This is a genomic window from Actinomadura rupiterrae (assembly GCF_024172125.1).
In the GTDB taxonomy this organism is placed as follows: Bacteria; Actinomycetota; Actinomycetes; order Streptosporangiales; family Streptosporangiaceae; genus Spirillospora; species Spirillospora rupiterrae.
The window spans coordinates 621,555-679,225 of the sequence record NZ_JAMZEA010000006.1 but is presented as its reverse complement, the minus strand read 5'-3'; the positions used below and the strand labels follow the sequence as shown (position 1 = coordinate 679,225).

The following is a 57,671-nucleotide window of genomic DNA, read 5'->3' as shown; positions in this document are numbered from 1 at the left end:
ATGTTCAGCGCGGTGCTCGCGCGCGGCACCTCGGCGTGCTCCAGCGTCGCCATCGCGGCGGACATGGTCGGCATCATCGTCATGCCCATGCCCATGCCCATCACGAACAGCGCGACGCCGAGGCCCCAGTAGGACGAGTCGACGCTGATCTGCGAGGCGAAGCCCGCCACGCCGACCACCACGGTGACCAGGCCGACCAGGACGACCTTGCCCGCGCCGAGCTTGTCGGTCAGCTTGCCGCCGACCGGCATGGTGACCATCGCGCCGAGGCCCTGCGGGGCCAGCAGCAGGCCGGCGTGCAGCGCGTTCTGGTGGCGGATCGTCTGGTAGTACAGCGGCAGGATCAGCATCGCGCCGAAGAACGCGCAGGCGAACAGCACCATCGTGCCGGCGGCCGCGGCCACCGAGCGGCGCTTGAACAGCCGCAGGTCGATCAGCGGCGAGGTGTTGCGCCTGCTGAGCGCGTGCGCGGCGAACAGCAGCACCAGCACGGCGCCGCCGATCACGGTGACCAGCACGTCCGGGCGGCCGAAGTCGTTCTTCTCGGCGCCGGTCGCCAGGCCGTAGATCAGCGCGGCGAGGCCCGGGGACAGCAGGACCAGGCCGAGCAGGTCCAGCTTCTCGCCCTGGCCGGGCTGGTCCTTCTTCAGGATGCGGGACGCGAGGAACACCGCGACGATGCCGATCGGCACGTTGATGTAGAAGATCCACCGCCAGGACACGTCGTCCACCAGGTAGCCGCCGAGGATCGGGCCGAGGATCGGGCCGAGCAGCATCGGGATGCCGACGATGCTCATGACCTGGCCGACCCGCTTCGGGCCGGCGGCCTGGGTCAGGATCGTCATGCCGGCGGGCATGATCATGCCGCCGCCGAGGCCCTGCAGCACCCGGAACGCGATCAGGGACGGGGCGTCCCACGCGGTGCCGGCGAGCGCGGAGCCCAGCACGAACAGCACGATCGAGATGATGTACAGCCGCTTGGTGCCGAACCGCGAGGCGGCCCAGCCGGTGACGGGGATGACCGTGGCGAGGGCCAGCGTGTAGCCGGTCGCCACCCACTGGATCGTGGCCAGGTCGGTGTTGAAGCTTTCGGAGAGATGACGCAGTGCGACGTTGACGACGGTCACGTCCAGGATGGACATGATCGCGCCCAGCACGACGACCATGGCCACCGCGAGCACGCCGCGATCAAGACCACCGCCGGAGGCCGCCGCCTCGGGAGGGCCGTCCGTCGTCTGCGGAGACGCGGGAGCGGTCAAGTGAATCTTCCAATCGTAGGGCCCGCGCGCACGGGCAGCCAGAACGGATCACGGGGTGGTCCGGGGGAACGACCGCGCCAAAATAGTGCAGTCACTGACACTTTCGCGAACCATTTAACCCGGATGGTTCCCGGAGTATTCCAGCGACGTCCGACACTTCTGGCAGCTCACCCCGTACCGGGGCACCCGGGAGGCTCAAGGCGAGTGTGACCTTCGCTACACACCACACTCACCCCCACGGACACCCTCAACGCCCCACGCACCCGTACAGACCGGACCGCTGTCCAAAACTCATCGCGCGTGCCACTTCTTCAACCGCCGCCCCAGCGCCTTCCCCCCGATGACCTGCTGTCCGTCCGCGACGTGCACGGTCAGTCCGCGGTTGGCCGCGAGCGGCGTGAAGTCGAGAGGTGGCCCGCCGCTGGAGCCGATGTAGAGGTCCTGCAACCGCGGCAGTGACGCCAGCGGCGCGAGGTCGCCGAGGTCGGGGCACCGCCGGAGCCACAGGCTGATCAGCCGGTCGAGGCCGCGAGCCCAGTCCAGCCCGGTGACCGGCGTCCCCTCCAGGCTCAGGACGGCGAGCTTCGGGAGGGTGGCGAACCGGCCGAAGTCGGAGAACCGGTCGCAGCCGTCGAGGTCGAGACGGATGATCGGGAGCCCGTCGAGGAAGTCCAGGTCCCGCAGCCAGGCGCAGTCGCTCAGGTCGAGCCACCGGAGCTCCGGCGACGCGGCGACGGCGTACCGGGCGACCTCTTCGGAGCGGATCCCTCCCAGCCCGAGGTTCATGACCGCGCCGAGTGGAGGGAGCTGCGCCGGGTCCTGGAGGGCATGGGCGCCCTGGAGCCGGAGTTCTTGCAGGTCCCCGTACCGCCGCAGCGGCGAGTAGTCGGTGAGCGCCGTGCAGTTCCACAGGTGGAGGTGCTGGAGTTTCGGCATCTTGTCGAGGAAGTCGAGCGATGCCACAGGGATACCGGCGCCCAGGGTGAAGCGTTCGAGGTCCGGCATCTCGGGCAGGCGGTCGGGATCGACCGGCACAGCGGGCGGGCCGTAAAGGAGAAGCTCGACGAGCGACGCGGAGTGGTAGCGGAGGAGATCGACCTCAGTGCCGTCCCCGACGTCGACGCTCAGGCTCTGCCGGGGCGGGATGCCGTGGAGCGCTTCCAGCTGCTCCCGGCTGTCGACGCGTACCGTCGTCCCGGCGGGCATGCGCCGCACCACGCGGTCGGCGAACTCGGCGCTGTCGAAGTAGCGCCAGGCGCCGTTCAGCTCGTTGATCACTTCCCAGTGCGGGGCGGTGGCGTACCGGCCGAGGGCCTCCAGCGCCTTGGGGCCGTTGATCAGCCAGGCCGCCTTGACCGTGGCCTGCGCGACCATCGTGGACAGGCCCTCGATGCTCTCGGGGAACGCGTCGAGGACGGCTTCACCGGCGGTCGCCAGGGAGCGGGCGGCGGCCTCGTCGCGCGGCGGCGCGAGTTCCTTCAGGCACCGGTCGAACTCGGAGCGCAGGTCGAGGGGGATGGCCGGGAGGGTTTCCAGGCAGGCGACCAGCAGCAGTCTCAGGCGGCGGGCCTTGCGCGGTTCGGTGTCGATGCGGGCGAGGAGGCCGGTGATCAGGTCGCGGCGGAGCGGCTCGTTGGCGTGGCCGGCCGCCATGATGACGGTCTCGCGCCACTGGTCGCGGTGCGCCTCCCGGACGAGCAGGTCGATATCGCCGATGTCGGCGGCGTGCTGGGCGGTCAGGTACTCCTGGACGGTCCGGTGCACGAAGTCGATGCGTCCTGGAACCGGCTCGCGCAGGACGCCGCTGCGCTGGAGCAGGGCGTCGAGGACGTCCGACGCGTCCGCCTCGACCTTGGGCATCGCGGCGAGCCGCTCCGCGATGAGGCGCTCGACCATCGCCTTCGGCAGTTCGACCCGGTTGCTCGTGGACAGGCTCCAGGCCAGGTCGCGCAGGATTCGGATCTTCTGGTCCTGCTCCAGCGAGACCGCGTGGGAGCTCGGGATGCCGCGCTTGGCGTCCCGGGTCTCCAGGAGCAGTTCGAGCGCTGCCGCGTAGAGGCCCATCCGGTCGCGCGGGAGCGATTCGCGGTCCAGGTTCAGGGCGCAGAGCATGGCCGCGAGCAGGGGAGTGGATGCGAGGGTTCGCAGATGTGGCGCGGCCTCGAAACGGGCCAGTAGCCGTGCCTCGTACCCGGGCAGGCGTTCCGGTTCGCACGGGAGGTCGTCGCAGTCGCGGACGGCCGTGTGCCAGTGGTTGATGAGCTCGCGCAGGTCGGCGGGGCTGAGCTGCTCCAGGAACGCCGTCCCGAATCCCTCGGCGCGGAGCCAATCGCCCGCCGCAGCGGCCGGACGCGACGTCACGATGACCCGGATGCCCGGGAAGTCGTTGACGAGCCGTCCCACCCACTCCCGGACGGCCTGGCGCTGCGACCCGGTGATCTCGTCCACGCCGTCCACGAGGACCAGCGCACGTCCGGAGAGCAGGACGCGATGCGCCCAGCCGCGAGGCATCAGCCCGGCGAGGTTCCCGGCGGTGTCGTCGAGGAACTCTTCCGGGCCCGGCAGCTTCCTGCCCGCATGGCTGCGCAGTTTGATGAGGAATGGAACCAGACCGCGCCAGTCGGCCAGCTCATCAGAGAACGAACCGCGCGCAGCCGCAATGGCGAGCCAGCGAAGCAGAGTGCTCTTGCCGCCCCCGGCCTCCGCGCGCACGAGGAGAAGCCGATGGTCCTTGAGCGCGGTCTCGATCCGGACCGTCCCGCCAGGACGCTCCTCGCGCCACTCAGAGCGCGCTACGGGCTCCTGACGATGCCGGGGCTTATCGGCATCCTGGGAGACGTTAAGACTGATGTACGCGACGCTCAGGCTCGTCCTGGGCCGGGTCAGACGCTCGAACCGGACGCCGAACAACTCAAGCGTGTCGAGCGTCTCGCTCAGCGACGACAGGTACCGGCGCGTGAACTCCTCGTCCTCGCCCACACCTTCAGGAGCGGTCAGCGAACGCGCGGGCATACGAGCCAGCAGCGTCTCCACCTGCTCCGCCAAGCCGGTCAGCCGCGCAAGCGTCTCCGCCGAAGCGCGCGGAGCGAACTGCGGGAGATGCGTCAGAACTCGCGCCAAACAGTCGCAACACTCGTCCAGCACGACTTCGTATAGCCGCGCCCCCGCCTCACCCAGCTGGAACGACGCCTGACGCGCAGGCAGCGACTTCCGTAGCCGACGGGCCAGTTTCACCGCATCGGCATCGTCCGCTAGGAAGGCCGCATCGGACAGGTCGGCACGGTCCAGAGTCAGAACGACCTGCCCCAGCACGGCTTCGCGGTCGTTGTCCGTTAGGCCGCGGTACTCGGCGCGGCAGAACTTCAGCAGCCGGTCGGCGACGGACGTGGCGATGTCCTCGAACTGCGACACCGCCTTGCGCCGCTTCAGCTCGTCCGCGTACCCGACCTTGATCAGCTCGACCAGCTCGGCCGACCGGTCGATCCGCGCGTTGCGCCCGGAGAGCATCCGCCCGAGCACGAGCTTCGCGACGGACCTCCCCACCCCCACGGCGGCCAACTCGACGGACATCCGGCAAGTATCGCCCGCCGAGCCGACCCGACGTGAGGGGTGGGAACCCTATGAAAACCCTACGAACCCCTAGAAGGACGCGGGGAGGCCGAGGGCTCGGGCGATGAGCATCCGCTGGACTTCGCTGGTGCCCTCGCCGACTTCCAGGATCTTGGCGTCGCGGTAGAAGCGGCCGACGGCGTACTCGTTCATGAAGCCGTAGCCGCCGAAGATCTGCGTGGCGTCGCGCGAGTTGTCCATGGCGGCGTTGGACGCCACGAGCTTGGCGATCGCGGCCTCCTTCTTGAAGGGCTCGCCCTTGAGCATCTTCGCGGCCGCCGCGTAGTAGGCGAGGCGGGCCGTGTGGGCGCGCGTCTCCATGTCGGCGATCTTGAACTGCATGGCCTGGTAGCGGCCGATCTCGCGGCCGAACGCCTCGCGCTCGCGGACGTAGCGCAGGCACTCGTCCACGCAGCCCTGGGCGAGGCCGACCGACAGCGCCGCGATGGCGATGCGGCCCTCGTCCAGGATGCGCAGGAACTGGGCGTAGCCGCGGCCGCGCTCGCCGACCAGGTTCGCCGCCGGGACGCGGACGTCGTCGAAGGACAGCTCGCGGGTGTCGGACGCCGACCAGCCGACCTTGGAGTACTTGCGGCCGACGGTGAAGCCCGGGGTGCCGTTCGGGACGATGATCGTGGAGATCTCGTTCTCGCCGGTGAACGCGGTGACGGTCACGAACGCGGTGATGTCGGTGCCGGAGTTGGTGATGAACGCCTTGGACCCGTTGATCACCCAGTGGTCGCCGTCGAGGCGGGCGGTGGTGCGCATGCCGCCGGGGACGTCCGAGCCGCCGCCCGGCTCGGTCAGGCCGAACGCCGCCAGACGCTCGCCCGAGGTGAGCTTCGGCAGCCACTCGCGCTTCTGCTCCTCGGTGCCGAAGCGGTAGATCGGCATGGCGCCGAGCGACACGCCGGCCTCAAGGGTGATCGCGACGGACGAGTCGACCCGCGCGAGTTCCTCCAGGGCGAGGCAGAGGGCGAAGTAGTCGCCGCCCATGCCGCCGTACTCCTCGGGGAACGGCAGGCCGAACAGGCCCATCTTGCCCATCCCGGAGACGATCTCGTACGGGAACTCGCCGCGCTCGTACAGGTCGCCGATCACCGGGGCGACGGTCTCGCGGGCGAAGCGCTCGACGGTGCGGCGCAGCTCTTCCTGCTCGTCGGGCAGGGTGAAGTCGATCATCGGTTACTCCTTGGGCGCGAGCGCCTGGACGACGCGGGACGGGGACGGGCGGCCGAGCCTCTCGGCCATCCAGAGGCTCGTTGCGGCGAGCTTGCGCACGTCGACGCCGGTCTCGACGCCGAGGCCGTCGAGCATCCAGACCAGGTCCTCGGTGGCGAGGTTGCCGGTGGCGGACTCGGCGTACGGGCAGCCGCCGAGGCCGCCCGCCGACGCGTCCACGACGGTGACCCCGGCGCGCAGCGCGGCGAGCGTGTTCGCCAGGGCCTGGCCGTAGGTGTCGTGGAAGTGGACGCCGATCCGGTCGAGCGGGATGCCGGCCCCGACGACCTCGCCGATCAGCGCGGTGACCTGGCCGGGCGTGCCGACGCCGATCGTGTCGCCGAGGCTGAGGGCCGAGCAGCCGAGGTCCATCATGCGGCGCGCGACGGACGCGACCTGCGCGAGCGGGACGTCGCCCTCCCACGGGTCGCCGCACACCATCGACACGTACGCGCGGACCCACAGGCCCTCGTCGCGGGCGCGCCGGACGACCGGCTCGAACATCGCGAGGGACTCGTCGACCGTGCGGTTCAGGTTCCGGCGGGCGAACGTCTCGGTGGCCGAGCCGAAGATCGCGATCTCGGTGACACCGTTGGCGAGCGCCCGGTCGAGCCCGCGCTCGTTCGGCACGAGCACGGGGTAGCGCAGGTCAGGGGAGCGGGGCAGCACGCCGAGCAGGTCCTCGGCGTCGGCGAGCTGCGGCACCCACTTGGGATGGACGAACGAGGTGGTCTCGATCGTGGTCAGCCCGGCGTCCGCCAGGCGGGTGATGAACTCGGCCTTCACATCGACCGGGACGATCGACTTCTCGTTCTGCAGCCCGTCGCGCGGGCCGACCTCGTAGACGGTGACGCGCTCGGGAAGCCCGTCGAGCGGTACGCGCATGACGCTCAGTCCTCCGACTCGATCACGGCCAGCACCTCGTCCAGGGCGACCTGGGACCCGGCGCGGACCGGCAGGGACGCCACCAGGCCGGCGCACGGCGCGGTGACGGTGTGCTCCATCTTCATCGCCTCGACGACGACGAGCGGCTGGCCCTCCTCGACCTTGTCGCCCTCGGCCGCCTTGACGGCGAGGACGGTTCCGGGCATCGGGCTCCGCAGGACGCCGTCGCCGGTGACGGCGACCGCGCCCGTGCTCTCGGCGCGCTCGTGCTCGGCGAGGGCCCAGGTGCGTCCGCCGCGTCCGAGCCACAGGGTGATGCCGTCGCGCGCGCACGAGTAGCGGGTCGTCCGGCCGTCGTAGGTGACGACCAGGTTCGGACCGTCCCGGCGAAGCGACGCGGCGACCGGCGGCGCATCGCCGACGGACACGCGCGCGGACGAGGCCCGTCCCTGGACGCGCACCTCGACCGGATCGGAACCGGCCGGAGTGATGAGCCAGGGCGTCCAGGCGGAACGTCCGGGGCGCCAGCCGTCCGGGATGGCCCACGGGTTGGTGCCGTCGCCTTCGAGAGCGAGCATGCGCTCCAGCGCGGCGGTGGCCAGCACCTCGGCTGGGAGGTCGCGCAGGCCGTCGGTCAGCTCGTCCATGGACCGCTCGACCAGCCCGGTGTCCAGATCGCCGGACACGACGGACGGCGCGGTCAGCAGCCTGCGCAGGAACGCCACGTTCGTCGTGACGCCGAGCAGGTCGTACGCGCCGAGCGCCCGGTCGAGCGCGGTCAGCGCGGCCTCGCGGTCGGAGCCGTGCACGATGACCTTGGACAGCATCGGGTCGAACGAGCCGCCGACGACCGTCCCGACCTCGATACCGGAGTCGACACGGGCGTCCGAACCGGAGTCCAGCACGAGGACGCGCCCGCCGGTCGGCAGGAAGCCGCGCGCCGGGTCCTCGGCGTAGATGCGGGCCTCGATCGCGTGGCCGTTCAGGGAGACCCCGGACTGGTCGAACGGCAGCGGCTCGCCGGACGCGACGCGCAGCTGGAGTTCGACCAGGTCAAGTCCGGTGACCAGCTCGGTCACCGGGTGCTCGACCTGGAGCCGGGTGTTCATCTCCATGAAGAAGTACTCGTCCGGACGGTCCGCCGAGACGATGTACTCGACCGTGCCCGCGCCGACGTAGCCGACCGCGCGCGCCGCCGCGACAGCGCTCTCGCCCATCCGCGCCCGCGCGTCCGGCGTCAGCAGCGGCGATGGCGCCTCTTCAATGATCTTCTGGTGCCGGCGCTGGAGCGAGCACTCGCGCTCGCCCAGGTGGACGGCGTTCCCTTGCGTGTCGGCGAAGACCTGGATCTCGATATGCCGCGGGTTCTCGATGAACCGCTCGGCGAGCAGCGTGTCGTCCCCGAAGGACGTGCTCGCCTCGCGCCGCGCGGACGCGATCGCCTCCGGCAGCTCCGCGGCCGTCCGGACGAGCCGCATGCCCTTGCCGCCGCCGCCCGCGGACGGCTTGAGCAGCACCGGGAGCCCGACCTCCAGCGCGGCGGCCATCAGCTCGGCGTCCGACAGGCCCGGTTCGTCCCGTCCGGGGACGACCGGGACGCCGGCCGCCGCGACGGTCTGCTTAGCGCGGATCTTGTCGCCCATCGCGTCGATCGCCGACGCGGGCGGTCCGATGAAGACGACCTCGGCGTCCTCGCACGCGCGCGCGAAGGCGGTGTTCTCCGCGAGGAACCCGTAGCCCGGGTGGACCGCCGACGCGCCCGTCAAGCGCGCCGCGTCCAGCACGGCCTCGATCGACAGGTAGGACGGGATCTCGACGGCCTCGTCCGCCTCGGCGGTGTGGAAGGTGTCGCCCGCCGTGTGGACCGCGATGGTGCGCAGCCCGAGGCGCCGCGCGGTGCGGAACACCCGGACGGCGATCTCACCCCGGTTGGCGACCAGAACGCTCTCGAACATCTCGCCCCTCACATCCGGAAGACGCCGTAGCCGACCGGCTCCAGCGGCGCGTTCGCCGCGGCCGACAGCGCCAGCCCCAGCACGCGGCGCGTGTCGCGCGGGTCGATGACGCCGTCGTCCCACAGCCGCGCCGTGGAGTAGTACGGATTGCCCTGGTCCTCGTACTGCGCGCGGATCGGAGCCTTGAACTCCTCCTCCGCCTCGGCGGACCACGCGTCGCCGAGCTGGTCGCGCCGGACGGTCGCCAGCACGCTCGCGGCCTGCTCGCCGCCCATCACCGAGATCCGCGCGTTCGGCCACATCCACAGGAAGCGCGGCGAGTACGCCCGGCCGCACATCGCGTAGTTGCCCGCGCCGAACGAGCCGCCGATGACGACGGTGAACTTCGGTACGCGCGCGCACGAGACAGCCGTGACCATCTTGGCGCCGTGCTTGGCGATGCCGCCCGCCTCGTACTCGCGGCCGACCATGAAGCCGGTGATGTTCTGCAGGAACACCAGCGGGATGCTGCGCTGGTCGCACAGCTCGATGAAGTGCGCGCCCTTCTGCGCCGACTCGGCGAACAGGATGCCGTTGTTGGCGATGATCCCGACCGGGTGGCCGTGGATGTGCGCGAAGCCGGTGACCAGGGTCGTCCCGAACTCCTTCTTGAACTCCTGGAACCGCGACCCGTCCACCACGCGGGCGATGACCTCGCGCACGTCGTAGGGGGTGCGGGCGTCCGGCGGGACGACGCCGTACAGCTCGTCCGCCGGGTACAGCGGCTCGGCCGGCGCGGCGGTCTCCCACGGGCGCGGCGCGCGCGGGCCGAGCGTCCCGACGATGCTGCGGACGATCGACAGCGCGTGCGCGTCGTTCTCGGCGAGGTGGTCGGTGACGCCGGAGATCCGCGAGTGCAGCTCGCCGCCGCCCAGCTCCTCGGCCGTGACGACCTCGCCGGTCGCGGCCTTCACCAGCGGCGGGCCGCCGAGGAAGATCGTCCCCTGGTTCCGGACGATCACCGCCTCGTCGCTCATCGCCGGGACGTACGCGCCGCCCGCCGTGCAGGACCCGAGCACCGCCGCGATCTGCGGGATGCCGCGCCCGGACATGGTCGCCTGGTTGTAGAAGATGCGGCCGAAGTGCTCGCGGTCGGGGAACACCTCGTCCTGCTTCGGCAGGAACGCGCCACCGGAGTCGACCAGGTACACGCAGGGCAGCCGGTTGTGGAGGGCGACCTCCTGCGCGCGCAGGTGCTTCTTGACCGTCATCGGGTAGTACGTGCCGCCCTTGACGGTCGCGTCGTTGGCCACGACCACGCACTCGCGCCCGGAGATCCGGCCGACGCCGGTGATGATCCCGGCGCCCGGCGCGTCGTCCCCGTACATGCCGGTCGCGGCGAGCGGGGACAGCTCCAGGAACGGCGAGCCGGGGTCGAGCAGCGTGTCCACCCGGTCGCGGGGCAGCAGCTTGCCGCGCTTGACGTGCCGCTCCCGGGCCCGCTCCGGCCCGCCGCGCCCGGCCGCCTCCAGCCGGTCGCGCAGCTCGGCGGCCAGCGCCTCGTTGTGCGCGGCGCTCGCCTTGTAGGCCTCGCCCCCCGGATCGGCACGCGTGCCCAGCACCGGCCAGGATGCGCTTCCGCTCCCGCTCACCCGGTCATCACCCGTCCTCGTCGACAGTTAATGCTCGTTAACAAGTGCGATGTTAACGCTCATTAACAAGATTCGTCTACACTCCCATCATGACCGACGTGAGCACGGCGAACCCGCGCAGGGCCGAGATCCTCGCCGCGGCCGCCGAGCTGTTCGCCCGGCGCGGCTTCCACGGCACCTCCATCGGCGACCTCGGGCGCGCCCTCGGCCTCACCGGACCGGCCCTCTACCGGCACTTCCGGGGCAAGGAGGCCGTGCTCGCCGAGATGCTCGTCGACATCAGCGAGCGGCTGCGCGCCGAGGGCGTCCGCCGGGCCGCCGCGCCCGACCCGTCCGCGGCCCTGGACGCCCTACTCGACTGGCACATCTCCTTCGCACTCGACAACCCGGCCTTGATCACCGTGCACGAGCGCGAGCTGGACAACGTGCCCGAACCGCAGCGCCACCAGGTCCGGCGCGTCCAGCGCGGTTACGTGGAGGAGTGGGTCGGGGTGCTGCGCCGACTGCGTCCGGACGAGCCGGAACCCCGGATCCGGGCGGCCGTCCACGCCTGCTTCGGGCTGCTCAACTCGACTCCGTACAGCGCGGCCGGGCTCGATCGTCCGGCCATGGCCGAGCTGCTCCACACGATGGGACGCGCCGCCCTGGTCTGCTGAGGCCCCGTCAGCAGCTGGACGGGCGGCCTTTCAGGGCCTCGGCGACGTCGTGGGCGAAGGTTCCGGCGTCTGCCGTCGTGCCGTCGAAGATCTTGGACGCGCACTCCCGGAACGTCGCCGAGAAGGTCGGGTAGTGCTCGGTCACCGGACGCGGCCGGGCGCGCCCGAGGGCCGTCACGATGGCCTGGCCGAGCTCGGTGAGCTGCTGCTGGTTCGGCAGGTCCGGATCACCGGGCGCGGGCGGACGGCCCATCAGGGTCGAGCACGACTTCGCCTGGACGTCCCCGGGGGCATGGCGATCGGGGGTCAGGCCGAGCGCCGAGTACCGGGCAGGGGCGAAACCGCCGCAGGAGAACAGCTGGCGCTGAGCGTCCGTCCCGGAGAGGAAGCGCACCAGATCGGCGCTCGGGCCGGGGTTGGGGGAGTGGGCCGAGACCGCGAGGTTCTGGCCGCCCAAGACGGTGTATCCGGGAAGCGCCGCCACATGGAACAGCAGGCGGTCGCCACTCGCGCGCATACGAGGCTCGGTCGCGAGCGACGAGAACGCATAGGGCCAGTTGCGCATCAGCTTGTCGCCGCTAGCGAAGGCGTTGATGGCGTCCTGCTCCTGGAACTGGCGCGAAGCCTTCAACGGGCCCTGCACTCTAGGGGCGAGGCGGCTGATGGCCGGGAAGACGCGGTTCTTGAGGGCCTTCTCGTCCGCGCGCGCGTTACCGGTGAGGACGTCGGCGGCGCCGTCGCTCCACACGTCCTCCAGGACGTTGACGGTCAGGCCCTCGTAGTCGGCGAGCTGTGCGTCGTAGCCCTGGTCGAGTAGATCGGACCAGTTCGCGGGCGGCGTGGTGCCCTCGCGGTAGTAGAGCAGGCCGACGTCCAGGTTGAACGGCACGGCGTACTGCTTCCCTTGCCACTGGCCGGTGCGCAGCGCGGCGGGGATGATGTCGGCCTTGTCAGACAGGCCGTCCAGCTCCTTGAGGTACCCGGCCTGCGCGAACTGGGCCGTCCAGGTGTTGTCCATGATCAGGACGTCGTAGCCGCAGCCGCCGGACTGCGCGACCGCCGCGAGCTGGCTGTGCTGCAGGTCGGTCGAGTCGGACACCTCGACCAGGCGCGCGTGCCGGTGCGGACGGCCGTCCGGATAGGACGAGGCGTTCCACTGCTTGACGAGCGCGCGCCGCTGCGCCTTGAGGCTCACGTCCGTCCCGCCTGCGATGACGAGGTCGTCGCGTCCGCAGTCGGCGGCCAGCGCGTGGTACGGGACGCTCGGATGGATCTGCGACACCAACGCCGCCGCGAGAACGGCGAGCGCGCCTACCGAGGCGAACAGCAACACCGCTCGGCGCGAGAAATGCGTCCCATGCTGCTTCCCCTCGTGCGCGCGCGACGGGGGCGGAGGGGTGCGAGGCCGCGGAACCTCGGGCGAGCTTTGTGCTTCGGGCGGGGTCGGATTTTCGGGCGAGCTTGGTGTTTCGGGTGGGTCGCCGTCTCGGGACGGGGGACGGGCGGGACGGTTGCGGTCGTCGTCTTCGGTCGTCATCGCAGCCCCGAGAGGAGTTGGGCGGCCTGTTCCTGCTCGGGTGCGCCGGTGAGCGCGACGCACCGGCCGCGTCCGGAACCCATTGCGGACGTGAGCTGCCTGATGTGCGCGGTGTCGCAGCTGGCCGGGCCAGTGAGGACGACGGTGAGGCGCAGGTTCGGGTTGGCCGCGCGGAACGGTCCGCTGAGCCAGGCGGCCAGCCCGGACGTGTCGGGGTTGCTGCCCGCGCTCTCGCCGTCGGTGACCAGGATGAGGTCCTGCCTGCCGCTGGAGAGGTTCGCGGCGGCGATCGCGGTGCGCAGCGCCAGGTCGCCGCCGGTCGTCGTGACGGCCTGGAGCTGGTTGCCGACCTGGTCCTTCTGGTCGGCCTGCGCGTCGCGCGGCGGGACGTTCCCGAACGTCGCCGGATTGCGCGGATCGGCCGCCGACGAGAACACCTGGAGGCCGACGCGGTCGGAGCCCTGGAGCTGGTCCACGAAGCTCTGCAGGAACGTCACGGCGCGGGTGAGGCGGGTGCCTCCGGTCGCCGGACCGCTCGCCGTGGCAGCCGCCGGTCTGGACGGTGCGGATCCGGCGGCCTGGTCCATCGAGCCCGAGACGTCCAGCATCAGCGCTGCGGCGACCTTCGGGCGGGCGGCGGCGAGCCGGTCCAGCGCGCTCTGCACCGGCGGAGCGCCCCTGAGCTGGACGTACGGCGGCACGGCCCGCTCGCCGGCCATGCCCTGGAGCCGGGAGAGGTAGAGATGCGCGGAATCGCCCTCAGGCGGCGCGGGGATCTCGCCACCGTCGTCGCGGAGCCCCTGCTTGCTGAGCGGATGCGCGGTCAGCCAGGAACGCAGGTCGCCGATCGCGGCGCTGCGCGCCCGGGTGTCCTGCCCGCGCCAGGTGAGCTGGACGAACGGGTAGTCCATGGTCGGCAGGTCGACCGCGTAGTACGGGTACAGCCGCCACCGCGCGCTCGGGCCGGACGAGGGATCGGACGGTCCGCAACGGTCGCCGAGGGCGCGTCCGGCGTCGTAGTCCGCGAGCACCTGCTCGGGGACGGCCACCGCGACGTCCGATGGCGGTTCGAGGCCCTGGGACGCCTGGGCCCGGAAGCGACACAGAAGTGTCACCGCGTCGGGGGCAACCAGATCGGACGGGCTGGCGAACTTCTCGGCCGCGCCTGGGGACGATCCGGCCTGCGCCTCGTACAGCGCGGGCGTGACCTCAAGCGCGGCGGCCGACGTGTCCGGAACGGGACGGGCGATACCGCGCAGTTTCACTCCCGCCTGGGAGATCTGCTTCAGCAAGGCGCCCGCGTTCGCCTTCAGCGGCGCGCTGTAGGGGCTCGCGACGGCCGCGTTCGCCTTGGGGAACAGGGCGAGGACCATCGGCGAGGTGCCGAGCGAGCGGTACGACCGGAAACGCGGATCGCCGCCGCTCCCGTGGGTTCCGGCGCCTTGGCCGCCGTGCGGGACGAAGTCGAGCTCGGCGCTGCTCACCGGGATCCACACGTCCGGCTGCGGGCCGAGGAGCTGCTGGTCATCGCCCGTGTCGTTGCGCCGCCAGAGGCGGCTGAACGCGTCGTAGAGCGAGACCGGCCCAGGTTCCGGGACGACCGTGACCGAGTAACGGCGGCATCCGTCGTCCTTCCGGTCGGCCACGAACTCGGCTGCCGCCGCGCGCAGCGGCGTCAGCATCTCCGGCGCGGACATCACGCGCAGTTCGAGCGGCTGCCCGCACGGCTGGGCCGCGTCGCGCAGCGCCTTCACGCCGAGCACCGCCAGCAGCACCAGGACCATCGCCGCCGCGCCCAGGAGCAGGCACGCCAGCCCCTTCGCCATCCACAGCAGCGTCGACGAGGCGCCTGCGAGGACGTTGTGCACCAGATCGGGACGGGACCGCCAGAGCAGCATCGAGACCGCTGCGAGCACCGCGAGCGTGACGACCGAGTTGAGCCAGAAATACCCATGGAAAACGGTCACGAGCAGGCCGACCAGGATGGACGAGCAGAGTTCGAACGCCATGACCTCGGTCAGCCGCCGCAGGGGCGTGCGGCTCTCGTCCGGGGTCCGGCTCCCGTCCGGGGCCGCCGGGCCGTGCTCGTCCGGGGGTGGGGCGCTCCCGGTCTGTTCGGTCACCACGCTGCCAGTCACCGCTCGCTGTCGCCGAATCGCTCCCAGCGTAGTGAGCGGGCCGCCGCCGCGGGCCGGAATCGGGCGTCCATGATCGGTCGCTTGTTCCGGCTCGACGGGAATGGGGGTGAAGGCTTGACTTCATTGCCGGGCCGTAGGTCGATGGAGACCGAGGGGCCGCGCGGCCCGCACACCGCCCGGCCTGCCCGGTTCGCGCGGCCTGCCCGGCTGGACGAGGAGTCCGCGCGGGGGTCCGCGGACGGGTGAGGAGGCGCGCATGGGTGTCGACGGCGTCAGCTTCTACGAGATCGCGGACCGGGATCCGGACCGTCCGGCCGTCCTCGGGCCCGGAGGGCCGCTCAGTTACGGACAGCTGCACGGGCGCGTGAACCGCTGCTCGGCCGTCCTGCGCCGGCTCGGTCTGCGGCCCGGCGACACGGTTGCGACCGTCCTCGGAAACCGTCCGGAATTCCTCGTCGCGCTGTTCGCGGCGATGCAGAACGGGCTCTACTTCGTCCCGGTCAGCCGGCATCTGACCAAGCCAGAGATCGCCTACATCCTCACCGACAGCGGCGCGGGCGCGGTCATCACCGAGGACGCGCTGGCCGGAACAGTCCAGGTCGCGGCCGGTGAGGCTGGTGTCGCGCCGTCCGCGCTGCTCAGCGTGGACGCGCCGGAATGGCTGGGCGACGCGTCCGAAACCCCGCCGGACGAGCGGCGGATGGGCTCCATCATGTTCTACACGTCGGGGACGACGGGGCGGCCGAAAGGCGTCCAGCGCCCCCTGCTGGACCTGCCGCCGGAACCGGTGTTCGACCTGCTCAGGCAGACCGTCGGCCGGGACCTGGACTTCACGCCCGGCGACGGCGTGCACCTCGTCCTCGGGCCGCTCTACCACTCGGCCCCCTGCGCGCACGCGATGGTGGCGCTGATTTTCGGGCACGCCGTCGTGGTCCCGCCGCGCTTCGAGCCGGAAAGCGCGTTGCGGCTCGTCCAGGACTACCGGGTCACCAACACCTTCATGGTCCCGACGATGTTCCACCGGCTGCTCGGCCTCCCCGAGGACGTCCGGAACCGGTACGACACGTCGTCCCTGCAGCAGGTCTTCCACAGCGCCGCGCCCGTGGCCGTTCACACCAAGCAGGCCATGATGGACTGGTTGGGGCCGGTGCTCTGGGAGTACTACGGCTCGACCGAAAGCGGCGCGGTCGTGCTCGCGCGGCCCGAGGAGTGGCTCGCCCATCCCGGCACGGTCGGACGCCCGCTCGACGGCGTCGAGGTCAAGATCCTGGACGAGGACGGTCGTGAGCTGCCGGCCGGCGAGACCGGAATGATCTACGTGCGCGGCGGCACGCTCGGCTTCGAGTACCACGACGATCCGGACAAGACCGCCGCCGCGCACCACGGCGACCTCTACACCCCGGGTGACCTGGGATACCTGGACGAGGACGGGTTCGTCCACATGAGCGACCGGCGGACCGACCTCATCATCTCGGGCGGCGTGAACCTGTACCCGGCGGAGATCGAGGCGGCCCTGCTCCGGCATCCGGCAGTCGCGGACGTCGCGGTGATCGGCGTCCCGGACGAGGAGTGGGGGCAGCAGCCCATCGCCCTCGTCGAGCCCGCTCCCGGCCACGAACCGGATGCGTCGCTCGTCGCCGACCTGCTGGCGCATTGCGAGCCGCTCCTCGCCCGCTTGAAGCACCCGCGGCGGATCGAGTTCCGAACGAAACTCCCGCGCACGCCTTCAGGGAAGCTGAGCCGGTCGCGCCTGCGCGAGTCCTACCTCAAGGGATGACTCCGGCTTTGCCCTTCGGAACGTCGCGCTAGGCGCTTGGAGGCTGTGTTCGTCTTTCGCTAGGCCGCTGGAACCGTTCGCCCGATGTCGAACGCATCGGGTCGTGTCCTGCGTACCAGAGGCATGAGCCAGCCCAACACCGCCAGAGGCATGAGCGTGCCTGAGACTGCTAGAGGCATGAGCGTGCCTGAGACCGCCAGTGGCGTGAGCGTGCCTGAGACAGCCCGAGGCATGAGCGAGCCCGAGACCGTCCCCTTGGTTACGCCAGAGCGAGCGGAACAGCTTGTCGGGGAGCTTTCGCAAGTCCTGGAAGAACTCCGCATCGCCGTATCCGCCCTTGTTGCCGAACGCGAGCGCCCTTCGGGTTGGCGTGAGGAAGACCCTGTTCCGACGCTCGTCCTACCGGATCCCGAGCCGCCGACCGGGGTCTACTCTGTCGAATCCCTGCGGGCCGCGAGCAGGCGCGTGTAGTCATGCGCTCCGGACAGCACCGCTTCATGGACGGCCCGGGCGATCCGCGCGCCCCAGACCGAGCGCGGTCCGGCGAAGGGCTCCGCCTCGCCCGGGGTTTCGGGCGTGGCCACGCAGATCGCGTCCGACGCGGTGCCCGTCCCGGCGTAGCCCGCCTCCAGCATCGCCTGCGACTTGGCCTCGGTCGCGGTGATCACGGCGTTGACCAGCGCGGCGTCCGACAGCGGGACGGGAACCGCGACCACGATGTTGATCGTTCCGGGCCGGAGGACGGCGCCGTCCAGGCGGATCGGGGCGAGTTCCGGGTCGTCCGCATCGGCGGGCGCGGCGGCCCACGTCGGCACGCGCAGCCCGACCGTCGCCGACACCTCGACACCGCCGTCGTCCGCATGCTGCGTCCGCTCGACCGAGGCCGCTGTCAGCATCCCGACGCCGGGGCCGTCCAGGCCGTACGCGGCGGCGAGCTCGTGCAGGTGGTCGACCGGGTCCATGCGCGAGTACCCGCCCGCGACCTGCGCGTTCAGCACCCAGCGGGCGGACGTGAGCCCGCCGCCGAGCATCGCCGACGAGATCATCCGGTAGCCGTCCCCGGGATGCCAGACCGTCGCGGCCAAGCGCGCGCCGTCCTCCTCGCGCCAGTGCAGGTCGACTCTCACTCCGCCGCTCCTTTGCCAGGGACGCTCACTCCGCCGCTCCTTTGCCAGGGACGCTCACTCCGCCGCTCCTTCGGCCGGGACTCACTGCGCAGCCCCTTCACCAGGACGGACCGGACGTTCCAGCGCCAGCAGCGGACGCCCCTCCGCATCATGGGACACGCTGACGTTCGCGTCGAAATGGGCCGCTATGGTGTCCCGGGTCAGCACGTCCGCGGGCGGACCGGAAGCGGCGACGCGGCCGTCCGAAAGAAGCTCCAGCCGGTCGGCGTACTGCGCGGCGAGCGTCAGGTCGTGGATGGTCGAGACGACGGTCAGGCCGTCCGCCAGGCGCAGCCGGTCGACCAGCTCCATGACCTGCTGCTGGTGGCCGATGTCGAGCGCGGTGGTCGGCTCGTCCAGGAGCAGGACGGGCGTCTGCTGCGCCAGCGCCCGCGCCAGGACGACCCGCTGCCGCTCGCCGCCCGAGAGCTGGTCGAGCGTCCGCGCCGCCAGGTCCGCGAGGTCGAGCCGCTCCAGGACCTCGGCCGTGACCGACCGGTCATGCGCGGTCTCCCGTCCGAAGTGCGGGATGTAGGGGGAACGTCCGAGAAGGGCGTAATCGAACACCGTCATCCCGGCCGGCAGGCGCGGACTCTGCGGGGCGTAGGCGACCAGTCGGGCGCGCTGGCGCGGCCGCATCGACCGGACGTCCCGTCCGGAGACCGCGATCATGCCCTGCCCGTCACGGAGGCCCAGCACGGCGCGCAGCAGCGTCGACTTCCCGGCCCCGTTCGGGCCGATGACCGCCGTCCACGAGCCGCCTTCGACCTCCATGGACACCGACCGCAGGACGCGCCGCCCGCCTAGCTCGACGTCCAGCCCGCGCACCAGAACCGTCATCGGGCCGCCCGCCGACGCGTCCGGGGCTGGGATGCTTGGCGCGTCATACGTCCACCTGCCGCCGCGTCGCGCGGAGGACCAGGACGAAGAACGGGCCGCCGACGAACGCGGTCACCACGCCGAGCGGGAGTTCGGCGGGCGCGACCACCGTCCGCGCGACCAGGTCGGCGAGTTCGAGGAAAGCGCCCCCCACGAGCAGCGACAGCGGCAGGACGATCCGGTACGAGCCGCCCGCGAGCCGCCTCACCAGGTGCGGGACGACGATCCCGACGAACGCGATCAGCCCGCTGACCGCGACGGCGCAAGCGGTGGCAAGCGACGCGGCGAGGAGAACCAGGAAGCGCACTCGCGCCGCTGACATCCCGAGCGTCGCCGCCTCCTCGTCGCCGACGGCGAGGACGTCGAGCAAGCGGCCGTGAGTGAGTAGCACGACGACGGCTATCAGCGCGTACGGCGCGACCATCCGCAGCTGTCCCCAGTCGGCGGTGCCGACGCCGCCGAGGACCCACGCGAAGATCCGCTGGAGCTGCTGGGAGTTCGCCTGCTGCAGGAACGTCTGGACCGCCGACAGGAAGTTCGCCACCGCGACGCCCGCGAGCACGAGCGTGCCCGTCCCGCCGCCTCCGCTTCCGCCGCGCGACGCGACCTGGCCGAGGCCGTAGGCCAGCAGCACGCCGGTGATAGCGCCGGTGAACGCCGCGACGGGGACCGCGAAGTCCGGCGCGCTGGAGAAAGCGACGATCGCCAGCGTCGCGCCCACCCCGGCCCCGGCGGCCGCGCCGAGCAGGTACGGATCGGCGAGCGGGTTGCGGAATACCCCCTGGTATCCGGCTCCCGCGATGGCGAGCAGCCCTCCGACCAGCGCCGCCATCAGGACGCGCGGCAACCGCAGCTCGAACAGCACGTTGTGCTCGACGACGCTGAGCCCCGAATCGAGATGGACGAACGGGACCGTGTCGGCGAGCGCCTTCAGCACCCCGGAAACCGGCAGGCCGGCGGCCCCCACGAGCAGCGCGCCCAGTATCGACGCGCCCAGCGCCACCAGCGCGACCACCAGCTGAACCGCCCGCAACCGCGCCCGCTGCTCCCGCCGCGCCCGCCGTTCGCGGCGGGGGCGGGCGGCGAGCCCGCGGAGCCGCGAACGGGGGCCGGCGGACGTCACTTCGAGGCCGACGCCTTCTGCACGGCGGCGGCGATGGCCTTGACGAAGTCGGGCAGGCGCGGGCCCCAGCGGGACGCGATGTCGTCGTCCAGTTCGACCGTGTCCTGCTTCTTCACCGCGGTCAGCGCGGACCAGCCGGGACGCTTGCCGACGACCACGCCGGACTGGCCGCAGCACTTGGTGTCGGCGAGCAGGATCAGGTCCGGGTCGCGGCGCAGCAGGTACTCCTGCGACAGCTGCGGGTAGCCGCCGGCCGCCTTGTCCGCGCCGTCCGCGATGTTCTGCAGGCCGAACAGGCCGTAGACCTGGCCGATGAAGGTCTTCGAGGTCACCGTGTGCAGCTCGTTGTCGAGCTCGTGGTAGTAGCTGAGCTTGCGGTCGCCCGCGGCCTTGCTAGCGGTCGCTACCGTCTGCTGGATGCCGGTGCGCATCTGCTCCGTGAGCTTGGACGCCTCAGCGGTGTGCCCGGTGGCCTTGCCGAGGTCCTGGATCTCGTCGTACGCCTCGTCCAGCTTGGTCGCGGCGGGTTCGAGCAGGACCGGGATCTTCACCTTGGTCAGCGCGTCGACGATGCCGTCCATGTCGTTCGACAGGACGACCAGGTCGGGCTTGGCCGCGATGACCGCCTCGGCGTTCGGCTTGAACCCGCTCAGCTTGGTGCGCGGCGCGTTAGCCGGGTAGTTGGACAGCTCGTCCACGGCTGTCACCTGCTTGCCGGCGCCGATCGCGAACAGCGTCTCGGTGTGCGTGGGGGAGAGCGACACGATGCGCTTCGGCGTCGCCGGGACGGTGACGCTCCCGTTGGACGCCTGGACGACGACCGGGCCGCCGCCCGAGGCGCCGCCCTTGCCCTCGTCCTTGCCGGAGTCGCCGGAGCCGCCGCAGGCGGACGCCAGCGCCAGCGCGCCGATCACAAGGGACGCGCCGAGCGCGCGGACGGGTCTCACAGCCTGCCTCCAAGGCACGCGGCGGGCATGCGGCCCGCCCGTGACGGACCGGCCCTACCGCGAGGTCGAAATCGTCGGCGTGCGGCAAGGCGACCTGGCTCGGCCTCGGGGGAGGCCATCACAGTTGCGGGACAGCGCCGGGGTCTCACCGGACTTCGCTCAGCGCACGCGTGATCTGCAACGTTATCAGCAGCCTGGTGGCCGATCGGACGGTATGCCGCCCCGTGGGCTTGACGGAGTGAGTACTCACTCCGTAGCGTGGAGGGGAAGGCGCACCACCATCGCCGCCACTGCCGTCACCGCCGTCATCGTCGCTGGAGGACCGAAGTGACCATCAGGCTCAACCACACGATCGTCCCCGCCGCCGACAACGAGGCCGCCGCGCGCTACCTCGCCGACATCCTCGGCTTGGAGTACGCCGGTCTCCACCCCGTCGCCAAGCATTTCGCGCCTCTGCCCATCAACGAGGAACTGACGCTCGACTTCATGACGGTTCCCGATGCTGCGGGCCATCACCTGGCCTTCGACGTGGACGCCGCAACGTTCGACGCAGCCGTCGCGTACCTGCGCGCGCACGAGCTGCCGCACGGCGACGGACCGGGAAGCTACACGAACGGCAAGGTCGACGAGCATTCACCGCTGGGCGGACGCGGCGTCTACTTCCCAGACCCGTCCGGCAACCTGTACGAGCTGATCGCCCCCGCCTAGGCAACGCCCCCCCGCACGCGCGCAAGCGTCCCGAACGCGTGCGAACGTCCCGTACGTGCGCGAACGGGATGGCGCGCGCGTCAACGGCCCAGCGTGCGCGGCCAGCGCCCCGCACGCGCGTCAACGGCCTAGCGTGCGCGTCACCGGCCTAGCGCGCGCAATCGCCCTGCACACGCGCCTACGGCCTCGCACGTGCGCAAACGCCCGTCCTCGTGCGCGTGGGTTTAAGGCTCGCGCACGGGGTCGGACGCCACCCGGGTACGCGCCTCGCTGAAGAAGTCGTGAACTGCTGTCGCGCCCGGCAGCAGACGCAGCGGACGTGCCGCTCCGAAAGGCGCGTTCCAGAACGCCCCAACGCGCGTGCGCCAGGGGCCGGCATACGCGTACGGCTCGGACAGGTACTCATCACCGGGGGACACGCCGTAGTTGACCTCGTCCACAGTGATGGCGATGTCGAAGTGTTCGGGCCACAGGATCGGACGCTCGTTCGGGTCCAGCCTGACGAGAGCCTCCATGCCCCACGCGAAGGCGCGCTCGATGATGGCCGCCTCGCCCGCGTCTATGCCGATGGTGTCGTCCGGGGTGAGCCCGCTGCCTTCCTTGTACACGCCTTCCGGACGGCCCGCCTCGACGTCCGCGGCCGCGGCCAGCTGCGTGAACGTCAGGCCGTTCATCGGGATGGCCCGCTCGTCCACGACCAGCTCCGTCCCGCGCACGCGCAGGAGGGGTCTCGCCACCGTCCCGAAACCGCCGTCCCTCACGGTCAGCTCGATCGACCCGCTCGTCCGGAACTGAGGCCCCGCGAGGACCATCTCGGCGACGCCGTGCAGCGCCTGCCGCGTACCTTTCGCCATCATCTCCGTCACCTCCCCGCCATCCTCCGGCCGCCGGCCGCCGGCCCCGCAAGTCCACGCCTGCGGCGCCACGCCCGCGTGCGGGCCGGGCCGGACTCCCACCCTTGCCTTCCGCCACCTTCCAACCCAACTTAAGTCCCCGGCCCCTCGACCACCCGGTCATTGCGATGTTCCCCGAAGAACGCGACCTGCCGGGCCATGACCTCGCGCATGGACGCGTCCCGGGACACCCCGTAGACGACGCCCGGGAAATCCATCTCCCGCTGCACCTCCCAGATCTCGTCATGCCGATCTGGAGCGAACAGCCGAGCAGGCACTCCTACCGCGACCCACCCGATCGGGACGACCGTCCCGGGCTGCAGATGCGATCCGACATGCAGGACGCTGTTGATGCGCATCTCGGCACCGGTTCCAACCACTGCGCCGGGAAAGACCGAGGTTCCGGTAGCAAGAAACGCCTCGTCTTCAACGACGGCTCCGTTGACGTGAGCGTGCGGGCCGACCAGTACCGAGTCCCCGATGCGCGCCGGATGGCCCTCGCGCCCGCGCACGAGGGCGTTCTCCATCACGACGACGTCCGCTCCTACGGTCACCTCACCGTCCTCGGCGCTCAGTACCGCTCCGTGGAGCACGCGAGCGTTCTGCCCGAGCGTGACCGCTCCGCATAGCACCGCTGTCGGAGCCACGTATGCGGAGGACGGCACTACAGGACGTTGGCCTCGATGCTCGATCAGCATGGGAGAACCTCCTCGACGCGATAGTTATCCACAGTTCGGCGGCCGGCTTTCGTCGGGCGGGTGGCAGCCGCGAACCTTGAGGCATGACCACTCTGACCTGGACGAAAGCGTCCGACCACAAGATCCGCCCGCTGGCCGACGGCCGTCCGGGCCGCCTCGCCGACATCCTCCCCGCGGGAGCCGTGATCGCACGCCGCACGGCCGCCTGGATCTGGGGGATCGACGTCTTGGCGCCCGGCGCCCGCCCGAACGAATGGGATCTCGACCTGATCCTTGCCGAACCGGCGCCGCCCGACACGCCTCCCGACCCGCGCTGGGCGCTCCTGCCGTCCGAGCACGTCACCACGCACCACGACGTCCGGTTGACGACGCGCACGCGCACGGCGCTCGACTGCGCCCGCTGGCTCCCTCGCCTCGAAGCGGTCGCGGCGCTCGACCAGTTCCTCCGCAGCGGTATCCCCGAACCCGACCTGCGCGCTATGGCCAAGAGTCTCCCCGGCTACCCCGGAAGCCGTCTCGCCGAGGTCTTCCGCCTGAGCGACCGAGGCGCGGCGTCCCCGGGCGAAAGCTGGACCAGGGTTCTGCTGATCCGGGCGGGCTTCCCTCGGCCGAGTACGCAGATCCCCGTCCCCGGTCCCCACGGCGAGCGGCTCTACATCGACCTCGGGTACGAGCAGTGGCGCGTCGGCCTCGAATACGACGGCGAGCGCCACCACACCGGCCGGCGGGCCCGCGCCCACGACGACCACCGCCGCCGCTGGCTCCGCGCCCGGGGCTGGCAGATCATCCCCGTCACCAAGGACGTCCTCCCGTACCCGGCGCCCTACTTGGAGGCCCTCCTCACCGCCCTCCTGGACCACGGCTGGCACCCCGACGACCGCACCATGGACCGCCTGGCCACCCACCTGGCCCGCCTCCGCAACCCCCTGGCTCGCCGCGCCCGCGCCCGCGCTCCGACCGCTAAGGGAGGGCCTTGGTGAACGTGATGGTGTGGCGGCGGTAGCCCATCCGGTTCTCGTAGAAGGGAACGGAGATGGGGCTGGCCGCGAAGGTCTCCAGAGCGAGGAGGTCGGCGCCGCGGCTGTTCGCCCATTCCTCCGTGGCCTTCATCAGCGCGGTCCCTGCACCGCCTCGCCAGTGCCGACGCTGTAGGGCCAAGGCGTTGACGAAGACCCGGGGTATGGCGATGTCTTTGCTGAGCTGATAGGCGGCGTCCTTGTGAGGCTGGTGGAACACGGCGTGCACAAAGCCGACCGCCTCGTCCTCGTGAGCGGCGACACGAACGAAGCTGTCGTCGTCCGTGCTCAGCAGCTTGCCTTCCAGGTAGTCGGTCAGACCGTCCGGTTCGGGCGCCTTGAACGCGTCGGGCGCCAGCTCGATGTAGTAGTCCGCGAAGTCCTGCCAGGCCCGCGCGACTCCCGCTCCATCTCCGGGACGCGCAGGTCGGATCTCAAAGGGGGTGTTGTCAGCGTGCAGCTGCACAGGGCGGCTCCAGGGTCGTCCGGCCGGAGGGAGAGCGTCGGGCTCATGTGACGTTGGGATGAACGTCTCAAACACACGCTTTGTCCCTGACCGGCCACCGCCCTCCGTCCAAAGGGCACTCGCGCCGACCAGACGGAGCACCCTGCGTCCGCGCCCACCCGACGAGTGCACCTCGTCCCCGCACCGGCCAGGCGGCACCCCTGCACTGGTCAGGCGGCGACCTGCTGACCTAGTCATGCGCAGCCCGGAGACGGTGCCTGGTCGGACGGGGCGGGGACGGGGCTGGTCAGGCGGGGGGCGGGTGACGGGACCTGGTCAGGCGGGGACGGGGACGGGAGCGGGTAGGCGAAGCGTCCGATAGGCGAGGAGGCCGAGGGGGACCGGGGCCCAGTAGGTGATGGCTCGGAAGAGGAGGACGGCCTGGAGGGCGGGGGTCGTGGGGGTGTTCAGCGCGGCGAGGGCCGTCACGAGCGCGGCCTCGGTGGTGCCCATGCTGCCGGGGAGGGGGATGGCCGCGCCCGCGGCGGCGCCGAGCAGGTAGGCGGTGATGAGAGGGAGGGTGTCTTCGAGCCCGGTCATGGTGCCGGGAATGGCCTGGACGCTGAGCGCGAAGGACACGGCCATCGCGAGCGTGGTCCCGGCCGAGCAGGACAGGGTCAGGGCCAGATCCGTCGGGCGCCGGCACAGGTCGGTGAGGCCGTTCAGGGCGCGGACGACCGCGGGCGAGCGCACGACGCGGCGGCCCCAACGAAGTGCGACGGGCAGCACGACCAGTGCCATGGGGATGAGCAGCAGGGCCAGCGGTGAGAGGAGGTGCGGATTGAGGGAGTTGCCGCCGCCCAGGGCGAGGGCGCCGGCCATCAGCAGCAGGTCCGCGGGGACGCCCGCGGCCTGCAGCACGGCGACCGCGACCAGGGCGTTGGCGAAGGGCATCCCGCGCGTCACCAGGTAGCGGGTGTTGACCGCCGCCGCACCGAGGCCGCCCGGCGTGACGCGGTTCGCGGCGGCCGCGGTGAACTGGGTGAGCGTCGTCCGCCGCAGCGGGAGCGGCCTGCCGGATGCGCCGCGCAGGGCGACGGCGGCGAAAACGTAATGCAGAACGGCGAGGAGCGCGAGAGGAGGCAGGAATTCCCAACGGGCATCACCCAGCGCGACGAACGCATTGAGCGCGTGCCGTACGCCCTGCGTGAGAATCAGCGCGGTGATGATCGAGGCAAGGGGAATGAGAGCGAGGGCGACGCGGATCCGGCGGGAGCCGGCGACGGCCGCGCGTGCCCGGACGGCCAGGGCGACCACTGCGCCGGGACCGGGGACGGCGTCACCGGCGAGGGCGGGGAGCCCGGCGGGCGCCGCGGGTCCGGCGCCGGCGGCAATGTTCTCCACACTGTTGTTGTCGGCGGTTTCGGTGACATTTATGCGGCCGCTGGATTCACTTTTGGAAAACGGTGGCTGCCGGTTGGAGTTGATCGCCGGAAAGGGGGCTCACGCGGCGGGTTGGTACCGGTCTTCGCGGGTTTGTGCGCCGATGTAGCGGAGCATGCCGCGCAAGGCGCGCTGGTTGAGGCCGCTGGGCACCATCCGGTAGCCCTGCCGGTGGGCGAGCGCGAGCGCCGAGAACCGCGCCTGGTCCAGGGCCGTCCACGGGATGTCGAAGCGGTCCCGCACGATCGGCGGCAGGCAGCCGAAGGTGATCAGCCGCAGCGGCCGTTCGGCGACGAGCCGTCCGGCACGCTCGATCACCGCGCCGCCGACCGGCATCAGCGTGACCGTGTCCGATCCGTACTGCGCGATCTCCAGCGCCCGCGCGGCGGCCGGCGTGAGTTCGAGGCGCTCGGCGCAGACGTGCCAGAACTTCGAGCGGAACGCCGCGTGGTCGGCCGGCACGGGCCGCATGCTCACGCCGTACCGCGAGTACCAGGCGACGGTCTCGGCATAGAGACGTTCGCGGTCCTCGGCCGTGAGCGTCTCCGGATGGAACGCCTCGACCGATTTGAAGATCTCCCAGGTGAACGTCGCATGCGCCCACCAGAAGGTCTCCGGTTCGAGCGCGTGGTAGCGCCGGGCCTGCTCGTCCACGCCGCCGATCGCGCGGTGCAGGTCCCGTATGACCCGCGCGCGCTCCGGCCCGTCCGGCGCGAGGATCGTCGCCCAGATCTGCGGCACCGACCTGTGGATCCGGTCGAACGGCGCATCAAAGAACGCCGAGTGCTCCGACACCCCCGCACCGATCCCCGGATGCATCAACTGCAACAGCCCAGCCGCCGCCCCGGGCAGCAACGACCTCAGATCACCGGCATAACGCTGCAACAAGGAAGGAGTTTCAGCGGCTCCGAGACCGAACGGGCCAGGCATGGGCGCCTCCACGTAATCGTGCACTTACCACCCTGCGCCCCCATGAGACAAAAGTCAACATCCGTCTCACACCCCGCCAACCCCATCCCCCACAAACCGCGCCCCCACCCACCCACCGCCACGCCCCACCCCCGCCCACCGCGTCCGCCCACCGCGGCCGCGCGCCGTGTCCGCGCGCCGTGTCCGCGCGCCGTGTCCGCGCGCCGTGTCCGCGCGCCGTGTCCGCGCGCCGTGTCCGCGCGCCGTGTCCGCGCGCCGTGTCCGCGCGCCGTGTCCGCGCGCCGTGTCCGCGCGCCGTGTCCGCGCGCCGTGTCCGCGCCGTGTCCGCGCGCCGTGTCCGCGCGCCGTGTCCGCGCGCCGTGTCCGCGCGCCGTGTCCGCGCGCCGTGTCCGCGCGCCGTGTCCGCGCGCCGTGTCCGCGCGCCGTGTCCGCGCACCGCGTCTGCGCGCCGTGTCCGCCTACCGTGTCTGCGCGCCGTGTCCGCCCACCGCGTCCCGCGCGTCGTTCGCTGCTGCGCTTCACGCCCGAGCCCGCCGCCTGCGTCCCGTTCACTGTGTCCCGCGCCGGGCCCGCCTGCCGCACCGCGTGCGGCTCCGGCGCTGGGCTCAATATCCGAGCCCGCCCGCTACATCCCGCGTTTGCCCTGCATGCAGCATTCCGCGTGCAGTTCCACTACGGTGCTCACGCGCGTGCCCGCCCGCTGCGTCCCCCCTGGGGTTGCGCCTCGCGCCGAGCCTGCCTGCCACGCCCGCGCGGTCCCGGCGCCGAGCGCCGGGCCCGAGCGCGCCCGCTGGGTCGGCCTTCTGCGTCCAGCGCCTGGCCAGCCTGCGGTGTTCCCTGCATGGTGGCGCCGTCGCGCTCCGCGCCTGACCTCGCCTCCGGCGTCCCGTCTGCTGCGTCCTGCTCACCACGTCCCGCATCGGGTCTGCGTGTGGGGTTCCGAGCACGGTTCCGCCGCCGTGCTTTCACGCCCCGGCTGGCCAGCCGCGCTCGGCCTGCTGCGGCGTTCTGTGCATGGTCCAGCGGTGCACTTCACGGCCGAGTCCGCCTACTGCGTCTCGCGCCGGGCCTGCCTGCCGCGCCCCGAGTGGAGTCCCGCCGCCGGGTTCCACTCCCGAGTCGTTCAGCGTGTGCCGCTCATTTCATCCGCGCCCGGCTGCCTGCGAGGTATCGCGGGCGGTTCCGCCGCCGCGTCACGCGCCTGAGCCTTTCCGCTGTGGTCCGCTCACTGCGTCCGCGCCCGGCCTGCATGCGGCGATCCGTGTGCGGTCGGCGCCTCCGCAGTCTCCGCCTGACCCCGACGTCGCGTCTCGCCCGCTGTGTCCCGCGCCGGGGCTGTCTGCCGCGCCCGCGCGCAGCCCCGGCGCTGGGCTTCGTTGGCGAGCTGGTCAACGTGTGCCGCTCATTGCGTCCACGTCCAGCCTGCCTGGGGGTTCGGTGCGCGGTTCTGCCGCTGTGTTTCAGGTTCGCGTTGGTTCGGTGTGTCCTGATCGCTGTGTTCCGCGCCTCGCCTGCGGTGTTTCGTGTCTGCTGTGTCGTGTGCCTGGGGGGCGAGTGTCTTGCGGAGGGCTCTTGCGTTCGGGTGGTCTGGCGCTTTGGGGCTGTGGGGTTTTGTGCGCGGTCGGGCGGGCGCGGTGGATGTTGAGGGGGGGGCGGGGGCGTGCCGTCCGGCGAGGGGGTCGGGGGCCGGACGGCACGCGGTCTGGCCGGGCTTGGGGGGTTATGAGGCGGGTTTGTAGATGGCTACGGCGCAGGCGCTGCCTAGGCCGATGTTGTGCTGGAGGGCTACGCGGGCGGCGGGGACCTGGCGGGCGTCGGCTTTGCCGCGGAGTTGCCAGGTGAGTTCGGCGCACTGGGCCAGGCCGGTGGCGCCCAGGGGGTGGCCCTTGGAGATGAGGCCGCCGGACGGATTGACGACCCAGCGTCCGCCGTAGGTGGTGTCGGCGGCGTCCACGAGTTTGTGGCCCTCGCCGATCGGGGCCATGCCGAGGGCCTCGTAGGTGATGAGTTCGTTGGCGCTGAAGCAGTCGTGGAGTTCGATGACATCCACGTCGTCGATGGAGACCTCGGCCTCGGCCATTGCGCGGGCGGCGGCGCGCTGGGTGCAGCCGAAGCCGACGACCTGGATGGACGAGTTGTCCTCGAAGGATTCGGCGGTGTCGCTCGCGATGTGGTGTCCGGCGATCTCGACGGCCTGGTCCCAGAGGTCGTGCTCGTCCACGAAGCGCTCGGACGCGACGACGGCGGCGGCCGCGCCGTCCGAGGTGGGGGAGCACTGGAGCTTGGTCAGCGGGTCGAAGATCATCGGCGCGTTCTTCACGTCGTCCAGGGAGTACTCGGTCTGGAACTGCGCGTACGGGTTGTTGGCCGAGTGCTTGTGGTTCTTCCAGCCGATCCACGCGTAGTGCTCGGGCGCGGAACCGTACTTCTCCATGTGCTCGCGTCCGGCGTTGCCGAACATCTGCGGCATGGGCGCCTTGTCCAGCTCCCAGGGGCGTCCGGCGGTCATGGAGCGCAGGTGGTGGTCGATGATGGTGACGGACGACTTGCCGACGCCGGCGCCGAGCGAGCCCTTCTGCATCTTCTCCATGCCGAGCGCGAGGACGCAGTCGGCGAGCCCGCCGCGCACCGACTGCCGTGCAAGGTAGAGCGCGCTGGACCCGGTGGCGCACGCGTTGGAGACGGTCATCACCGGGATTCCGGTCATGCCGACCTCGTAGAGGGCGCGCTGGCCCATCGCGCCGTACACCGACCCCGCGTACGCCTGCTCGATCGTGCCGTACGCGACGCCGGCGTCGGCGAGTGCTTTGCCGACCGCCTCCTTGGCCATGTCGGGGTACTCCCACTCGCGGGAGCCGGGCTTCTCGAACTTGGTCATGCCCACGCCGACGACGAAGGTGCGGTTGGCCATCGGGCTCGCCTCCAGATGCCGAATCGAGTTCGGGAACACGATAACCCGCACTGCCAATCGAGCGCTCGCTTGGGGGGCGTGGTCAGGACTCCAGGGATTCGCGGAGGGCGGCGACGAAAGCGTTGACGTCGGCTTCGGTGGTGTCGAATGCGCACATCCAGCGGACTTCCGAGGTCGGGTCGCCGTGGTAGAAGAAGCGTCCGCGCAGGCGTTCGGCGGCCTTCTCGGGAAGGCGCGCGAACACGGCGTTCGCCTCGACCGGGTGGACGATCTCGACCTCCGGGACGTCCCGGACACGGTCGGCCAGCAGGCGCGCCATCGCGTTGGCATGCCGCGCGTTGCGTTCCCACAGGTCGCCGCCCAGCAGGGCGACGAACTGCGCCGACAGGAAGCGCATCTTGGAAGCGAGCTGCATGCTCGACTTCCGCAGGTAGGCCATGCCGTGCACGGCGTCCGGGTTGAGGACGACGACCATCTCGCCCAGCATCATCCCGTTCTTGGTGCCGCCGAAGGACAGGACGTCCACACCTACGTCGGTGGTGATCGCGGCTAGCGGGACGTCAAGGGAGACCGCCGCGTTCGCGAGGCGGGCGCCGTCCATGTGCAGGTGCATGCCGCGCTCGTGCGCGCACGAGGCGAGCGCCGCGATCTCGTCCGGCGTGTAGACGGTGCCCGCTTCGGTGGCCTGCGTGATGGACAGGACGGCGGGCTGGGAGCGCTGGATGTTGCCGAAGCCTGTCGCGCGCTCGGCGACCGCTTCCGGCGTCAGCTTCCCGTTCTCCGCCGGAATCGGGATCAGCTTCAACCCGCCGACGTGCTCGGACGCGCCGCATTCGTCCTGGTTGATGTGGGCGTGCTCGGCGCAGATCACCGAGCTCCAGCGCTCGCACATCGCCTGCAGGCCGACCACGTTCGCGCCCGTCCCGTTGAAGACCGGAAACGCCTCGGCACGCGGACCGAAATGGCGCCGGGCGATGTCGTCGAGGCGCTCGGTCCACTCGTCCGAGCCGTAGGCGAGCTGGTATCCGGTGTTCGCCTCGGCCAGCGCCGCCATCACCTCGGGATGGACGCCCGCGTGGTTGTCGCTGCCGAAGCCGTGGTGGACGTCGCGGAGGTCAGAAGAGCTCAATGCGGTTCCCGTTCAGGTCAGATGCGGGCCGGTCCCAGAGGCCGGCGACGGTCGCGGCGAGGTCGTCCACGTGCGTGAGTCCCGGCTTGGGCTCGGTGACCAGCGCGTTGACGACCAGAATCGTCGCCGCGCCCCCGGTGCCAGCGACCTTCGCGGCGCTGGTCTTCGGCGCGGCCTCGGTGTTCGCGGTGCCGTCGGCCTGGGCGGTCTTGGCGAAGGAGGCGGCCATGGCGAGGGTCCATGTTTCGGCGGCGGCTTTGGCGGCGCCGTAGGCGGCCGAGCCCGCGTCCGGGTGCTGGGCCGCAGGTTGCGACACCATCGCGAAGCGCCCGGACGGCGCGGCGCTCAGCGCGTCGTGGAAGGCGAGCGTGGTGTGCTGGAGCGTCCGGACGACCTGGTCGTGCAGGAAGGCCCAGTCGGCGAGGTCGGTCCCGGGGAAGGACGGCGCGCCGCGCCAGCCGCCGACGAGGTGGATCAGCCCGTCGACGCGTCCGTGCTCGGCGAGCACCCCGTCCGCGAAGGCGCGGGTGGTGTCCGCGTCGAGCAGGTCTGCGGCGGCCGGGACGATCCGCGGGGAGTCCCACTGCCGGACGGAGCGTCCGGCGGCGACGACGGTCGCGCCGTCCGCGGCCAGCCGTTCCACCACGGCCCGTCCCGCCGCGCCGTTCGCGCCGGTCACGACGACGACCCGCCCGGCGGCGCTCTTGGAGGTTTCGGTCATGCCCGCATTCTGCCCGCCCGAGCCCCGGACCGGTCCCGCCACCCGCCCCGCAGCCGAGACGGAACGGCAAGAGCCGTCCTCAGCCGAAGCAGGGGCCAATGTCCTGCCGCCCCACACCCCGCACGCCCGGCCCACGCCGCCGCAACGATACTCCCGGCCCACGCCGCAGCGATGCACCGGGCCCGCGCCACAACCATGCGCCCGGTTTGCGGCGGTACCAGGGTGGAGGGGGAGTGAGTTTGGGGTGGCGAGCGGAAGGGCCGGGGCCGCCCCTTGCCTGCGGCCCTTCCGTCGCGGTTTCGGCGGCGCGGAGGGGCGGCCCCGCCGCTTCCGTGTACCTCCCCCCCGAAGGTGCTCGGAGCGGTGGGGCCGCTGTCCGATGGTCAGGCAGAGTAGGGGACGCGACGTTGCAGTCACGTTGCGACCCCGGCGCCCTACGCGTTTTGAGGAAGAGGTTGCGTCGGGGGACGTCCGGGCCGATTCTCATGACGTCGGAGGTTCCCGATCCCAGGGGGTTCCATGGCGGAGCGCTCGGCGGCGCGGCCGCCGCACGCCTGCCGCGTCCGGATCGAACCGGTCGGGGCGCGGAACCGCCGGGCCTCCGAACCGGCCACGGCGCAGGTTCCGGGGCGGGTGGTGCTCGCGAACGGGGCGTTCCGGACCGTCCGTCCTGTGATCGGGGAGTCGTGGCGGCGGTGCCGTGCGGCGGAGGTGGACACGCGGCTCGAAGGCGCGCCGGTGGTGTTCGACGCGCGGACGGTGGCCGACCTGCGGGCCGTGCATCCGCTCGGTCCGCATCTGGACACGCTGCGCGCCGTGCTCGATCCGGCCGAGCACCTGTTCGTGGTCACCGACGCGTCCGGGCACGCGCTGTGGCGGGACGGCCCGTCCGACGCGCTGCGGGAGGCGGACCGGGTCGGGCTGCTGGAGGGCGCGTGCTGGGCGGAGGGCTCGGTCGGCACCAACGGCATCGGGACGACGCTCGCGACCGGGCGTCCGCAGTTCGTCTACTCGACCGAGCACCTCGCGCTGGTGCTGCACCGCTGGTCGGGCGCGGGCGCGCCGGTCACCGATCCGGACACCGGCGAGATCGTCGGCTGCGTGGACGTCGCGGCGACCGTCCGGCGGCTGCCCTCGGCGGCGGCGTCGCTGGTCACGGCGGCGGCGCGGCTGGCCGAGGCGCGGCTCGAACTGGACGTCGCGCGCCGCGACGAGCGGTTGCGCGAGCGGTACGCGCGGCATGCGGGCAAGGCCGGGATCCTGCTGACCGCGACCGGACGCGTCCTCGCGGGCGGTCCAGCGGACTGGCGCGGACGCCGCCTGGACGCGCCCATGCCGCTGCCCGGCGACCTGCTCACCCTCCCGGACGGTTCGCGCGCGCTCGCCGAACCGCTCGGCGAGGTGTTCCTGCTGCGTCCGCAGTCGGCGGGCGCTTCGGGCGGGTTCGCGGGAGTTCAGCGCGCCGCGCCGCCGTCCCTGACCTTGAGCCTGCTCGGGGCGGCGCGTCCGTCCGCGAGACTGGACGCGCGGCGGCTGCCGCTGTCGCTGCGCCACGCGGAGATCCTCGCGCTGCTGGCGATGCATCCCGGCGGCCTCAGCGGGGACCGGCTGACCGCCTACCTGTACGGCGACGAGGGCAGCCCGGTGACGGTCCGCGCGGAGATCCACCGGTTGCGCGACAGGCTCGGCGGGATGGTCCGCGCCAAGCCCTACCGGATCGGCTGCCGGGTGGAGGCCGACTTCCTGGTCGTCCGGCGGCTCCTGGACGAGGGGGACGTCGCGACCGCCGCGCGGCTCTTCCACGGCGAGCTGCTGCCGTCGTCGGACTCCCCGGCGATCCGCGCCGAGCGCGACGAGCTCACCGGACGCATCCGCCGCCAGCTCCTGGACCGCGACGACGCCGAGGCGCTCTGGCGCTTCGCCCAGTCCGACCCGGGCCGCGGCGACCTGGAGGTGCACGAGCGGCTCGTCCAGATCCTCCCGCCGGACGACCCGCGCCGCATCACCGCCGCCGCCCGCTGCTACCCGCCCTGACCGAATCCCCGGAACGCGTGCCTGAACCCGCGGAACCTGTGGCCCGACTCTGCGGGACCTATGGCTCGCCCGCCGGACCTGTGGCCCAGTCCTGCGGAGGCCCTGACCGGTCCGGGGAGGGTCAGGTGGCGGGGGACATTTCGGAGAGGTGGGCTACGTCGTTGTAGACGACGGGGGTGAGGCGGTCGCCGCCGCGGCGCCAGCGGGTCATGGAGGCGTTGGCGATCGGGTCCTTCTCGATCTCCAGGACCTCCTGCTCGGTGAGGCCCTCGACCAGGTAGCGGGTGGTGACCACGATGGCGTCGTGCGCGACGACCAGGACGCGCTTGCCCGCCGCGTCCACGGTCAGATCGCGGTAGAAGGAGCGCAGGCGCAGCGCCAGGTCGGCCCAGGACTCGCCGGCGGGCGGGCGGTAGTAGAACTTGCCGAGCTTGAGCTTGCGCTCGAACTCCTCGGGGTGCCGGCGCTTGATGCCCGCTCCGGTGAGTCCCTCCAGGATGCCCTGGTCGCGGTCGCGGAGCCGCTCGTCGATCTGGACGGGCAGGTCGAACGGGGTCTGGGCGAGCGCGATCCGGGCGGTGTCGAGCGCGCGCCGGAACGGGGACGAGTAGACCAGCGTAGGGCGCTCGTCGGTGGGCCGGGCGGCGAGCCAGCGGCCGAGGCCCTCGGCCTGGGCGCGGCCGAGCTCCGACAGCGGGACGTCCGCGTCGCGCTCGGTGATGCCGCTCTCCTCCGCGCCGCGCTCGTGCGCGGTGCGCCAGGCGACGTTGGCGGTGCTCTCACCGTGCCGGGTCAGGTTCAGCCACTCCAGCACCTTCACAGCGGACATGATCCCACGTTCGGGCGGGCCGCCTCGAACCCCCCTGAACGGGCCGCCTCGAACCCCCCTGAAGGGGACGCGGCCCGGCGGGAAGTTCTACAGCGCGTAGTACTCTTGGGGGTCTATGACGACCACCTTGGGCTACGCGATCATCGCGGTGTCCCTGCTCGCCGCCGCGTACAGCCTGTGGACGGCCTGGCGGGACCAGGCGATGCAGGTGCCGCACCTGGTCGCGCTCGGGGTGCTCGAGGTCCTGCTGGTCACGCAGGCCGTGGTCGGGTTCTTGAAGCTGTCGGGCGGCGAGGGGCCGCACAGCTCGGCGACGTTCGTCGGCTACCTGCTCGCGATCCTGCTGATCCCGCCCGCGGGCGCGGGGTGGGGGCTGCTCGAACGGTCCCGCTACGGGCCCGGCGTGATCGTCGTGGCCTGCCTGGCCGTCGCGATCATGATCGTCCGTATGAACCAGATCTGGACGGGGACCCATGCCTGAGCGTCCTGGAGCGACCACGCGGAGCGGGCCGGGGCGGCTGCTCGTCGCCGTCTACGCGCTGTTCGCGCTGGCGGCCGGCGCGCGTGCCGGGGTGCAGATCGGCACCAAGTTCTCCGAGGCCCCGGTCGCCTACCTGCTGTCGGCCGTCGCCGCGGTCATCTACGTCCTGGCGACGGTGGCGCTGGCGCTCGGCGGCCGGACGTCCCGGCGGATCGCCGTCGCCGCGTGCTCGGTGGAACTGCTCGGCGTGCTCGTCGTCGGGACGCTCAGCCTCGTCGACGCGTCCGCGTTCCCGGACGCGACCGTATGGTCCGGGTTCGGGCGCGGCTACGGGTTCGTGCCGCTCGTCCTGCCGGTCATCGGGCTCGTCTGGCTGCGGCGCACCTCCCGGACGGACGGCACCGCCGCCGCGGGTGTCGCTGCGTCCTCCGACTCGTCCGAGGACGCTCCCCACACCGCCTGACACCTGGGGGCCGGACGGCGGACGCGCGTCCAGCGGCGCCTTCGGGGCGGTGTGGGCGGCGCGCGGAGCGGCCCGACCCGGGAGGTCGTCCGGGTCGAAGCGGCCGCCCCGCACACCGCGAACCCCCTCCCCGGGGTCCTCGCCGGGGCCGTCCGGACGGGGTCCGGCGGCCTCCGGGCGGCGGTGGCTCACCCGCGCCTCACGCGGCGGTCATCGTGCGGCGGCCGATAGGCAGCGCGTGGACGGCGGCGCGGGCGAGCGTCTCCACCTGCTCGGCGGAGTGGTCGGCGGTGGGGTTCCTGCGGATCCATCGCAGCATCCGCAGCGGCGTCGCGAAGACGACGCCGTCGGCCTCGAAGGGGGCGCGGGCGAGCCGTCCGCCGTGCACGATCAGCAGCGGCCGGACGGTCACCTCCTCGCCGGTCTCCTCGCTGAGCAGCCGCGCGACGGTCTCGGCGGAGCCGGTCAGCCGTGCCATGAGCTTGGACTGGGTGCGGCCGTCCACGAACAGCTTGCCGCCGTACGGGGCGATCTCGGTGTCGGGATGCCACGCCTCGTTGTGGATCAGCCAGACCCCGCCTGGCCCGACGAGGATCTCGTCGGCCTGCTCGTGGCCCGGGACGGTCCGCGCGTGGATCACGCGGTGCCCGCGCCGCTCCAGGGTGTGCCGGAGCAGCCGGTCGGTGCGGTGCTCGCCGCGCAGCCCGCGCCGCCACACGCTGGAGGCGTTGTAGCCGCGCCAGTGGAAGTAGAAGTCCAGAACTGTCACCAGGACGGCCGTCATGATTCCGAACACGGCGTTCACGAGGGCGCCGCACAGAATGAGCGTCAGCACGGCGAATATGATGCGGTTCCGTAGCCGGGTCTTTCGTCCGCGTTCCCAGAGCTCCGCGTACACGGCCTGCGGGGTACCACCGGTGAACGCCGTCCTGTCGCGAAGATAGATGGAGCTGCCGCCCATCGCCGTCCCCTCCCTCACACCTGCGGTGACGACACCGATTATGGAGATACCCGGGAGATTGCGACAGCCCTTCACCGGGTGAGGGAAGTGAGGCGGATTCGCTACCGAAGTGCAAGAGATATTGCGTCGGGGAACTTCTGCCGTAGGTTCTCCTGTCGGCTCTTGACCTTGGGTTTAGAACGTTCTACCGGGGAATGGCGAAATGCTCGGTGAAACTATCGCCGCAAGGCTCGGGTCCTGTTTCGCGGGCGTGATCCTGCTCACAGTCGGCGCTGGGTGCCCGGTTCGCGGCGCTCCGTGAAACCCGCCGCGGCCCGGCCCGCCGCCCGCGGAAGGGCGCGCGCCGAGCCGGTTCGCGGCGCTCGGCAGGCCCCGCGCCGAGCCGGTTCGCGGCGCTCGGCGGGGCCCGCCACACTGGACGGATGCACGCCGACCGCCGCGCCGCCCTCGCCGGACTGCCCGTCCGGCACGTCGTCCCCGCCCTGCTCCGGGCGCTGGACGAGCGCGGCGTCGCCGTCCTCGCGGCTCCGCCCGGCACCGGCAAGACCACGTACGTCCCGCTCGCCCTGGCCGGGCTGATCGAGGACGCGAAACCGCAGGCCGGACGGGTCGTCGTCCTCGAACCGCGCCGCCTCGCCGCCCGGGCCGCCGCGCGGCGCATGGCATGGCTGCTGGGCGAGAAGGTCGGCGGGCGCGTCGGCCTGACGATCCGCGGCGAGCGGCGGCGCGGTGAGGCGGTGGAGGTCCTGACGACGGGCGTGCTGCTCCAGTGGCTCCAGGACGACCCGGAGCTGGACGGCATCGGCACGGTCATCCTGGACGAATGCCACGAACGGCATCTGGACGCCGACACCACGCTCGCGTTCCTCCTGGACGTCCGGGCCACGCTCCGTCCCGACCTGCGGATCGTCGCGGCGTCCGCTACCGCCGACACCGGCCCGTGGGCCGACCTGCTCGGCCGCGAGGACGGCACGCCTGCCCCGGTCGTCGAGGCCGAGGCCGTCCTGCATCCCGTGGACGTGGTGTGGGCGCCGCCGGAGCGTCCCGTCAGGCCGCCTCACGGCATGCGCGTCGATCCCGCGCTGCTCGCGCACGTCGCCGGGACCGTCCGGCGGGCGCTGGACGAGCGCGGCGGCGACGTGCTCTGCTTCCTGCCCGGCGTCGGCGAGATCGCCCGCGTCGCCGGGATGCTCGGCGGGCTGGGTGCGGATGTCCTCCAGGTGCACGGGCAGGCGCCCGCAGCCGTCCAGGACGCCGTGCTCGCCCCGGCCGGCGGCCGGCGCCGCGTGGTCCTGGCGACCTCGGTGGCCGAGTCGAGCCTGACCGTCCCGGGCGTCCGGATCGTCGTGGACGCCGGGCTGGTCCGCGAGCCGCGCACCGACCACGCGCGCGGGCTCGGCGCGCTGGTGACCGTCCGGGTCTCGCGCGCCGCCGCCGACCAGCGCGCCGGACGCGAGGCCCCCGGCGCGGTCTACCGCTGCTGGACGCAGGCCGAGCAGGACCGGCTGGCGGCCCGTCCGCGTCCGGAGATCGAGCTCGCCGACCTCACCGCGTTCGCGCTCCAGGCCGCCTGCTGGGGCGATCCGTCGGCGAGCGGCCTGGCGCTGCTCGACCCGCCGCCCGAGGCCGCACTGTCGGCGGCCCGAGCGACCCTGACCGCGCTCGGCGCGACCGACGCGGACGGCCGCGTGACCGATCGGGGCGGGCGGCTCGCGGGCGTCGGCGTCCATCCGCGCCTCGCCCGCGCGTTGCTGGACGGCGCGTCCGCCGTGGGCGCGCGTCCGGCCGCGCAGGTCGTCGCGCTGCTCAGCGAACCGCCGCCGCCCGGCGCGTCCGACGATCTGACGGCGGTCTGGCGGCGCCTCCGCCGCGAAGGACCGCCCGCCGATGCGCACGCCGCCCGCTGGCGAGAGGAGGCCCAGCGCCTCCAGAGGGCCGTCCAGCCGCCGGAAGCGGCGCCCCGCGCGAACCCTCGGGTCCAGGGGGACGATTCGGTCGCGGGCCTCGTGGTCGGCCTGGCGTTTCCGGAACGCGTGGCCCGGCGGCGGGGGAGCGGGTACCTGATGGCGTCGGGGACCGGGGCCGATCTGCTCGACGCGTCCGCGCTGAGCGCGGCACGGGCCGAGTGGCTGGCGGTAGCGGTGGCGGACCGTCCGGCCGGGGCGGCGTCGGCCCGCGTGCGGCAGGCCGTGGTGATCGACGAGGACATCGCCCGGAAGGCCGCCGGGCCGCTCCTGCGCGCCGGCGAGGAGGTGGCCTGGCGGGACGGGGACGTCGTCGCGCGGCGGGTCGAGCGGCTCGGCGCGATCGAGCTGGCGGCGCGCCCGCTCCGCGATCCCGACCCGGACCTCCTGCGCGCGGCGCTGCAAGAAGGACTCCGGACCGAGGGAGCGGCGCTGCTCCGGTGGAGCGAGGCGGCGAACGCACTGCGCGAGCGGCTCGCGTTCCTGCACCGCGAGCTGGGCGAACCTTGGCCCGCCATGGACGACGCGGCGCTGGCCGAGCAGGCCGGGGCCTGGATCGCCGCGTCCGGGGCGCGGCGGCGCGCCGACCTGGCGAAGATCGACGTGGTCGCGGCGCTGCGCGGGTCGCTGCCCTGGGAATGCGCCGCGCGGCTGGACGACCTCGCGCCCGAACGGGTGGAGGTGCCGTCCGGCTCGCGCGTCCGCGTGGACTACTCGGGCGACCACCCCGTGCTTGCGGTCAAGCTCCAGGAGCTTGTCGGCTGGGACGAGGCGCCGCGCATCGCCGGCGGCCGCGTCCCGCTCGTGGTGCACCTGCTCTCACCGGCGGGGCGTCCGGCCGCCGTGACGTCCGACCTGGCCTCGTTCTGGCGCGACGGGTACAAGGCCGTCCGGGCCGAGCTGCGCGGACGCTACCCGCGCCACCCCTGGCCGGACGACCCGACCCAGGCCGCCCCGACCCGCCGCGCCAACCCCCGCCGCTGAACACCTCACCGGCCGTCGCTGACCTGCCCCGCTGAACGGGGGCTAGGTGCGGCGGGAGGCGATCAGGACCTCGATACCGTCCAGGATGCGGGCGAGGCCGAACTCGAAGGATTGCTCGGGCCCGACCGCCGAGCCGTACGCCTCGCTCGCCGCCGTGCCGACGCGGGTGCCGAGGGGGTAGCGGGCCGGGTCGGCGTGCTTCTCCAGGAAGGGCGCGGTCGCCTCCCACCACTGCTCGTCGGTGAGGCCGCTGCGGCGCTCGGCCTGGGCGCGGTTCACCGACGTCCGCGCGGCGCTCTCGGCGAGGCCGTTGATCAGGGCGATGGCCGAGTCCATCTCGATGTCGGTGAGGCCGAGGCCCTCGACCGTGCGCAGCTCGTTCTCGTACTTGTCGAGCAGATGCGGGCCGAGCGGCGGGCGGGCGGTCGCGACCTGCAGCAGCCACGGGTGCCGGTGGTAGATCCGCCAGTTCTCGCGCGCGACGTGGGTGACCCGCTCGCGCCATCCGGGCGGCTCGTCGCCGGGCGGGACGATCTCGCCCACCGTGCGGTCGAGCATGGCGTCGAGCAGCTCGGCCTTGCCCGGCACGTAGGTGTAGATCGACATCGGGGAGACGCCGAGGTCGTCGGCGATCCGGCGGATCGAGACGGCGTCCAGGCCGTCCGCGTCGGCGATCTCCAGGGCGCGCCCGACGATCTGCGCGGCGGTCAGCTTCGGGCGCGGCCCGCGGCGCAGCCGGTCCGGCTCGTCCTGCACGCCCCAGAGCAGCTCCAGGCTGCGGCGCGGATCGCCGGCACCGGTGTACTCGGTCGTCACCCTCCCCATCCTCGCAGAACGACGCCTTCGGGAGGAAAAACTTTGTACGGCGTACGGAAAAGTGTGGCAGAGTAGTTCTGTACGCCGTACAGAGTTGGAGGTCCGATGAATGTGGTGATCGAGGGGCTGCGGAAGCGCTTCGGCGAGACCGCGGCGCTGGACGGGCTCGACCTGGAGGTCCGCGCCGGGACCGTGCACGGGCTGCTCGGCCCGAACGGGGCGGGCAAGTCGACGACCGTCCGGATCCTCGCCACGCTCGCCCGCCCGGACGGCGGCCGGGCCGAGGTCGCCGGGCACGACGTCGTCCGCGAGGCGGCCCTCGTGCGCACGCGCATCGGGCTGGTCGGCCAGCACACGGCCGTGGACGAGGTGCTGACCGGGCGCCGCAACCTGGTGATGTTCGGACGGCTCGCCCACCTGTCCCGCCGCGCCGCCCGCCGCCGCGCGGACGAGCTGCTCGACTCGTTCGGCCTCGCCGAGGCGGCGGACCGTCCCGCCGGGACCTACTCCGGCGGGATGCGCCGCCGCCTCGACCTCGCCGCCGGGATGCTGCTCGCCCCCGAGGTGCTCTTCCTGGACGAGCCGACCACCGGCCTCGACCCGCGCGCCCGCGCCGAGGTCTGGCGGACCGTCCGGGATCTGGCGGGGAGCGGCACGACCGTCCTGCTCACGACGCAGTACCTGGAGGAGGCCGACCGGCTCGCGGACGCCGTGTCGGTGATCGACCACGGCAGAGTGATCGCGTCCGGGACGCCGGACGACCTGAAGGCCGAGCTCGGCGGCGACCGCCTGGACGTGGTGATCGCCGATCCCGGCGACCTGGCCGCCGCGTCCGCCGCCGTGGAGCGCGCCGCCGGGGCCCGGCCCGACGCGGACGAGGACGCGCTGCGGGTGTCCGTGCCGGTCACCGACCGGGTCGCCGCGCTGTCGGAGACGCTGCGCGCCCTGGAGGACGCGCGCGTCGCCGTCGCCGACATCGGCGTCCGCCGCCCGACCCTCGACGAGGTGTTCCTGCGCCTCACCGACCGTTCCGAGAAGCCCGAGGAGGCCCTGCGATGACCGCGGCGACGCTGCGCTGGACGGTACTGGACGCCTGGACGATGACCGTCCGGGAGCTGGAGCGCCGGATGCGGAGGCCGGGCGCCCTGGTCGCCGCGCTCGCCTTCCCGGTGATGCTCGTGCTGATGATGGGCTACCTGTTCGGCGGCCAGATGGACGCGCCGGGCGGGGACTACCGCGAGTTCATCATGCCGGGGATGTTCGCCCTGACCATGGCGTTCGGCCTGGAGAACACGTTCACGGCGATCGCCGCGGACGCCTCGCGCGGCATCACCGACCGGTTCCGCGCGCTGCCGCTGTCGGCGTCCGCGCCGGTCGCCGGCCGCTGCGCCGCCGACCTGGTGGACGCGGCGCTCGCGCTCGCCGTCATGATCGTCTGCGGGCTGGCGGTCGGCTGGCGCTGGCACGAGGGGGCCGGCCGGGCGCTGGCCGGGTTCGGGCTGCTGCTCCTGCTGCGCGCCGCGCTGGTGTGGGCGGGTGTCTGGCTCGGCCTGCTCGCCAAGGGCCCGGAGTCGGTGATGGTGATCCAGGTGCTGGTCTGGCCGGTCGGGTTCCTGTCCAGCGCGATGGTCGACCCCGCCACGATGCCGGACTGGCTGGGCGCGATCGCCGAGTGGAACCCGCTGTCGGCGACGGTCACGGCGTGCCGCGACCTGTTCGGCCAGCCCGGATGGGAGGCCCACTCCTGGCCCGGCGAGCACGCGCTCCTGCTCGCGCTCGCCTGGCCGCTCGTGATCACGGCGGTCACGCTGCCCCTCGCCGTCCGCCGGTACCGGCGGCTCAGCTGAAGGTCAGTGTCGGCTGAGGATTTAGGCCGATTGAGGGTCAGGGGAGGAGCGAGAGCCGGTGGCGGGCCAGGGCGAGCGCCGGGTAGCAGTCGTCCGGGATCGTCCGGGCGCCGCTCAGCGCGGCGCGCAGGCGCTCGCCCACCGCGGCGGGCGAGAACGGCTGGACGGTGCACAGCTCGGCCTGCATGGCCTGGCGCGCGGCGGTCATGAGCGCCGGGACGTCCCCGACCGGGACGATCTCGCTTGGCGCGTCCCCGTAGCTCAGCCGGACGGCGATGGCGTGCAGGTCGCGGCCGTCCGGGTAGCGGAACTCGCAGACGAAGCGGTCGCCGTCGAGGGGGCCTTCCTGGATCAGCCAGACCTGGCTCGGCGTGACCGAGCCGAGGGCGGCGGTCCAGGACGGCTCGGCGGCGCCCATCGCGTCCGCGGCCTTCGCGGCGACCCGGCGCACCTCGGCCGGGCCGATCGCGGCGAGCCCGCGCAGGAACGCCCGCGCGCCGGGGGTGCCCGCGGCGCGCAGCGAGGTGACCAGGTCGCCGAGCGCGGCGCGGCGGCCCTCGGCGTGCGGGGCGGCGGCCTCCAGCGTGCCGAGCTGCGCCGACACCCACACCTCGGCGGGCAGCGCGGAGCCCAGCGCGGGCAGCTCGTCCGCCGCGCGGACGAACACCTCGTACACCTCGCGCAGGCCGGGCAGCAGCAGTCGGGGTCCCTGGACGGGTCGGGTCGCGCTCACGGCCCCAGCGTATGACCCGGACGGTACCGCCCGGTAACCCGCCTGCCACCCGGCCTGCCACGGGCCGCGCCACCCGGCCTGCCACGGGCCGCGCCACCCGGCCTGCCACGGGCCGCGCCACCCGGCCTGCCACGGGCCGCGCCACCCCGCCTGTCACGGGCCGTGCCACCCCGCCTGTCACGGGCCGCGCCACTTGGCCTGCCGCAGGCGCGTCCGCCGCTCACGGGGTGACGCCGCGCTCGTCCAGCGCGACGCGGAGGGCGCGCAGGGCGTAGTAGACGCGGGATTTGACCGTTCCGACCGGGATGCCGAGCACCTCGGCGGCCTCGTTCACCGACCGGTCGCGGAAGAACGTCTCGGTCAGCACCTCCCGGTGCGCGGGCGACAGCGCCGACAGCGCGTCGGACAGGACGACCGAGCGGAGCATGTCGTCCAGGCCGTCCGGGGCGCGCAGCAGGGCGAGCGGGCCGTCCCCCGCCTCGCGCGGGCGCGCGTTGCGGCGGCGCTGGTCGTCGATGACGATCCGGCGCGCGACCGTGGCGAGCCAGGGCAGCAGCGACGCCGCGTTCTCGTCGAGCTGCCCCGCGCTGCGCCAGGCGCGGATCATCGTCTCCTGGACGACGTCCTCGGCCCAGTGCCGGTCGCCGCCGGTCAGCCGCAGCACCAGCGACAGCAGCGGACGCCCGTAGACCCGGTACAGCTCGGTGACGATCACCTGCTCGTCCACCGCGCCCTCCGGCCGCCCCGAGTGAAACCAGCTCCACGCCCCCGGACCGGCGTCCGAGCACCCGGTGCCGGCATGCGCGGGAGCGGGCCGGCCGCGCGCGGCGTGCTGGACGGGACGGCGGTCGCGGGGGCGCGGGACGGTGCTGGGGGTGCGGTGGGCCATCGGCTTCTCCGGCGGGACGCGGAACGGGGACCACCGGTTCCGCGCGGACGGCGGGGACCCGCGAGGCGCCGGTGACAAACGGGGGTGACGCGTCGGCAGGCAGTACGCGAGAATGCGCGGACCAGGTTCAATCGGACTCGGATACTTACCGGTCGGATAGGGCCTGGTTACCTCGCGGCTCGGGCGGGCTTGTCGGTCCGTCCTATCCGCCGACGACGGCATCAGAAGAGAGCGGAGGCGCCACGCATCCCCCACGTCACAGCGCTCCTCCATCGAAGGCGACAATCACTCCAGCGTGGAGCGACTGTGGGCGACCGCCCCACGCGCTCGGAGGAACGAAGGCGAGATGGCCGTGAACCTGGAGGAAGACCTCGTCTACCGACTGCTGCTCGCCGTGGACATCCAGGGCTACAGCAGGCTGACCGCGCGGCAGCAGCTCGCGGCTCAGCACGACCTGGCCGCGGTGCTCGACCGGGCGGCGGCCGCCGCCGGGCTGCGCCGCGCCGACTGGATCGAGCAGGTCGGCGGGGACGGCGAGCTGGCCATGCTGCCCGCCGGGACCGCCCCGGCCGTGGTGGCGGGCGACTTCGTGCTCGGCTTCGACGCCGCGCTGCGCGAGGTGAACGCCGCCCGCGACACCACCGGACGGCCCGGCCCCGCGCGCGGCGGCTGGCGGCTGCGGGTGCGGCTCGCGCTGCACCACGGCACGCTGACACCCGGCCCGTTCGGACCCGCCGGGGACGCGCCGGTCGTGGTGCAGCGGCTGCTCGACTCGACGCCGCTGCGCCGCCTGCTGGACGACCCGCGCCGCGACCTGGCCGTCGTGGTGTCGGACGCGATGTTCGCCGACGTGGTCCGGTCGGGCTTCTGCTCGCTGCCCGCGTCGGCGTTCGAGCCGGTCCGCGTCACCGCCAAGGGCGCGGTGTTCCGCGGGCACCTGCTCGTCCGGCCGCCGGAGCCGGGGACCGTCCGGCCGCTCCGGGAGCGCCCGGCCCGGGCCGCCGAGGGCGACCCGCCCGTCCGGCTCACGGACCTGAGCCTGCTCACCGGGGTCGGCGGCCGGGGCGACGACCTCAACTGACACCGGTGGCCGGAAATCCCCGCCCCGCGCCGGGAAGCGCGGGGCGGGTCCGCGGGTTCTTCCGATCGTCAGGACATGATGGGACGGACGCCGACCGACGACGGAGGCAGGCATGGCCGGACGAGGCGGGGCTGCGCAAGCTGCTGGCCCAGAGCAAGCTGGGCGTGCTGGCGACGCTGAAGAGGGATGGCCGTCCCCAGCTCTCCAACATCAACTACCACTACGACACGGACCGCGACCTGGTCCGGATCTCGGTCACCGCCGACCGGGCCAAGGCCCGCAACCTGCGCCGCGATCCGCGCGCGAGCCTGCACGTCACCAGCCCGGACGGCTGGGCCTGGACGGTCGCGGAGGGCACCGCCGAGCTGTCGGACGTCGCGGCCGACGAGCACGACGCCGCCGTCGAGGAGCTGATCGACGTCTACCGCGCCGTCCAGGGCGAGCACCCGGACTGGGACGACTACCGGCGCGCCATGGTCCGCGACCAGCGCCTCGTCGTCCGCCTGCCCGTCGAGCGCGTCTACGGCCAGCCGCTCGGCTAGCAGGAGCGCCCCGCCGGGCCTGGGTGACTGCCGTGTAGGCTTTTAGCGGTCACGTCCGCGTCCCGAGGGAATGTGCTGGTCAGGTGGACTTCAACAGTCACGCGGATCGGGTGGTCGCCGCCGCCGTCGGGCTCGTCAACGCGCTGACCCCCGGCGAGCGCCGCGGCCGCCCCTACCGGCCGCCCGAGGACCCGGACGAGCGCGCCGACGCGGCGCGCGCCGTATGGGGCGGCGCGAGCGACCACTCGGTCTTCACCGAGGCCGAGCTGGACGAGCTCGGCGCCGTCGCACTGCGCCTGCGCGAGGTCTTCGAGGCCGTCGCGGCGGGCGACATCGACGGCGCGGCGGCGCTCGTCAACCGCATGCTGGACGACACCGCCGCGCGCCCGCGCCTCGCCCGGCACGACGGCGAGCCCTGGCACCTGCACTTCCACGGCGTGGGCGGCGGCGTCACCTCCGACTGGGGCGGCCCGTGCGCGACCGGCCTCGCCGTCGTGCTCGGCGGGGAGCTTTACGACCGGCTCGGCGTCTGCACCGCGCCCGCATGCGACCGCGTCTACGTGGATGCCTCCCGCAACGGCACCCGCCGCTACTGCTCGACCGCCTGCCAGAACCGCGTCAAGACCGCCGCCTTCCGCGCCCGCGCCCATTCCTGACCACCCCCACCCCGTACCCACCGACCCCGCTGCCCGCCGCGCCCGCCGGGCGCCGAGCCCGCTGACCCGTGGCGGCTGGGGGATTCTGAACCGGCGGAGGGGTGCGGGGTGAGGATTGTGCGCTGCGGGGGACGTTCTCCTGCCCGTCCGTAAGCGGTCAGGTGCTCAGCGCTCGCCTCGGCGCCGGCGCGTGCCAGGCTGGCGGCGTGCGGGGGGCCGACGCTGGGAGGCCGGGATGTGCGGAGAGTGCACGCGGGACGGGTTCGACCTGCCCGAGGCGGTGCGGCAGGCGCTGGCGGACTACCGGGAGCTGCTCGCCGCGCACGGCCCCACGTGGGGCGAGGATCCGATCCACTACGTCCGGCAGCTGGAGGTCGCGCCGTACGTGCCGGACGAGCGGGAGTTCTTCGTCGCCTGGTTCCTCAAGGCCGTCGAGCGCGCCGAGGAGCCGACCGGCCCGCACATCGAGGCGGCGCTGAACGCGATCGACATGCCGGAAATGCTCCGGGACGTCCTGGACGGCGAGCTGACTGACAACCTCGCGGCGCTGCGCCTCACGCAAGGCGGCGCGCGGGTGGAGGCGCGTCCGCGCCCGGTCTTCGCGGGACGGCCGCCGCACGCGACCATGCTGCTGCTCGACTCGTCCCGCGACGAGATCGTCCGCGTCGAGATCGACGGCGCCGTGCACGACCTGAAGCCGCGCGGCGCGCGCCTCGTGCCGATCGCGAGCGACAGCCGGATCGTGGTGGACGACGCGTCCGTCCCGCTCGACGCCCTCACCCGCGAGGCCGCCGCCGCGCGGCTGCGCCTGCACGCGGGCATGCCCTGCCGCTGGACGGTCGTCGGCGACGACGGCCACGGCTGGTACCCGCAGGACGAGCCCGACCGGCACGACGCGCACGGCCAGCCGTACTTCCATGGCGACGACCTCGTGGTGGACGTCCCGGCCGAGCCCCTCACGGTCCGGGTCGGGCGCGGCGCCGAGTACGAGATCGTCGAGATCCGCGTCGAGCCGTCGCCCGGCGAGGACCTGACCGTCGAGCTGACACCGCGCCGCCGCTACGACGCCGCCGCGCGAGGCTGGTACGGCGGCGACATGCACGTCCATATGAACTGGGCCGGGAACAGCGTCGGCACACCGGAGCAGGCCGCCGCGATCCAGCAGGGCGAGGACCTGCACGTCCTCAACCTCGTCGCCGGGAACGTCTCGTCCGTCCGGGTCTACGACCGCGAGGCGCTGGAGCACTGGGCCGGACGCGACGCGCCCTGGTCGGCTCCCTCGCACATCGCGCGCCTCGGCGTCGAGTACCGCAACGACCTGCTCGGACACCTCTACGCCTTCGGCATGGACGGCCCGCCCGAGCTGTACCACACGGGCTTCCTCGGCACCGACGACTGGCCGCCGAACGCCGAGGGCATCCGGCGGCTCGCCGCGCTCGGCGCGATCGTCGGCTACAGCCACCCCTTCCACGTCCCCGTCAGCGAGGACGGGCCGCCCAGCGAGGCGCTCTCCGACGGCCGCAACTGCTCGGCCCGCGAGATCGTCGCGGACGCCGCGCTCGGCCTCGTCCACAGCCTGGACGTCCTGAACCACTCCGACATCCACGCGACCGCGCGCGTGTACCGGCGGCTCGTCGGGGCGGGGAACCGGCTGGCCGTCACCGCCGGGAGCGACACGCAGATCTCGTTCACCCGGCGCGGCAACCAGTCCAGCCCGCCCGGCTGGGAACGTGTCTACGCCCGCATCGACGGCGAGCTGTCCGCCGCGTCCTTCGCCGAGGCGGTCCGGCGCGGACGGACCTTCGCCACCACCGGCCCCTGGCTCGAACTCGACGTGGACGGCCACGGTCCCGGCGACACGATCGACCTGCCCGCGCCCGGCGAGGCCGTCAGGGTCTCGGCCCGCGTCGTCGGCGAGGAGGTCGGGACCGTCCGGCTGCTGTCCGCGGACGGTGTCCTCGCCGAGGGGCCGCCGGACGAGCTGACCGTCCGGCTCGCCGTGCCCGAGCCGACCTACGTGATCGCCGTCGCGACCGGCCCCCGGCACCCCCGATCGATGCACCATGCGGGCGTCTACGCGCAGACCAGCCCGGTCCACCTGCACGTCGCCGGACGCCACGTCGCCCGCGCGGAGGACGTCCGCTGGTGCCTGGACTACCTGGACGGCCTGGAACGCATGATCCGCAAGCGCGCGCGGCTCACCGGCGACGACCGGCTCGCCGACCATGTCAACCTGCTCGAAGCGGCCCGCGCCGTCTACCGAGCCCGCCTCGCCTGAGCCCTGGGCCCCGGGCGCGCCCCCAAAGAAAAGGGCGCGGGACGGAGGCACCCCGCAGTTCCTCCGTCCCGCGCGTTCGTGGGGCCCCGGTCAGGTGAGGTCGGGGCCGTAGACCTCCCAGAGCTCGCCGGCGAAGAACCGGCCGAACTCCACCAGCGCCGTCGTGCCGCGCGGCCCGCCGGTGCGGAAGGTGGTGAGCTGCCGCGCGAAGTCGGTCAGCTGGATGTGCAGCACGCCCGCGCCGACGACCTCGGCGTCCGGGTCGTCCTCGGGCCGCACGTGCCCGGCGAGCAGCCTCGTGTACAGCGTGGACGTGTCGGGCCAGATCCGCGTCGGCGGGCCGTGCAGGACGTTCTTCTCGCCGGTCAGGGTGAGGTCGCGGCCGCCGTCGTCGGTGAAGAACAGCCGGTAGCGCATCACCCGGCGCTGCTCCTCGCCGGTCGGCGCGAACAGGTTGAACCAGCCCTGCCGGACGGGCCGCCGCCCGCCGCATCCCGCCGCCTCGATCCAGCCCTCGGCGCCCGCCTCGTGCTCGGGCTCGGCGAGGAACCGGTGCACGTCCTCGGCGGTGATGGTCAGCCGGAACGCGAACGGCTCGCGGTTCTCGTCCACCTCGCCCGAGCGCGGGTCCGGCGTGCCGAAGGTGATGTGGCCCTTCATCTGCTCGGTGAACGACAGTGACGTACGCCCGCCGCCGTGCCGGGACCGGTCCCCGTGGCCCGCCGGCGTCCCCGCTTCGCGGGCGTACGCACTGCCGCTACCCGCCCCTTGCTGCGGGCCGGCCGAAGTGGCAGGCCCGGCCCCCGAGCTCATGGACGCGCCGCCGGACGCGGCCACCGCCGCGCCCGTCACGGCCACGCCGAAGACGGCGGCGCCCGCGACCCTGACGCCCGACTCCACCGCACCTGACGCGGTGGCGCCCGACTCCGCGGCGCCCGATTCCGTGACGGTCGAGACCCCCACGCTCGCGACGCCGATCGTGGCGGCCCCGGAGGCCGACACCGACACGGCGGCCGACGCCGACACCGGGGCGCTCGTCTCCAGCAGGCGCGTGCTCATCCGGTCCGCGAACGCCGCGATCGTCAGCGACGGGTTCGGCCCGACCGGTCCCGGCATGACCGAACCGTCCGCGACATACAGGCCGGGATGGCCGTACACCTCGCCGTACGAGTCGCACACGCCCACGTCCGAGTGCCGGCCCATCGGCGCGCCGCCGAGCGGGTGGACGGTGATGATCCGCTTGCGGAACCACATCGGGTTGTCGGCGTACTCGGCGCCCAGCACGTCGGCGATGCTCTGCATCGTCTTGCGGACCCGCTCGAAGTACGCCTCGCTGGTCTTGGTCGTCCAGTCGGCGTAGAGCCGGCCGTGCCGGTCCAGGTCGAGGCGCCCATCGGGGACGTCGCGGCCCATGCCGAGCAGCGGCAGCGAGCTGACCGTGAGCGAGCCGCTGCCGACCAGCTCCGACAGCTCGGCGGACAGGTGCGTGTCCGGGACGTCCTTGAAGAAGTCCAGGAACCGCTCGGCGAGGAACTTCACCATCCGCTCGATCGAGCCGGGCACGTCCAGGCCCTGGATCGCCCAGTCGACGAAGCCGGGGTAGCCGCCGTCCTGGATGTAGGCGCCGCGGCCCGCGCCGGGCACGCCGTCCACCTCGTCCGGCAGCCGGATCGCGCTGGTGATGACCGGGCCGCGCGCGGCGTCCAGCGGGCGGACCCGGTTGCGGTCCTTGGCCTTCAGCAGGAACGTCAGCAGGTCGCCGTTGCCGCTGAACCGGGTGCCGAGCGCGCCGCTCAGGTTCGGCAGGGCCGCCCGCGACTTCAGCAGGATGTGGGACGTCCCGTACGTCCCGGCCGACAGGATCAGCCGGTCGCACCCGATCGTCCGGACCGGCGGCTTCCGCGACTTCGTCTCCATGTCGTGGACGACGTAGTCGACCTCGTACCCGCCGCCCGGACGCGGCCGGACCGCCTTCACCTCGTGCCCGATGCGGATGTCGGCGCCGTGGTGCTTCGCCGCCGACAGGTAGGTGTGGTCGAGGGTGTTCTTCGAGCCGTCGTTGCAGCCGATGTCGCACTCGCCGCACAGGTTGCAGGTACGGCGCGGCACGCCGTGGATGTTGCCGTAGGACGGCTCGGCGATCGGCAGGCCCACCGCGGGCTGCCCGCCGGGCTCGGCGGAGAACCGCACCGCGAGCGGCGGCAGCGTCACGTCCAGGCCGAGCTCGGCCGCCGCGTCCTGCATGGCGTGCGCCTTCGGCGTGTTGTCGAACGGCGGGCGGCCCAGCGGGAACGGCCGCGGGTCCATCATCTTCTCGACCGCGTCGTAGTGCGGGTCCAGGTCCGCGCGGCCGAGCGGCCAGGACTCGTAGGTGCCGTCCGGCATCTCCTCGTGCACGAACCAGCGCTCGTCCTTGCGGAGCAGCACGTTGGCGTAGATCAGCGAGCCGCCGCCGAGGCCGGCCGACACGACCGAGTCGCAGCCGTCGAAGCGCCACACGTCGTACATGCCGTACAGGCCCGCGGCGGGATCCCAGAACGCCCGGCCCATCTCGGCGGGGGAGCGGGGGAAGCTGCCGGGCGGGTACGGTCGGCCGCGCTCCAGCAGCACCACCGACCGGCCGGCCTCGGCCAGCCGGTACGCGCTGACCGACCCGCCGAATCCCGAGCCGACGACGACCGCGTCGACCTGCTCCATGCGAATGCTCCTGCTCTGTTCTCGCTGTCCGGACGCCGGGCGCCCCGCCAGGCCGGTCGGCCTAGGCGGAGTGCCGCTTGAGGAAGTCGACGATGCGGGGGAACACGTCGAGGTGGGAGTTCTTGCCGATGAGCGGGTCCAGATGCCCGTAGCCGGGCAGCACCGCCAGCTCGTGCCGGCCGGGCGCGACCCGCTCCAGGATCTTGTGGAAGTGGATGTTGGAGTCGGTGAAGACCCGGTTCTTCTCCGGCGCGAGCAGCAGCAGCGGCGTCGTCACGTCCGCGGCGTTCGCCAGGTAGTCCTCGGGCAGCCGCGCGTACTCGGGGTCGTTCGGCGCGTACCTCACCGAGTGCCCGGCGTCGACCATCTTGCGGACGTGCCGGTAGTAGTGCAGCCCGGACGCGCAGCAGATGTCGGCGACCCGGTCGTGCGTGACGGGCAGCAGGTTCTCGTGCTGGTACATCGCGGGCTTGCCCGCGCCCCACTGGAAGCTCTGCATGTGGCAGGCGCGCACGTCGCACTCGCGGTGGAACAGCGACACCAGCCGCGACAGCATCCAGCCGCGGGTGAACGCGGGGGCCTCGCCGAACCTCGGGTCGAGGAACGGCAGACCGAGGACGTACTCCAGCACGGACGGCCCGAACGACAGCTTCAGCTTGGAGAACCTCGGCACCCGCGGCGTCAGTGAGACGCTGTTGCAGGTCAGGCTGGTGATGCCGGTGACGGTCCCGGCGAACAGCGCCATCGTGAACGACACCGAGCCCAGGCAGTGCGCGATGACGTGCAGCCGCCGGCCCCCGATCTGTCGGCGGATCACCTCCAGCGCCGCCGGGAAGTCGTAGAGCGCGATGTCGTCCAGGGTGTACCGGTGCGTCTCGGTGTCGTACGGGAACCGGCCGCTCATCCGGAAGTCCAGCGCCCACACGTCGGTGTACCCGGCGTCCAGCAGGTGCGTGGCGAGGTTCTGGTGCTCCGGCATGATGTACACGTCGCTGGCGGAGGTGAGGCCGTGGACGAGCAGCACGACGTCGTCGCACGCGGCGCGCTCGAACCGGGTGAGCTCCAGCCCGAGGCCGTCCTCGGTCGCGAACGGGTACACCGTGACCTCGGCGTCCCTGACACCCTCCAGCGTCCGCCGCGGAATCGTCGTCTGCGTCATCCTCGCCTCCGTGTTCGCCCGCAAGAATGATGCTGCCGACCCGCTGCCGGCGGCATCGTGGGAAACCCTGACTTGTCCCGCACGCCCGGCTCCGGCGGCACTGACACAAGGTGCCGGATCCGAGCCCATCGCGTCCGGTCCGTACTCGACTCGTCTTCTGTGGGACGCACGCGACGCCCGTCCGGTTTGGACGCCCGGGTGATCGAACGTCCGATCGTCGGCGGGCGGGCTCAGTCCTGCCCGGGTTCGCCCCGGTTCAGGGCGCTCACCACGCCCACCCGCGAAGTGACGCCGAGCTTGGCGAAGATGTGCGAAAGGTGTGTCTCGACCGTCCGGACGCTGACGAACAGGCGCTCGGCGATCTGCGAGTTGGTGTAGCCCTCGGCGACGAGCGAGGCGACCTCGAACTCGCGCTTGGACAGCCCGCCCGGGCCGGAGCCGCGGCCGCCGGGGGCGGGCACCCGGACACCGGCCCGGCGCTGCTCCCGGGCGGCCTGCCCGTGCAGCGTGCGCGCCCCGCACGCCTGGAAGGTGTCGGCGGCGACGCGCAGGTGGTCGCGGGCGGCCTTGCGGTCGCCGGCCTCGGCGAGCGCGGTCCCGGCGCGGAGCCGGGCGCGGCCGGCGTCCACCCGCTGCCCGGCCGCCTCCAGCGCCTCGGCGGCGGTGATCGCGGCGCGCGCGGCCTCGCCGGGGTCGGTGCCCTGCAGCGCGTGCGCGCGGGCGAGGTCGGCGAGCGCATTGTTGGAGTCGACGCCGTCCAGGCGCATGAGCTGGGCGCGCTCGGCCCACTGCAGCGCGGCGTCGTGGTGCCCGCGGCCCGCCTCGACCTGCGCGAGCGTCTCGGCGCAGGACAGCAGCGTGCGCTGGTCGAGGGTCGGCGAGTCGAAGCCGTTGGTCGCCTTCATGACGGCCGCGACACCCTCGTCCTGGCGGCCGAGGCCGAACAGCGCCATCGCCCGCGCGTAGTGCGCCATCGAGCCCCACCACTCGCCGATGCCGGCGCCGACCGCGACGGCCTCGTCGGCCTGCCGCAGCGCGGTCTCCTCGCGGCCGGACCAGGTCGCGACCAGGCTCTGCTGGGTGAGCCCGAACACCATCTGCTGCCCGGACGCCACCAGCCGCGCCTCCTCCACCGAGTCCTCGGCGGCGGACGCGGCCTGCGCGAGGTTCCCCAGCGTCCCGTAGGAGCGGGCGAGCCCGGCGAGCAGGTTGGTGACCACGTACAGCTGGCCGGTGTCGCGGGCGACGTCGAGCGCGCGCTCGAAGTGCCGGGCGGCGGTCTGGTAGCGGCCGAGCATCGTCTCGGCCCAGCACAGCCAGGCGATCGCGTCCATCCAGTCGGCGAGGTGCTCGTTCGGCGCGGTGTGCAGCAGCCGGTCGGCGACCTCGGCGTAGCGGAGCGCGTCGGCGACGCGTCCGCCGGCGAACGCGGGCATCGGGCGCAGCGCCGCGACCGCGACTTTAAGGCTCGGTTCCCAGTCGTCGGAGTCGTCCGGCATCAGGTCCAGGACGGCCTGCGCGGCGCGGAACTCCAGCCGCATCGTCCGTTCGGCGACCAGCCGCATGCGCAGCGGGATCGCGGCGGGCGAGCGCGGGTCTGGCATGTTGCGCAGCTCGTCCAGCAGCAGCGAGCGGGCCTCGTGCGGACGGTCCAGCTGGCGTTCCATCAGCGCGGCGAGCCGGGCGGCCTTCGCGCGCCGGTCGTAGGCGTCGTTCGGCAGCAGCCGCAGCAGCGTGCGGGCGGTCTCGCGGCCCTCGGCGAGCGCGCCGCCGACCGACTGCACCTGCGCGAGCTCCATCAGCAGGTCAAGGCGGGACGGCAGGCCCTTGTCGGCGGGCGCGTTCTCCGGCATCAGCCGCAGCGCCGCCTTCAGCCAGTGCGCGGCCGTCACCGGCGCCTGCGTCGCGTACGCGCGCCCGGCCTCGACGAGCGTGGCGATCGCGGGGCGGTCCCCGACGCGTCCGGACCGCTCGACGTGCCGCGCCCGGACGGCGGCGGGCGCGCCGATCTCGGCCAGGTAGCCCGCGATCCGGCCGTGCGCGGCGAGCCGCCAGCCCGCCGCCGCGGATCCGTAGACCGCGTGCCGGACCAGCGGGTGCCGGAACCGGAACCGCTCCGCGCTCGGCCGGACGATGTCCCGCGCGACCAGCTCGTCCAGCGCGGACAGCGCGACGTGCTCGGTCACCTCGGCGGCGACGGCGGCCAGCGCCGGGGCGAACTCGTCGGCCGCGACGGCCGCGCCCTGCGCCACGCGCAGCGCGTCCGCGGACAGGCCGGTCAGCTCCATCTGCAGCGCGGCCCGCACGGCCGGGGGCAGGTCGCCCTCCTGCGGCCCCTCGGCGAGCGGCTCGTCGCTGCGCGCGAGCGCCTCCAGGTAGAACGGGTTGCCGCCGCTGGCCTCGAACAGCTCGCGGCAGCGGGTGGCGGTCACGTTCGGGCCGAGCAGCTGCGCGACCTCGTCCTCCGAAAGCGGCCGGACGTGCACGCGGTCCCCGCAGCCGCCCTGCACCGACGCCTCGACGAGCGCCGCGAGCCGCGCGGACGCCTGCGCCGGACGGAACGCGACCGCGATCATCACGCGCGCGCGAGGCGGATGCCGGACGAGGTAGTCGAGCAGCTCGATCGTCGCCTCGTCGGCCCAGTGCACGTCGTCCAGGATGAGGACGAGGCCGTCCTCGGCGGCGAGCTGCTCCAGCAGCCGGCGCACCGCGCGGTACAGCTGGTAGCGGGCGACGGGGGTGTTGCCGGTGAGCGTCGGCATCGTGCCCTGCACGACGGCGGCGAGCGCGGGGAACACCGGCACCAGCAGCTTCACGGTCGCGGGGCCGAGGTCGGGAAGGTGCTCTTCCAGGTGGTCGTCGAGCGCGTCCACGACGGCGCCGAACGGCATCTCCTGCTCGAACTCGGCGGCGCGCCCGGAGGACACGGCGAGCTTGCGCGAGGAGGCCCCGGCGGTCAGCTCGCCGAGCAGCCGGGTCTTGCCCGCGCCGGGCTCGCCGGCGAGCGCGACGAACCGGAACACGCCGGCCGCGGCCTGGTCGAGGCCCTCCTCCAGGAGGCCGAGGACGTCCCGCCGGCCGACCAGCGGGACCTGCCCGGGCCGCTCGGCGCCCCGCTCGTCCGGACCCTGCCCCGCCGCCGGGCGGCCCGGACTGTGCCCGGCCGGGCGCGGGCGCTCCGCGCGCTGCTGGTCCGTACGACCATCCATGTCCACACCCCACCAGAGACAGGCGGTCGATACGCCGTGTTGGTACCTTTGTCGCGAAATGCGTCGATCGCGGGGGCCACTCTACCGAGTGGACGGTCGGTTCGAGTGATCGGAACCCGCCCGATCGGCACAGTGCTATCAACCGTCTTCGGGGCACGGGTGTCAACCGTCTGAAGTGGACCGTGCCCGAGTCGTCATCTTCCTGTCGACGTCGCGAACGCGGTCACGCGGCGGCGGCGCCCGCCCGTGGATAGGCGATGACCAGGCCGGACTTGGCGGGCGCGAGCGTGACGTTCTTGAGCCGCCGCTTCTCGTCCTCCGGATTGGCCGCCATGAGCGTCACGCGGCGTAGCACTTCCGCGAGGACGACGCGCATCTCCAGCAGGGCGAGCTGAGCGCCCGCGCAGTAGCGGCGGCCGCCGCCGAACGGGATCCACGAGCGGTTCGCGCGCGCGACGTCCTCGGCCGACGATTCCCCCACGATGAAACGTTCCGGACGGAACACCTCCGGCGACGGGAACGCCTCCGGGTCGCTCAGTACCAGCGGCACCGACGCCGACAGGTACCAGCCCGCCGGGATCTCGTAGCCGCCGACCTTCGCCGTCTCGTCCAGCAGCCGCGGCGCGCCGAGCACGACCGGACGCGCGCGCAGGCCCTCCTTGACGACCGCGTCCAGGTAGGACGTCTCGCCGCGCGCCGCCTGCGTCCCGGCGGCGATGTCGGCGACCAGCGCGTCCATCGCCGATGGTGTCCGGACGAGCCGCTCGAACGTCCAGGTCAGCGCGGTCGCGGTGGTCTCGTGCCCGGCGACCAGCAGCGTCATCAGCTCGTCCCGGATCTCCCGGGCGGTGAGCGGCTCGCCGTCCTCGTCCCGTGAGGCGACCAGCTGCGACAGCACGTCCGCGGCCTCGGCGCAGGGCTCGGCGCGGCGGCGCGCGATCTCGTCGTAGAGGATCGCGTCCACCTCGTCCCGGGCGCGGACGTAGCGGGTGGTGGGCAGCGCGCCCGCGCGCAGCAGCAGCGGCGAGCTGAGCGCGCGCTCGCGGGCGTTCGGCGGGATCCGGACGAGCGCGGCCGAACCGGCGAGGCGCATCAGCCGGGGGAGCAGCGTGCGCAGCGCGCCGAGCCGCCGCGCGTCCTCGATGCCGAACACCACCCGCATGATGACCTCGAGGGTGATGCGTTCCATCGCGGGCCGTACGGGCATGGCCGTGCCGACCGGCCAGCGCGCCGCCTCGGCGGCGGCGATGTCGGCGATCCGGTCCCGCCAGGCGGCGACCGCGCGGCCGTGCAGCGGCGGGCTGACCAGGCGGCGGTGCCGCCACCACGGCTCGCCGTCCAGGCAGAGAAGCGACTGCTCGCCGACCAGCGGGCCGATGAACGCGCGCCGCATCTCGCCCGCGCGGCCCGGCCCGCCGTCGGTGGCGAAGACCTCCTCGGCCAGCTCGGCGGTCGCGACGCAGACCTCGGGCGGCAGCCCCGGGTAGCGCAGGCTGAAGACCGGCCCGAACCGGCGCCGGCCCGCCTCGTAGAAGCCCAGCGGATCGGCCATCAGCCAGGCGACCTGGGCCGCGGGAGGCAGGCGGAAACCTGGGGGCACGTTGCTCGAACGCACGGTGGCGGACATGGCGGGGCTCCTGTACGGGGTGGCGGGTCTTTCGATCGTGCCAAGCCGCTCAGGTGCGTCACATCGTGGTAAACCCCGACATCTTTCCGGGGCCCGCCTTCCGGGCATGATCCGGGGGTCGGATAGAACGGCAGGGAGACGGACGCGCGGAGAACCGCCACGCGCGAGGAAGCGCCACGCGCGGAACCGTCACGCGCAGAGAACCGACCGTCACGCGCACAGAACTGGGGGAACCGTGACCGTACCGAACGTTCGGCTCAACAACGGCGTCGAGATGCCGCAGCTCGGCTTCGGGGTCTGGCAGGTCGCCGACGACGAGGCCGAGAAGGCCGTCGGCACCGCGCTGACCACCGGCTACCGGAGCATCGACACGGCGCAGGCGTACGAGAACGAGACCGGCACCGGGCGCGCGCTGAGCGAGTCCGGCCTGTCCCGGGACGAGCTGTTCGTCACCACCAAGCTCTGGAACGCCGACCAGGGCCACGACTCCACGCTGCGCGCCTTCGAGGCCAGCATGGAGCGGCTCGGCCTGGACGTCCTGGACCTGTACCTGATCCACTGGCCGATGCCGTCGCGCGGCACCTACCTGGACACCTGGCGGGCCTTCGAGAAGCTCTACAAGGACGGCCGGATCCGCGCGATCGGCGTCTCCAACTTCACCGTCGGCGCGCTGGAGCGGCTGTTCGCCGAGACCGACGTCAAGCCGGTGGTGAACCAGATCGAGCTGCACCCCTACTTCCAGCA

General features: G+C 72.8%; 44 protein-coding genes (2 of these 44 cut by a window edge). 15 read left to right on the top strand and 29 right to left on the bottom strand.

Features of this window, described 5'->3' with window-relative positions; all coding sequences use genetic code 11:
* From FHU30_RS23965 to FHU30_RS23940, 6 genes are all read right to left on the bottom strand, one after another.
* Positions 1–1,259, bottom strand: the 5' portion of a protein-coding gene (locus FHU30_RS23965; protein WP_253878791.1) for a DHA2 family efflux MFS transporter permease subunit. It extends 292 nt beyond the left edge of the window; the window shows 1,259 of its 1,551 coding nt (coding positions 1–1,259); it begins with the start codon at positions 1,257–1,259; the stop codon falls past the left edge of the window.
* 291 nt (positions 1,260–1,550) lie between these two features.
* Positions 1,551–4,829 carry an NACHT domain-containing protein gene (locus FHU30_RS23960; protein ID WP_253878790.1) on the bottom strand — a complete coding sequence of 1,093 codons (3,279 nt, stop codon included), beginning with the start codon at positions 4,827–4,829 and terminating at the stop codon, positions 1,551–1,553.
* A 69-nt stretch (positions 4,830–4,898) separates the two neighbouring features.
* Positions 4,899–6,050 carry an acyl-CoA dehydrogenase family protein gene (locus FHU30_RS23955; protein ID WP_253878789.1) on the bottom strand — a complete coding sequence of 384 codons (1,152 nt, stop codon included), beginning with the start codon at positions 6,048–6,050 and terminating at the stop codon, positions 4,899–4,901.
* A 3-nt stretch (positions 6,051–6,053) separates the two neighbouring features.
* Positions 6,054–6,974, bottom strand: a complete 921-nt coding sequence (locus FHU30_RS23950) for a hydroxymethylglutaryl-CoA lyase (protein WP_253878788.1) — start codon at positions 6,972–6,974, stop codon at positions 6,054–6,056.
* Positions 6,975–6,979: 5 nt separating this feature from the next.
* Positions 6,980–8,929 carry an acetyl/propionyl/methylcrotonyl-CoA carboxylase subunit alpha gene (locus FHU30_RS23945; RefSeq protein WP_253878787.1) on the bottom strand — a complete coding sequence of 650 codons (1,950 nt, stop codon included), beginning with the start codon at positions 8,927–8,929 and terminating at the stop codon, positions 6,980–6,982.
* Positions 8,930–8,937: 8 nt separating this feature from the next.
* Positions 8,938–10,530 (bottom strand): carboxyl transferase domain-containing protein, encoded by a 1,593-nt coding sequence (locus FHU30_RS23940; RefSeq protein ID WP_253878901.1) that lies wholly within the window; start codon positions 10,528–10,530, stop codon positions 8,938–8,940.
* 119 nt (positions 10,531–10,649) lie between these two features.
* On the opposite strand from FHU30_RS23940, the gene FHU30_RS23935 reads away from it, so the two are divergent.
* Entirely contained in the window at positions 10,650–11,216 is a 567-nt protein-coding gene (locus FHU30_RS23935; protein WP_253878786.1) for an SACE_7040 family transcriptional regulator, read from the top strand.
* A gap of 7 nt (positions 11,217–11,223) precedes the next feature.
* On the opposite strand, the gene FHU30_RS23930 is transcribed toward FHU30_RS23935, so the two are convergent.
* Together FHU30_RS23930 and FHU30_RS47200 are read right to left on the bottom strand one after the other, a co-directional pair.
* Positions 11,224–12,549: an extracellular solute-binding protein gene (locus FHU30_RS23930; protein WP_253878785.1), complete on the bottom strand. Its 1,326-nt coding sequence runs from the start codon at positions 12,547–12,549 to the stop codon at positions 11,224–11,226.
* A 200-nt stretch (positions 12,550–12,749) separates the two neighbouring features.
* The gene (locus FHU30_RS47200; protein ID WP_253878784.1) at positions 12,750–14,876 is read right to left on the bottom strand and encodes a vWA domain-containing protein; all 2,127 of its coding nucleotides are present in this window, start codon (positions 14,874–14,876) and stop codon (positions 12,750–12,752) included.
* Positions 14,877–15,147: 271 nt separating this feature from the next.
* Between FHU30_RS47200 and FHU30_RS23920 the strand changes: the two genes are divergently transcribed.
* A complete protein-coding gene (locus tag FHU30_RS23920) occupies positions 15,148–16,668 on the top strand; it encodes an AMP-binding protein (RefSeq protein ID WP_253878783.1) in 1,521 nt (506 codons plus the stop codon).
* A gap of 428 nt (positions 16,669–17,096) precedes the next feature.
* Here the strand turns inward: FHU30_RS23920 and FHU30_RS23915 are convergent, their stop codons facing one another.
* From FHU30_RS23915 to FHU30_RS23900, 4 genes are all read right to left on the bottom strand, one after another.
* Entirely contained in the window at positions 17,097–17,795 is a 699-nt protein-coding gene (locus FHU30_RS23915) for an adenosylcobinamide amidohydrolase (RefSeq protein ID WP_253878782.1), read from the bottom strand.
* A gap of 81 nt (positions 17,796–17,876) precedes the next feature.
* Complete coding sequence (locus FHU30_RS23910) at positions 17,877–18,674, bottom strand: ABC transporter ATP-binding protein (RefSeq protein WP_253878781.1); 798 nt, start codon at positions 18,672–18,674, stop codon at positions 17,877–17,879.
* Between the two features lie 43 nt (positions 18,675–18,717).
* Positions 18,718–19,746, bottom strand: a complete 1,029-nt coding sequence (locus FHU30_RS23905; RefSeq protein WP_372503941.1) for a FecCD family ABC transporter permease — start codon at positions 19,744–19,746, stop codon at positions 18,718–18,720.
* 86 nt (positions 19,747–19,832) lie between these two features.
* Positions 19,833–20,783 carry an ABC transporter substrate-binding protein gene (locus FHU30_RS23900; RefSeq protein ID WP_253878780.1) on the bottom strand — a complete coding sequence of 317 codons (951 nt, stop codon included), beginning with the start codon at positions 20,781–20,783 and terminating at the stop codon, positions 19,833–19,835.
* 327 nt (positions 20,784–21,110) lie between these two features.
* On the opposite strand from FHU30_RS23900, the gene FHU30_RS23895 reads away from it, so the two are divergent.
* Positions 21,111–21,491, top strand: a complete 381-nt coding sequence (locus FHU30_RS23895; protein WP_253878779.1) for a VOC family protein — start codon at positions 21,111–21,113, stop codon at positions 21,489–21,491.
* Between the two features lie 224 nt (positions 21,492–21,715).
* Here FHU30_RS23895 and FHU30_RS23890 read toward each other — a convergent pair whose 3' ends face one another.
* Together FHU30_RS23890 and FHU30_RS23885 are read right to left on the bottom strand one after the other, a co-directional pair.
* Entirely contained in the window at positions 21,716–22,348 is a 633-nt protein-coding gene (locus FHU30_RS23890; protein ID WP_253878778.1) for a hypothetical protein, read from the bottom strand.
* A gap of 128 nt (positions 22,349–22,476) precedes the next feature.
* A complete protein-coding gene (locus FHU30_RS23885; RefSeq protein ID WP_253878777.1) occupies positions 22,477–23,082 on the bottom strand; it encodes a gamma carbonic anhydrase family protein in 606 nt (201 codons plus the stop codon).
* Positions 23,083–23,165: 83 nt separating this feature from the next.
* Between FHU30_RS23885 and FHU30_RS23880 the strand changes: the two genes are divergently transcribed.
* Positions 23,166–24,062: a putative endonuclease domain-containing protein gene (locus tag FHU30_RS23880; RefSeq protein WP_253878776.1), complete on the top strand. Its 897-nt coding sequence runs from the start codon at positions 23,166–23,168 to the stop codon at positions 24,060–24,062.
* Here the strand turns inward: FHU30_RS23880 and FHU30_RS23875 are convergent.
* The 6 genes from FHU30_RS23875 to FHU30_RS23850 all read right to left on the bottom strand — a co-directional run bounded on the left by FHU30_RS23875 (position 24,043) and on the right by FHU30_RS23850 (position 31,677).
* Positions 24,043–24,564, bottom strand: a complete 522-nt coding sequence (locus tag FHU30_RS23875; protein ID WP_253878775.1) for a GNAT family N-acetyltransferase — start codon at positions 24,562–24,564, stop codon at positions 24,043–24,045. The two genes, FHU30_RS23880 and FHU30_RS23875, sit on opposite strands and share 20 nt — an antisense overlap.
* Positions 24,565–24,879: 315 nt before the next feature.
* A complete protein-coding gene (locus FHU30_RS23870; RefSeq protein WP_253878774.1) occupies positions 24,880–25,947 on the bottom strand; it encodes a lysylphosphatidylglycerol synthase transmembrane domain-containing protein in 1,068 nt (355 codons plus the stop codon).
* 99 nt (positions 25,948–26,046) lie between these two features.
* A complete protein-coding gene (locus FHU30_RS23865; RefSeq protein ID WP_301323491.1) occupies positions 26,047–26,916 on the bottom strand; it encodes an oxygenase MpaB family protein in 870 nt (289 codons plus the stop codon).
* Positions 26,917–28,636: 1,720 nt separating this feature from the next.
* Positions 28,637–29,827: a thiolase C-terminal domain-containing protein gene (locus tag FHU30_RS23860; RefSeq protein WP_253878772.1), complete on the bottom strand. Its 1,191-nt coding sequence runs from the start codon at positions 29,825–29,827 to the stop codon at positions 28,637–28,639.
* 82 nt (positions 29,828–29,909) lie between these two features.
* Complete coding sequence (locus FHU30_RS23855) at positions 29,910–30,956, bottom strand: threonine aldolase family protein (protein WP_253878771.1); 1,047 nt, start codon at positions 30,954–30,956, stop codon at positions 29,910–29,912.
* Positions 30,943–31,677 (bottom strand): SDR family NAD(P)-dependent oxidoreductase, encoded by a 735-nt coding sequence (locus tag FHU30_RS23850; protein ID WP_253878770.1) that lies wholly within the window; start codon positions 31,675–31,677, stop codon positions 30,943–30,945. The genes FHU30_RS23855 and FHU30_RS23850 overlap by 14 nt, the downstream gene beginning before the upstream one ends.
* Positions 31,678–32,196: 519 nt before the next feature.
* Between FHU30_RS23850 and FHU30_RS23845 the strand changes: the two genes are divergently transcribed.
* Positions 32,197–33,711, top strand: a complete 1,515-nt coding sequence (locus tag FHU30_RS23845; RefSeq protein WP_253878769.1) for a helix-turn-helix domain-containing protein — start codon at positions 32,197–32,199, stop codon at positions 33,709–33,711.
* A gap of 121 nt (positions 33,712–33,832) precedes the next feature.
* Here the strand turns inward: FHU30_RS23845 and FHU30_RS23840 are convergent, their stop codons facing one another.
* A complete protein-coding gene (locus FHU30_RS23840) occupies positions 33,833–34,540 on the bottom strand; it encodes a histidine phosphatase family protein (protein WP_253878768.1) in 708 nt (235 codons plus the stop codon).
* A 115-nt stretch (positions 34,541–34,655) separates the two neighbouring features.
* Here FHU30_RS23840 and FHU30_RS23835 point away from each other — a divergent pair, with 115 nt between their 5' ends.
* On the top strand, positions 34,656–35,021 hold the full coding sequence (locus FHU30_RS23835) for a hypothetical protein (RefSeq protein WP_253878767.1): 366 nt from the start codon (positions 34,656–34,658) through the stop codon (positions 35,019–35,021).
* Positions 35,014–35,484, top strand: coding sequence for a hypothetical protein (locus tag FHU30_RS23830; protein WP_253878766.1), 471 nt, complete (start codon positions 35,014–35,016; stop codon positions 35,482–35,484). Before FHU30_RS23835 ends, FHU30_RS23830 begins: the two co-directional genes overlap by 8 nt.
* A 199-nt stretch (positions 35,485–35,683) precedes the next feature.
* Here the strand turns inward: FHU30_RS23830 and FHU30_RS23825 are convergent, their stop codons facing one another.
* Positions 35,684–36,319 (bottom strand): nuclease-related domain-containing protein, encoded by a 636-nt coding sequence (locus FHU30_RS23825; RefSeq protein ID WP_253878765.1) that lies wholly within the window; start codon positions 36,317–36,319, stop codon positions 35,684–35,686.
* A 548-nt stretch (positions 36,320–36,867) separates the two neighbouring features.
* On the opposite strand from FHU30_RS23825, the gene hrpB reads away from it, so the two are divergent.
* Entirely contained in the window at positions 36,868–39,393 is a 2,526-nt protein-coding gene (hrpB, locus tag FHU30_RS23820; protein ID WP_253878764.1) for an ATP-dependent helicase HrpB, read from the top strand.
* A 42-nt stretch (positions 39,394–39,435) separates the two neighbouring features.
* On the opposite strand, the gene FHU30_RS23815 is transcribed toward hrpB, so the two are convergent.
* On the bottom strand, positions 39,436–40,218 hold the full coding sequence (locus tag FHU30_RS23815; RefSeq protein ID WP_301323490.1) for a TetR/AcrR family transcriptional regulator: 783 nt from the start codon (positions 40,216–40,218) through the stop codon (positions 39,436–39,438).
* Between the two features lie 96 nt (positions 40,219–40,314).
* Here FHU30_RS23815 and FHU30_RS23810 point away from each other — a divergent pair, with 96 nt between their 5' ends.
* Together FHU30_RS23810 and FHU30_RS23805 are read left to right on the top strand one after the other, a co-directional pair.
* Positions 40,315–41,268 (top strand): ATP-binding cassette domain-containing protein, encoded by a 954-nt coding sequence (locus FHU30_RS23810; RefSeq protein ID WP_253878762.1) that lies wholly within the window; start codon positions 40,315–40,317, stop codon positions 41,266–41,268.
* Positions 41,265–42,056 carry an ABC transporter permease gene (locus FHU30_RS23805; protein ID WP_253878761.1) on the top strand — a complete coding sequence of 264 codons (792 nt, stop codon included), beginning with the start codon at positions 41,265–41,267 and terminating at the stop codon, positions 42,054–42,056. The genes FHU30_RS23810 and FHU30_RS23805 overlap by 4 nt, the downstream gene beginning before the upstream one ends.
* Before the next feature lie 37 nt (positions 42,057–42,093).
* Here the strand turns inward: FHU30_RS23805 and FHU30_RS23800 are convergent, their stop codons facing one another.
* Positions 42,094–42,789, bottom strand: coding sequence for a hypothetical protein (locus tag FHU30_RS23800; protein WP_253878760.1), 696 nt, complete (start codon positions 42,787–42,789; stop codon positions 42,094–42,096).
* A 220-nt stretch (positions 42,790–43,009) separates the two neighbouring features.
* Positions 43,010–43,678 carry a sigma-70 family RNA polymerase sigma factor gene (locus FHU30_RS23795; protein WP_443612895.1) on the bottom strand — a complete coding sequence of 223 codons (669 nt, stop codon included), beginning with the start codon at positions 43,676–43,678 and terminating at the stop codon, positions 43,010–43,012.
* 346 nt (positions 43,679–44,024) lie between these two features.
* Here FHU30_RS23795 and FHU30_RS23790 point away from each other — a divergent pair, with 346 nt between their 5' ends.
* From FHU30_RS23790 to FHU30_RS23775, 4 genes are all read left to right on the top strand, one after another.
* Positions 44,025–44,759, top strand: coding sequence for a hypothetical protein (locus FHU30_RS23790; protein WP_253878759.1), 735 nt, complete (start codon positions 44,025–44,027; stop codon positions 44,757–44,759).
* 5 nt (positions 44,760–44,764) lie between these two features.
* Entirely contained in the window at positions 44,765–45,301 is a 537-nt protein-coding gene (locus FHU30_RS23785; RefSeq protein WP_443612894.1) for a PPOX class F420-dependent oxidoreductase, read from the top strand.
* Positions 45,302–45,384: 83 nt separating this feature from the next.
* Positions 45,385–45,957 (top strand): CGNR zinc finger domain-containing protein, encoded by a 573-nt coding sequence (locus tag FHU30_RS47195; RefSeq protein WP_253878758.1) that lies wholly within the window; start codon positions 45,385–45,387, stop codon positions 45,955–45,957.
* A gap of 235 nt (positions 45,958–46,192) precedes the next feature.
* On the top strand, positions 46,193–48,235 hold the full coding sequence (locus FHU30_RS23775) for a CehA/McbA family metallohydrolase (protein WP_253878757.1): 2,043 nt from the start codon (positions 46,193–46,195) through the stop codon (positions 48,233–48,235).
* A gap of 90 nt (positions 48,236–48,325) precedes the next feature.
* On the opposite strand, the gene FHU30_RS23770 is transcribed toward FHU30_RS23775, so the two are convergent.
* The 4 genes from FHU30_RS23770 to FHU30_RS23755 all read right to left on the bottom strand — a co-directional run bounded on the left by FHU30_RS23770 (position 48,326) and on the right by FHU30_RS23755 (position 56,927).
* Positions 48,326–50,932, bottom strand: coding sequence for a GMC oxidoreductase (locus FHU30_RS23770; RefSeq protein ID WP_253878756.1), 2,607 nt, complete (start codon positions 50,930–50,932; stop codon positions 48,326–48,328).
* 61 nt (positions 50,933–50,993) lie between these two features.
* Positions 50,994–52,091: an alpha/beta fold hydrolase gene (locus FHU30_RS23765; protein WP_253878755.1), complete on the bottom strand. Its 1,098-nt coding sequence runs from the start codon at positions 52,089–52,091 to the stop codon at positions 50,994–50,996.
* Positions 52,092–52,321: 230 nt separating this feature from the next.
* Positions 52,322–55,300, bottom strand: a complete 2,979-nt coding sequence (locus FHU30_RS23760) for a helix-turn-helix transcriptional regulator (protein ID WP_253878754.1) — start codon at positions 55,298–55,300, stop codon at positions 52,322–52,324.
* Between the two features lie 223 nt (positions 55,301–55,523).
* Positions 55,524–56,927: a cytochrome P450 gene (locus FHU30_RS23755; RefSeq protein ID WP_253878753.1), complete on the bottom strand. Its 1,404-nt coding sequence runs from the start codon at positions 56,925–56,927 to the stop codon at positions 55,524–55,526.
* Between the two features lie 274 nt (positions 56,928–57,201).
* Between FHU30_RS23755 and FHU30_RS23750 the strand changes: the two genes are divergently transcribed.
* A protein-coding gene (locus tag FHU30_RS23750) for an aldo/keto reductase (protein ID WP_253878897.1) crosses the window boundary here: on the top strand, positions 57,202–57,671 show its 5' portion. 325 nt of this gene lie beyond the right edge of the window; 470 of the gene's 795 nt are visible here — the first part of the coding sequence; its start codon is at positions 57,202–57,204; its stop codon lies off the right edge, out of view.

Excerpts from the sequence above, each read along its gene's own strand:
- FHU30_RS23960 (WP_253878790.1), bottom strand. The coding sequence starts at position 4,829 with ATGTCCGTCGAGTTGGCCGCCGTGGGGGTGGGGAGGTCCGTCGCGAAG.
- FHU30_RS23955 (WP_253878789.1), bottom strand. The coding sequence starts at position 6,050 with ATGATCGACTTCACCCTGCCCGACGAGCAGGAAGAGCTGCGCCGCACC.
- FHU30_RS23950 (WP_253878788.1), bottom strand. The coding sequence starts at position 6,974 with ATGCGCGTACCGCTCGACGGGCTTCCCGAGCGCGTCACCGTCTACGAG.
- FHU30_RS23945 (WP_253878787.1), bottom strand. The coding sequence starts at position 8,929 with ATGTTCGAGAGCGTTCTGGTCGCCAACCGGGGTGAGATCGCCGTCCGG.
- FHU30_RS23935 (WP_253878786.1), top strand. The coding sequence starts at position 10,650 with ATGACCGACGTGAGCACGGCGAACCCGCGCAGGGCCGAGATCCTCGCC.
- FHU30_RS23920 (WP_253878783.1), top strand. The coding sequence starts at position 15,148 with ATGGGTGTCGACGGCGTCAGCTTCTACGAGATCGCGGACCGGGATCCG.
- FHU30_RS23910 (WP_253878781.1), bottom strand. The coding sequence starts at position 18,674 with ATGACGGTTCTGGTGCGCGGGCTGGACGTCGAGCTAGGCGGGCGGCGC.
- FHU30_RS23890 (WP_253878778.1), bottom strand. The coding sequence starts at position 22,348 with ATGATGGCGAAAGGTACGCGGCAGGCGCTGCACGGCGTCGCCGAGATG.
- FHU30_RS23885 (WP_253878777.1), bottom strand. The coding sequence starts at position 23,082 with ATGCTGATCGAGCATCGAGGCCAACGTCCTGTAGTGCCGTCCTCCGCA.
- FHU30_RS23880 (WP_253878776.1), top strand. The coding sequence starts at position 23,166 with ATGACCACTCTGACCTGGACGAAAGCGTCCGACCACAAGATCCGCCCG.
- FHU30_RS23865 (WP_301323491.1), bottom strand. The coding sequence starts at position 26,916 with ATGCCTGGCCCGTTCGGTCTCGGAGCCGCTGAAACTCCTTCCTTGTTG.
- FHU30_RS23860 (WP_253878772.1), bottom strand. The coding sequence starts at position 29,827 with ATGGCCAACCGCACCTTCGTCGTCGGCGTGGGCATGACCAAGTTCGAG.
- FHU30_RS23850 (WP_253878770.1), bottom strand. The coding sequence starts at position 31,677 with ATGACCGAAACCTCCAAGAGCGCCGCCGGGCGGGTCGTCGTCGTGACC.
- FHU30_RS23845 (WP_253878769.1), top strand. The coding sequence starts at position 32,197 with ATGGCGGAGCGCTCGGCGGCGCGGCCGCCGCACGCCTGCCGCGTCCGG.
- FHU30_RS23840 (WP_253878768.1), bottom strand. The coding sequence starts at position 34,540 with ATGTCCGCTGTGAAGGTGCTGGAGTGGCTGAACCTGACCCGGCACGGT.
- FHU30_RS23835 (WP_253878767.1), top strand. The coding sequence starts at position 34,656 with ATGACGACCACCTTGGGCTACGCGATCATCGCGGTGTCCCTGCTCGCC.
- FHU30_RS23830 (WP_253878766.1), top strand. The coding sequence starts at position 35,014 with ATGCCTGAGCGTCCTGGAGCGACCACGCGGAGCGGGCCGGGGCGGCTG.
- hrpB (WP_253878764.1), top strand. The coding sequence starts at position 36,868 with ATGCACGCCGACCGCCGCGCCGCCCTCGCCGGACTGCCCGTCCGGCAC.
- FHU30_RS23815 (WP_301323490.1), bottom strand. The coding sequence starts at position 40,218 with ATGGGGAGGGTGACGACCGAGTACACCGGTGCCGGCGATCCGCGCCGC.
- FHU30_RS23810 (WP_253878762.1), top strand. The coding sequence starts at position 40,315 with ATGAATGTGGTGATCGAGGGGCTGCGGAAGCGCTTCGGCGAGACCGCG.
- FHU30_RS23805 (WP_253878761.1), top strand. The coding sequence starts at position 41,265 with ATGACCGCGGCGACGCTGCGCTGGACGGTACTGGACGCCTGGACGATG.
- FHU30_RS23795 (WP_443612895.1), bottom strand. The coding sequence starts at position 43,678 with ATGGCCCACCGCACCCCCAGCACCGTCCCGCGCCCCCGCGACCGCCGT.
- FHU30_RS23790 (WP_253878759.1), top strand. The coding sequence starts at position 44,025 with ATGGCCGTGAACCTGGAGGAAGACCTCGTCTACCGACTGCTGCTCGCC.
- FHU30_RS23775 (WP_253878757.1), top strand. The coding sequence starts at position 46,193 with ATGTGCGGAGAGTGCACGCGGGACGGGTTCGACCTGCCCGAGGCGGTG.
- FHU30_RS23770 (WP_253878756.1), bottom strand. The coding sequence starts at position 50,932 with ATGGAGCAGGTCGACGCGGTCGTCGTCGGCTCGGGATTCGGCGGGTCG.
- FHU30_RS23765 (WP_253878755.1), bottom strand. The coding sequence starts at position 52,091 with ATGACGCAGACGACGATTCCGCGGCGGACGCTGGAGGGTGTCAGGGAC.
- FHU30_RS23760 (WP_253878754.1), bottom strand. The coding sequence starts at position 55,300 with ATGGATGGTCGTACGGACCAGCAGCGCGCGGAGCGCCCGCGCCCGGCC.
- FHU30_RS23755 (WP_253878753.1), bottom strand. The coding sequence starts at position 56,927 with ATGTCCGCCACCGTGCGTTCGAGCAACGTGCCCCCAGGTTTCCGCCTG.